Origin of the sequence: Rhizobium sp. CG5, from assembly GCF_023701945.1 — a bacterium.
In the GTDB taxonomy this organism is placed as follows: domain Bacteria; phylum Pseudomonadota; class Alphaproteobacteria; order Rhizobiales; family Rhizobiaceae; genus Allorhizobium.
In genome coordinates, this window is sequence record NZ_JABAEF010000010.1 from 168,842 (window position 1) to 223,649 (window position 54,808).

Annotated in this window: 57 protein-coding genes (2 of these 57 cut by a window edge); 26 read left to right on the top strand and 31 right to left on the bottom strand. The window is 63.3% G+C overall.

Annotated features, from left to right (window positions below; translation table 11 throughout):
* Positions 1-175: the 5' portion of an arylesterase gene (locus tag HGO38_RS17725; protein ID WP_250957228.1), read on the bottom strand. The gene continues 479 nt to the left of window position 1, outside the view; only the first 175 of its 654 coding nucleotides appear in the window; it begins with the start codon at positions 173-175; its stop codon lies beyond the left edge, outside the window.
* A gap of 84 nt (positions 176-259) precedes the next feature.
* On the opposite strand from HGO38_RS17725, the gene HGO38_RS17730 reads away from it, so the two are divergent.
* The 4 genes from HGO38_RS17730 to HGO38_RS17745 all read left to right on the top strand — a co-directional run bounded on the left by HGO38_RS17730 (position 260) and on the right by HGO38_RS17745 (position 5,144).
* Positions 260-973, top strand: a complete 714-nt coding sequence (locus HGO38_RS17730; protein WP_250957229.1) for an ABC transporter ATP-binding protein — start codon at positions 260-262, stop codon at positions 971-973.
* Positions 970-3,516 (top strand): ABC transporter permease, encoded by a 2,547-nt coding sequence (locus tag HGO38_RS17735; protein ID WP_250957230.1) that lies wholly within the window; start codon positions 970-972, stop codon positions 3,514-3,516. The genes HGO38_RS17730 and HGO38_RS17735 overlap by 4 nt, the downstream gene beginning before the upstream one ends.
* 213 nt (positions 3,517-3,729) lie before the next feature.
* Positions 3,730-4,473 (top strand): Bax inhibitor-1/YccA family protein, encoded by a 744-nt coding sequence (locus tag HGO38_RS17740; RefSeq protein ID WP_250957231.1) that lies wholly within the window; start codon positions 3,730-3,732, stop codon positions 4,471-4,473.
* A 113-nt stretch (positions 4,474-4,586) separates the two neighbouring features.
* Positions 4,587-5,144 carry a GNAT family N-acetyltransferase gene (locus HGO38_RS17745; protein ID WP_250957232.1) on the top strand — a complete coding sequence of 186 codons (558 nt, stop codon included), beginning with the start codon at positions 4,587-4,589 and terminating at the stop codon, positions 5,142-5,144.
* Between the two features lie 2 nt (positions 5,145-5,146).
* Here the strand turns inward: HGO38_RS17745 and HGO38_RS17750 are convergent, their stop codons facing one another.
* The 3 genes from HGO38_RS17750 to acnA form a co-directional block, all read right to left on the bottom strand.
* Positions 5,147-5,557 carry a DUF2794 domain-containing protein gene (locus HGO38_RS17750; RefSeq protein ID WP_250957233.1) on the bottom strand — a complete coding sequence of 137 codons (411 nt, stop codon included), beginning with the start codon at positions 5,555-5,557 and terminating at the stop codon, positions 5,147-5,149.
* 330 nt (positions 5,558-5,887) lie between these two features.
* Positions 5,888-6,625, bottom strand: coding sequence for a DUF1223 domain-containing protein (locus tag HGO38_RS17755; protein ID WP_250957234.1), 738 nt, complete (start codon positions 6,623-6,625; stop codon positions 5,888-5,890).
* Between the two features lie 207 nt (positions 6,626-6,832).
* Entirely contained in the window at positions 6,833-9,526 is a 2,694-nt protein-coding gene (gene acnA, locus HGO38_RS17760; protein ID WP_250957235.1) for an aconitate hydratase AcnA, read from the bottom strand.
* Positions 9,527-9,803: 277 nt separating this feature from the next.
* Between acnA and ccmA the strand changes: the two genes are divergently transcribed.
* The 6 genes from ccmA to HGO38_RS17790 all read left to right on the top strand — a co-directional run bounded on the left by ccmA (position 9,804) and on the right by HGO38_RS17790 (position 13,370).
* Positions 9,804-10,451 carry a heme ABC exporter ATP-binding protein CcmA gene (gene ccmA / locus HGO38_RS17765; RefSeq protein WP_250957236.1) on the top strand — a complete coding sequence of 216 codons (648 nt, stop codon included), beginning with the start codon at positions 9,804-9,806 and terminating at the stop codon, positions 10,449-10,451.
* A gap of 313 nt (positions 10,452-10,764) precedes the next feature.
* Positions 10,765-11,424, top strand: a complete 660-nt coding sequence (gene ccmB / locus HGO38_RS17770; RefSeq protein ID WP_250957296.1) for a heme exporter protein CcmB — start codon at positions 10,765-10,767, stop codon at positions 11,422-11,424.
* A gap of 45 nt (positions 11,425-11,469) precedes the next feature.
* Entirely contained in the window at positions 11,470-12,237 is a 768-nt protein-coding gene (locus HGO38_RS17775; protein ID WP_250957237.1) for a heme ABC transporter permease, read from the top strand.
* Positions 12,234-12,407, top strand: coding sequence for a heme exporter protein CcmD (ccmD, locus tag HGO38_RS17780; protein WP_250957238.1), 174 nt, complete (start codon positions 12,234-12,236; stop codon positions 12,405-12,407). Before HGO38_RS17775 ends, ccmD begins: the two co-directional genes overlap by 4 nt.
* Positions 12,404-13,009 (top strand): DsbE family thiol:disulfide interchange protein, encoded by a 606-nt coding sequence (locus HGO38_RS17785; RefSeq protein WP_250957239.1) that lies wholly within the window; start codon positions 12,404-12,406, stop codon positions 13,007-13,009. The genes ccmD and HGO38_RS17785 overlap by 4 nt, the downstream gene beginning before the upstream one ends.
* 61 nt (positions 13,010-13,070) lie before the next feature.
* On the top strand, positions 13,071-13,370 hold the full coding sequence (locus HGO38_RS17790) for a HigA family addiction module antitoxin (protein ID WP_250957240.1): 300 nt from the start codon (positions 13,071-13,073) through the stop codon (positions 13,368-13,370).
* Here the strand turns inward: HGO38_RS17790 and HGO38_RS17795 are convergent.
* The 10 genes from HGO38_RS17795 to HGO38_RS17840 all read right to left on the bottom strand — a co-directional run bounded on the left by HGO38_RS17795 (position 13,367) and on the right by HGO38_RS17840 (position 24,248).
* A complete protein-coding gene (locus HGO38_RS17795) occupies positions 13,367-13,960 on the bottom strand; it encodes a DUF2585 domain-containing protein (protein ID WP_250957241.1) in 594 nt (197 codons plus the stop codon). The two genes, HGO38_RS17790 and HGO38_RS17795, sit on opposite strands and share 4 nt — an antisense overlap.
* Positions 13,957-14,604 carry a septation protein A gene (locus tag HGO38_RS17800; protein WP_250957242.1) on the bottom strand — a complete coding sequence of 216 codons (648 nt, stop codon included), beginning with the start codon at positions 14,602-14,604 and terminating at the stop codon, positions 13,957-13,959. Before HGO38_RS17800 ends, HGO38_RS17795 begins: the two co-directional genes overlap by 4 nt.
* Before the next feature lie 57 nt (positions 14,605-14,661).
* A complete protein-coding gene (ftsY, locus tag HGO38_RS17805; protein WP_250957243.1) occupies positions 14,662-16,086 on the bottom strand; it encodes a signal recognition particle-docking protein FtsY in 1,425 nt (474 codons plus the stop codon).
* A 20-nt stretch (positions 16,087-16,106) separates the two neighbouring features.
* Positions 16,107-17,384, bottom strand: a complete 1,278-nt coding sequence (gene mtaB, locus HGO38_RS17810) for a tRNA (N(6)-L-threonylcarbamoyladenosine(37)-C(2))-methylthiotransferase MtaB (RefSeq protein WP_250957244.1) — start codon at positions 17,382-17,384, stop codon at positions 16,107-16,109.
* Positions 17,381-18,298, bottom strand: coding sequence for a diaminopimelate epimerase (gene dapF, locus HGO38_RS17815; protein WP_250957245.1), 918 nt, complete (start codon positions 18,296-18,298; stop codon positions 17,381-17,383). The genes mtaB and dapF overlap by 4 nt, the downstream gene beginning before the upstream one ends.
* 155 nt (positions 18,299-18,453) lie before the next feature.
* Entirely contained in the window at positions 18,454-19,068 is a 615-nt protein-coding gene (locus tag HGO38_RS17820; protein ID WP_250957246.1) for a PIN domain-containing protein, read from the bottom strand.
* Positions 19,069-19,071: 3 nt separating this feature from the next.
* Positions 19,072-19,428, bottom strand: coding sequence for a hypothetical protein (locus HGO38_RS17825; protein WP_250957247.1), 357 nt, complete (start codon positions 19,426-19,428; stop codon positions 19,072-19,074).
* A 99-nt stretch (positions 19,429-19,527) separates the two neighbouring features.
* Positions 19,528-20,505, bottom strand: a complete 978-nt coding sequence (gene speB / locus HGO38_RS17830) for an agmatinase (protein WP_502941587.1) — start codon at positions 20,503-20,505, stop codon at positions 19,528-19,530.
* A gap of 377 nt (positions 20,506-20,882) precedes the next feature.
* Positions 20,883-21,884: an MBL fold metallo-hydrolase gene (locus HGO38_RS17835; RefSeq protein WP_250957249.1), complete on the bottom strand. Its 1,002-nt coding sequence runs from the start codon at positions 21,882-21,884 to the stop codon at positions 20,883-20,885.
* 243 nt (positions 21,885-22,127) lie between these two features.
* On the bottom strand, positions 22,128-24,248 hold the full coding sequence (locus tag HGO38_RS17840; protein ID WP_250957250.1) for a methyl-accepting chemotaxis protein: 2,121 nt from the start codon (positions 24,246-24,248) through the stop codon (positions 22,128-22,130).
* Positions 24,249-24,625: 377 nt separating this feature from the next.
* On the opposite strand from HGO38_RS17840, the gene ffh reads away from it, so the two are divergent.
* The 5 genes from ffh (at position 24,626) to trmD (ending at position 28,370) form a co-directional block, all read left to right on the top strand.
* A complete protein-coding gene (gene ffh, locus HGO38_RS17845; RefSeq protein ID WP_250957251.1) occupies positions 24,626-26,203 on the top strand; it encodes a signal recognition particle protein in 1,578 nt (525 codons plus the stop codon).
* Positions 26,204-26,213: 10 nt separating this feature from the next.
* The gene (locus HGO38_RS17850; RefSeq protein ID WP_250957252.1) at positions 26,214-26,540 is read left to right on the top strand and encodes a chorismate mutase; all 327 of its coding nucleotides are present in this window, start codon (positions 26,214-26,216) and stop codon (positions 26,538-26,540) included.
* A gap of 36 nt (positions 26,541-26,576) precedes the next feature.
* On the top strand, positions 26,577-26,954 hold the full coding sequence (gene rpsP, locus HGO38_RS17855; RefSeq protein ID WP_250957253.1) for a 30S ribosomal protein S16: 378 nt from the start codon (positions 26,577-26,579) through the stop codon (positions 26,952-26,954).
* A gap of 114 nt (positions 26,955-27,068) precedes the next feature.
* A complete protein-coding gene (gene rimM / locus HGO38_RS17860; protein WP_502941588.1) occupies positions 27,069-27,653 on the top strand; it encodes a ribosome maturation factor RimM in 585 nt (194 codons plus the stop codon).
* Between the two features lie 9 nt (positions 27,654-27,662).
* On the top strand, positions 27,663-28,370 hold the full coding sequence (gene trmD, locus HGO38_RS17865) for a tRNA (guanosine(37)-N1)-methyltransferase TrmD (protein ID WP_250957255.1): 708 nt from the start codon (positions 27,663-27,665) through the stop codon (positions 28,368-28,370).
* Between the two features lie 19 nt (positions 28,371-28,389).
* Here trmD and HGO38_RS17870 read toward each other — a convergent pair whose 3' ends face one another.
* On the bottom strand, positions 28,390-29,136 hold the full coding sequence (locus HGO38_RS17870) for a sulfite exporter TauE/SafE family protein (RefSeq protein ID WP_250957256.1): 747 nt from the start codon (positions 29,134-29,136) through the stop codon (positions 28,390-28,392).
* Positions 29,137-29,411: 275 nt separating this feature from the next.
* On the opposite strand from HGO38_RS17870, the gene rplS reads away from it, so the two are divergent.
* The 7 genes from rplS (at position 29,412) to HGO38_RS17905 (ending at position 35,528) form a co-directional block, all read left to right on the top strand.
* The gene (rplS, locus tag HGO38_RS17875) at positions 29,412-29,975 is read left to right on the top strand and encodes a 50S ribosomal protein L19 (RefSeq protein WP_250957257.1); all 564 of its coding nucleotides are present in this window, start codon (positions 29,412-29,414) and stop codon (positions 29,973-29,975) included.
* A gap of 130 nt (positions 29,976-30,105) precedes the next feature.
* Entirely contained in the window at positions 30,106-30,504 is a 399-nt protein-coding gene (locus HGO38_RS17880) for a hypothetical protein (protein ID WP_250957258.1), read from the top strand.
* Between the two features lie 101 nt (positions 30,505-30,605).
* A complete protein-coding gene (locus HGO38_RS17885) occupies positions 30,606-31,295 on the top strand; it encodes a Crp/Fnr family transcriptional regulator (RefSeq protein ID WP_250957259.1) in 690 nt (229 codons plus the stop codon).
* 7 nt (positions 31,296-31,302) lie between these two features.
* Entirely contained in the window at positions 31,303-32,712 is a 1,410-nt protein-coding gene (locus tag HGO38_RS17890; RefSeq protein ID WP_250957260.1) for a PepSY-associated TM helix domain-containing protein, read from the top strand.
* 138 nt (positions 32,713-32,850) lie between these two features.
* Positions 32,851-33,648: a transporter substrate-binding domain-containing protein gene (locus tag HGO38_RS17895; RefSeq protein WP_250957261.1), complete on the top strand. Its 798-nt coding sequence runs from the start codon at positions 32,851-32,853 to the stop codon at positions 33,646-33,648.
* A gap of 256 nt (positions 33,649-33,904) precedes the next feature.
* Positions 33,905-34,726 carry an amino acid ABC transporter permease gene (locus HGO38_RS17900; protein WP_250957262.1) on the top strand — a complete coding sequence of 274 codons (822 nt, stop codon included), beginning with the start codon at positions 33,905-33,907 and terminating at the stop codon, positions 34,724-34,726.
* A 202-nt stretch (positions 34,727-34,928) separates the two neighbouring features.
* Entirely contained in the window at positions 34,929-35,528 is a 600-nt protein-coding gene (locus HGO38_RS17905) for a transglutaminase-like cysteine peptidase (protein WP_250956282.1), read from the top strand.
* 146 nt (positions 35,529-35,674) lie between these two features.
* Here HGO38_RS17905 and HGO38_RS17910 read toward each other — a convergent pair whose 3' ends face one another.
* From HGO38_RS17910 to HGO38_RS17920, 3 genes are read right to left on the bottom strand one after another with little or no spacing between them, the layout of a single operon-like run.
* Entirely contained in the window at positions 35,675-36,391 is a 717-nt protein-coding gene (locus HGO38_RS17910) for a Bax inhibitor-1/YccA family protein (protein ID WP_250957263.1), read from the bottom strand.
* A gap of 17 nt (positions 36,392-36,408) precedes the next feature.
* Positions 36,409-37,176 (bottom strand): anti-sigma factor family protein, encoded by a 768-nt coding sequence (locus tag HGO38_RS17915; RefSeq protein ID WP_250957264.1) that lies wholly within the window; start codon positions 37,174-37,176, stop codon positions 36,409-36,411.
* On the bottom strand, positions 37,169-37,699 hold the full coding sequence (locus HGO38_RS17920) for a sigma-70 family RNA polymerase sigma factor (RefSeq protein ID WP_250957265.1): 531 nt from the start codon (positions 37,697-37,699) through the stop codon (positions 37,169-37,171). Before HGO38_RS17920 ends, HGO38_RS17915 begins: the two co-directional genes overlap by 8 nt.
* 393 nt (positions 37,700-38,092) lie before the next feature.
* On the opposite strand from HGO38_RS17920, the gene leuC reads away from it, so the two are divergent.
* On the top strand, positions 38,093-39,502 hold the full coding sequence (gene leuC / locus HGO38_RS17925; RefSeq protein ID WP_250957266.1) for a 3-isopropylmalate dehydratase large subunit: 1,410 nt from the start codon (positions 38,093-38,095) through the stop codon (positions 39,500-39,502).
* Positions 39,503-39,562: 60 nt separating this feature from the next.
* Here leuC and HGO38_RS17930 read toward each other — a convergent pair whose 3' ends face one another.
* From HGO38_RS17930 to HGO38_RS17940, 3 genes are all read right to left on the bottom strand, one after another.
* On the bottom strand, positions 39,563-40,366 hold the full coding sequence (locus HGO38_RS17930) for an endonuclease/exonuclease/phosphatase family protein (RefSeq protein WP_250957267.1): 804 nt from the start codon (positions 40,364-40,366) through the stop codon (positions 39,563-39,565).
* Positions 40,367-40,499: 133 nt separating this feature from the next.
* Positions 40,500-41,312, bottom strand: a complete 813-nt coding sequence (locus HGO38_RS17935; protein WP_250957297.1) for an aldo/keto reductase — start codon at positions 41,310-41,312, stop codon at positions 40,500-40,502.
* 198 nt (positions 41,313-41,510) lie between these two features.
* The gene (locus HGO38_RS17940) at positions 41,511-42,059 is read right to left on the bottom strand and encodes a L,D-transpeptidase family protein (protein WP_250957298.1); all 549 of its coding nucleotides are present in this window, start codon (positions 42,057-42,059) and stop codon (positions 41,511-41,513) included.
* Positions 42,060-42,202: 143 nt separating this feature from the next.
* Here HGO38_RS17940 and HGO38_RS17945 point away from each other — a divergent pair, with 143 nt between their 5' ends.
* Together HGO38_RS17945 and HGO38_RS17950 are read left to right on the top strand one after the other, a co-directional pair.
* On the top strand, positions 42,203-42,886 hold the full coding sequence (locus tag HGO38_RS17945) for a response regulator transcription factor (protein ID WP_250957268.1): 684 nt from the start codon (positions 42,203-42,205) through the stop codon (positions 42,884-42,886).
* Positions 42,887-42,901: 15 nt separating this feature from the next.
* Positions 42,902-43,357, top strand: coding sequence for a cyclic nucleotide-binding domain-containing protein (locus tag HGO38_RS17950; protein ID WP_250957269.1), 456 nt, complete (start codon positions 42,902-42,904; stop codon positions 43,355-43,357).
* 220 nt (positions 43,358-43,577) lie between these two features.
* On the opposite strand, the gene HGO38_RS17955 is transcribed toward HGO38_RS17950, so the two are convergent.
* From HGO38_RS17955 to tesB, 6 genes are all read right to left on the bottom strand, one after another.
* Positions 43,578-44,381, bottom strand: coding sequence for an exodeoxyribonuclease III (locus HGO38_RS17955; RefSeq protein WP_250957270.1), 804 nt, complete (start codon positions 44,379-44,381; stop codon positions 43,578-43,580).
* 138 nt (positions 44,382-44,519) lie between these two features.
* A complete protein-coding gene (locus HGO38_RS17960; RefSeq protein WP_250957271.1) occupies positions 44,520-45,197 on the bottom strand; it encodes an outer membrane lipoprotein carrier protein LolA in 678 nt (225 codons plus the stop codon).
* A 113-nt stretch (positions 45,198-45,310) separates the two neighbouring features.
* Complete coding sequence (locus tag HGO38_RS17965; protein WP_250957272.1) at positions 45,311-47,995, bottom strand: FtsK/SpoIIIE family DNA translocase; 2,685 nt, start codon at positions 47,993-47,995, stop codon at positions 45,311-45,313.
* A gap of 306 nt (positions 47,996-48,301) precedes the next feature.
* Positions 48,302-49,735, bottom strand: coding sequence for an ammonium transporter (locus HGO38_RS17970; RefSeq protein ID WP_250957273.1), 1,434 nt, complete (start codon positions 49,733-49,735; stop codon positions 48,302-48,304).
* 27 nt (positions 49,736-49,762) lie between these two features.
* On the bottom strand, positions 49,763-50,113 hold the full coding sequence (locus HGO38_RS17975) for a P-II family nitrogen regulator (protein ID WP_284739460.1): 351 nt from the start codon (positions 50,111-50,113) through the stop codon (positions 49,763-49,765).
* Between the two features lie 218 nt (positions 50,114-50,331).
* Positions 50,332-51,216: an acyl-CoA thioesterase II gene (gene tesB / locus HGO38_RS17980; RefSeq protein ID WP_250957275.1), complete on the bottom strand. Its 885-nt coding sequence runs from the start codon at positions 51,214-51,216 to the stop codon at positions 50,332-50,334.
* Between the two features lie 84 nt (positions 51,217-51,300).
* Here tesB and HGO38_RS17985 point away from each other — a divergent pair, with 84 nt between their 5' ends.
* Positions 51,301-52,515 carry a ubiquinone biosynthesis hydroxylase gene (locus HGO38_RS17985; protein WP_250957276.1) on the top strand — a complete coding sequence of 405 codons (1,215 nt, stop codon included), beginning with the start codon at positions 51,301-51,303 and terminating at the stop codon, positions 52,513-52,515.
* Between the two features lie 19 nt (positions 52,516-52,534).
* On the opposite strand, the gene HGO38_RS17990 is transcribed toward HGO38_RS17985, so the two are convergent.
* The 4 genes from HGO38_RS17990 to HGO38_RS18005 all read right to left on the bottom strand — a co-directional run.
* On the bottom strand, positions 52,535-52,723 hold the full coding sequence (locus HGO38_RS17990; protein ID WP_250957277.1) for a Trm112 family protein: 189 nt from the start codon (positions 52,721-52,723) through the stop codon (positions 52,535-52,537).
* Positions 52,724-52,738: 15 nt separating this feature from the next.
* Positions 52,739-53,419, bottom strand: a complete 681-nt coding sequence (locus tag HGO38_RS17995; RefSeq protein WP_250957278.1) for an LON peptidase substrate-binding domain-containing protein — start codon at positions 53,417-53,419, stop codon at positions 52,739-52,741.
* Between the two features lie 102 nt (positions 53,420-53,521).
* Complete coding sequence (trxA, locus tag HGO38_RS18000; RefSeq protein ID WP_250957279.1) at positions 53,522-54,478, bottom strand: thioredoxin; 957 nt, start codon at positions 54,476-54,478, stop codon at positions 53,522-53,524.
* 58 nt (positions 54,479-54,536) lie between these two features.
* On the bottom strand, positions 54,537-54,808 hold the 3' portion of the coding sequence (locus HGO38_RS18005) for a prolyl-tRNA synthetase associated domain-containing protein (protein WP_250957280.1). The gene runs 238 nt beyond the window's last position; only the last 272 of its 510 coding nucleotides appear in the window; its start codon lies beyond the right edge, outside the window — the gene reads right to left on this strand; the stop codon is at positions 54,537-54,539.

Below are 54,808 nucleotides of genomic sequence, written 5' to 3' on the forward strand. Positions count from 1 at the left end.
ATTTTTGCAGTTGCGCCGGCAGGGAGTCCTGGTCGGCCAGTTGATAGCCGGCCATCAGGCTGTCGCCGAGACCGACCAATTGTACTGCTTTGTCCTGCGCACCGGCGGAGGTCGCCATGGAGACTAAGGCCGCCATCATGACGCCGAATTGAAGGATCGCCGCTTTAAATCTCATCTTACGTTCCCTAGATTGGTCCTGACAACGCCATGCCGGCAGGCCCGCCCATTTCCCGAAGACTGCAATATAGGACGGAATCTCGTGAGAAAAACCATCATCGAGCTAAAGGGTGCTGATCTGACGCTCGGGAATGCCGCGGCCACCGTCCATGTTCTCAAAGGAATCGACCTGACCATCGCCGAAGGCGAGGCGATCGGGATCGTCGGACCCTCCGGATCCGGCAAGTCGACATTGCTGATGGTGCTGGCCGGCCTGGAGCGGCTGGATACCGGCGAGATCCATATCAACGGCACGGCCCTGCACAGGCTGGGCGAAGACAAGCTGGCCGAATTCCGCGGCCGCAATATCGGCATCGTCTTCCAGTCCTTCCATCTGATTGCCAACATGACGGCCCTGGAAAATGTCGCCGTGCCGCTGGAACTGGCCAATATCCGCAACCCGTTCGAGATCGCCCGCAAGGAACTGGTCGCCGTCGGCCTTGGCGAGCGGCTGAACCATTATCCCGGCCAGCTGTCGGGCGGCGAGCAGCAGCGCGTTGCCATCGCCCGGGCGCTCGCCCCCAATCCCACCGTGCTGATTGCCGATGAGCCGACCGGCAACCTCGACGGCGCGACCGGCCGCCAGATCGCCGACCTGCTGTTTGCCAAGCAGGCCGAACGCCAGACCACGCTGATCCTCGTCACCCATGATCCGGCGCTAGCGGCGCGCTGCTCGCGCCAGGTCCGCGTCAATTCCGGCCGGTTGGAAAAAGACGACACGGCACCAGCCGTCCCCGGCGAGACGGTCCTCGCATGAGCGCCTTCCTGCCGCGCCTCAAGGTCGCCTTCCAGCTGGCGCTGCGCGAAATGCGCGGCGGGTTGAAGGGTTTCTATATCTTCCTTGCCTGCATCGCGCTGGGCACCGGCGCCATCGCCGCCGTCAATTCGGTCTCGACTTCGATCACCCGGTCGATCGCGACGCAGGGCCAGTCCTTGCTGGCCGGCGACATCCGCTTCGAGCTGAACAATCGCGAGGCGACATCTCAGGAGCGGCAATTCCTCGACGCTCTCGGCACGGTCTCCGTCTCGACCAATCTGCGCTCCATGGCGCGGCTGCCGGACGGGTCCGACCAGTCGCTGGTCGAGATTAAGGCTGTCGACGATGTCTATCCCCTCTACGGCACGCTGAAAACCGAGCCGCAGCAGCCGCTGGCCGGTCTTCTGACGAAACAGGGTGATGCCTATGGTGCCGTGGTCGCGCCCCTGCTGATCGATCGGATGGGCCTATCCATTGGTGACGAGATGCTGGTCGGCAATGCCCGCATCAGGATCACCGGCACGATCGTTTCGGAACCCGACGCCATTTCCGAAGGCTTCGGCTTTGCACCCCGCCTTCTGACCAGCCGCGACGCTTTGCAGGCCTCGGGCCTGATCCAGACCGGCAGCCTCGTCGAGCAGGTCTACAAGATCCGCCTGACGCCGCCAGCCAGGGATTTCGAGGCGATCCGCGCCGACGCCACGAAAACCGTGCCCAATGCCGGCTGGTCGATCCGCACCAGCGACCGGGCCGCACCATCGCTGACCGAAAACGTCGTGCGTTTCTCGCAATTCCTGACCCTGGTCGGCTTGACTGCCCTGATCGTCGGCGGCGTCGGCGTGGCCAATGCCGTGCGCGCCTTCCTCGATTCCAAACGCACCGTGATTGCCACCCTCAAATGCTTAGGCGCCCCGGTCTCGGTGGTGGTCATGGTCTATTTCTTCCAGATTGCCATCATCGCTGTGATCGGCATCCTGCTCGGCCTGGTGATCGGCGCCATTGCCCCGATGATCGCCAGCTATTATCTGGCGCAATTCCTGCCGATTTCGGCCAGCCCCGCCCTCTATCCCGGCGCCCTGGCCCTGGCCGCGCTGTTCGGCGCGCTGACCGCCCTTGCCTTTGCCATCGTGCCGCTCGGCCATTCCCGCGAAGTACCAGCCACGGCGCTGTTTCGCGAAAACGGCTTCGAATCGCGCGGCCTGCCCTCCTGGCCCTATCTGCTGGCCACAGCCATCGCCATTCTGAGCCTGGCCGGCCTTGCGGTGTTTTCGGCCTATGATCGTCGCCTGGCGCTGATCTTCCTCGTCGCCATGGCCTCGGGCTTCGTCGTGCTGCGCCTGGTCGCGGTCGGGGTCGCTGCCCTTGCCCGCCGCAGCCCGCGCCTGCCTTCGGCGGCCTTAAGGCTTGCCATCGGCAATATCCATCGGCCCGGCGCCTTGACCCCCTCGGTCATCCTGTCGCTCGGCCTCGGCCTTGCCCTTCTGGTTACGCTAGCGCTGATCGACGGCAACCTGCGCCGCGAACTGATCGGCAACCTGCCGGAGCGGGCGCCCAACTTCTTCTTCGTCGACATCCAGCGCAACGATCTCGACAGCTTCCGCTCCATCCTCAAGGACAAGGCGCCAAACGGCCAGATCGTTGAAGTGCCCATGCTGCGCGGCCGCATCCTTGCTTTCAATGGCACCGATGTCGCCAAGATGGAGGTGCCGCCGGAAGGCCGCTGGGTGCTGCGCGGCGACCGCGGCATCACCTATAGCGAGACGATCCCGGAAAATGCCGCGGTCACCCAAGGGGCGTGGTGGCCGGCCAACTATACCGGCGAGCCGCTCGTCTCGTTTTCCGAGCAGGAGGCGCTCGAACTCGGCTTGAAGATCGGCGACACCGTCACCGTCAACGTGCTGGGGCGCAACATCACCGCGAAGATATCCAACTTCCGCAAGGTCGAGTGGGAATCCCTGTCGATCAATTTCGTGATGGTCTTCTCGCCGAACACCTTTGCCGGTGCACCCCATGCCTGGCTTGCCACCTTGACGGATGCAACGGCCACGCCCGAAACCGAGGCGATGATCCTGCGCACTGTCACCCAGAAGCACCCGACCATCACCAGCGTGCGGGTCAAGGATGCGCTCGATGTCGTCAACAGCCTCGTTGGCCAGCTGGCAACCGCGATCCGTGCCGCAGCGGCGATCGCCCTGCTGTCGTCGGTCCTGGTCCTGGCCGGTGCGCTGGCCGCCGGTAACCGGGCCCGCACCCATGACGCCGTGGTGCTGAAGACGCTCGGCGCCACCCGCGCCACGCTGATCCGCGCCTTCACCTACGAATATCTGCTGCTGGGCGTGGCGACCGCGATCTTCGCGCTGCTAGCCGGCGGCACGGCCGCATGGTTTGTGGTGACCCAGGTCATGAACCTGCCGTCCTCCTTCCTGCCGACCGTGGCGCTCTCGACGCTGGCCATTGCCATGATCACGACGATCGGCATCGGTCTGGCCGGCACCTGGCGCATTCTCGGCCAGAAGGCGGCACCTGTGCTTAGGGAACTCTAGGCGCCGTTGCACCTCCGAACAGCGATGAACTTGTCGTGAGCCGCAGGCCCGTGGGCGGCTCACGGCCGCGTCCGGCGCATTTCCAAGCCCTTGGGTCTTGTACCGGCATCGATATCACCTCATATTGGAGATAGGCATGCTGGAGCTCCGCAGCGGCGCCTGGGAATGATGTCCCGACACCGTAAACAACTCGGAGCTTATAAAGAGGAAAAAATGTCTGATCTTCGTAACTACCAAGGCAGGATGGCGCAGAACAATGCGCAGTCCGCGACGATGATTGATGAAGGCCTGCGCGCCTATATGCTCAAGGTTTACAACCTGATGGCATTGGGTCTGGTCATCACCGGCATCGCATCCTATCTGTCGTTCCAGTTCGCGGTCGATAACGGCCAGCTGACGGCGTTCGGCCAGGCCATCTATGCCAGCCCGCTGAAATGGTTGGTCATTCTGGCGCCAGTCGGCATGGTCTTCTTCCTGAGTTTCCGCATCGAAAAGATGAGCGTGTCCGCAGCGCAGACGACCTTCTGGGTCTATGCGGCTCTGATGGGCCTGTCGCTGTCGTCGATCTTCCTGATCTATACCGGCCAGAGCATCGTCCAGACCTTCTTCGTGACCGCTGCATCCTTCGGTGCCCTGTCGCTCTACGGCTACACCACCAAGAAGAGCCTGTCGGCCATGGGTTCGTTCCTGATCATGGGTCTGTTCGGCCTGATCATCGCCTCGATCGTCAACATCTTCCTGGCCTCCTCGGCTCTGGAATTTGCGATCTCGGCGATCGGCGTGCTGATCTTTGCGGGCCTCACCGCCTACGACACCCAGCGCATCAAGGAATCTTACTTTGAAGCCGACAGCCAGGACGGCGCAAGCCGCAAGGCGATCATGGGCGCTCTGACGCTCTATCTCGACTTCATCAACCTGTTCCTGTTCATGCTGCGTTTCCTCGGAAACCGCGAATAGTCTGAACGGACAACAATTGAGAAAAGGCGGCTCCGGCCGCCTTTTTTGTGTCTTGAACTGAACAGGCCGATTGGTGATGATGAACAGTCTCTCCCTCGCTCGATGAGCCTTTCATGACATTCATGCTTCGAAATGCCTGCGCGGCCGACATCCCGTCGATTGCCGAGATTTATCGCGATGCTGTCCTGACCGGGACGGCAAGCTACGAACTGGCACCGCCGAGCGAGGCTGACATGGCCGAGCGCCTTTCCGCCATCACCGGCCGCGGCTATCCCTACATTGCCGCCGAGGGGCCGGACGGGCGCCTGCTCGGCTATGCCTATGCCTCGGCCTTTCGCACCCGCCCGGCCTATCGCTGGCTTGTCGAGGATTCCATCTATATCGCAGAGAATGCCCGCGGCCTGGGGCTCGGCAAGGCCTTGCTGAGCGAACTGGTGGCCCGCTGCACGGCGCTCGGCTTTCGCCAGATGGTGGCCGTGATCGGCGGGGCCAGCGAGGCCTCCGTCGGTGTGCATCGGGCCTGCGGCTTCGAACTGTCCGGCACGCTGAAAGGCACCGGCTTCAAGCACGGGCGCTGGCTGGATACCGTCCTGATGCAGCGCGCCCTCGGGCAGGGGCTCACCACGGATCCCGACGAAACGGCCTATCCCGGCACGCTCTATGAAGGGTGAGCCTATTCGACCAGCTTCAGCACCTTGTCGAAGACCTTCAGGACCTGGCGCAGGTCATGGCCGCGCTTCAGGATCATGCCGCTGGTATTGACGACGCTATAGGCGCCCTGCTTGGCGGCAAGCTTCGGGTTCTTTTCGATCCGGTAGAGCGGAAGTTCGCCGGAGCGCTTGAAAACCGAGAACACCGCTCTGTCCTTCAGGTGGTCGAGCGCATAGTCCCGCCACTCGCCCTCGCCGACCATGCGCCCGTAGACCCAGAGGATGGCGTCCAGTTCCTTGCGGTGGAAGGTGACCGGAAGGGGATCGAGACTTTGTCTGTATTCACCGATATCGACCACGGAAGCCGGCCGCTTATCGGGCCATTTGTCCGGCCGCGGCTGGGCGCCGCGCTGTAAATCCGGCTGATCGGTCATCTCTGCTCCCCGATGCTTCGTCATGACAGACAGATGACAGTGTGCCTCAGACGGCACAAAATGCAAGTCCGCACCATCGTTTTCACGGCTCATGCCAGCGGCGGCATGCCACTGCGGACAGGGTTCCAGCTTTTTACTGCCCGCCGTATTTCGGTCAAAACAGCGCCCCATTTGCGGGGGACATTGACCGCTCTTGGTTGGCGCCCCTGCGCCAAACGGTCCGGTCTGACGCATTGACCCCTTACCCCCAGCCCCCCAATGCCTTAGACCGGACCACCAAGAGCAATCCCACCATTACGGATGGGATCCGGGCGGCGTCGGCCCTGAAGCTCAGGGAGCGATCAGGACGGTTGCGCCGAGAATGGTGGACGGTTCGCCCTTGGCATTCGAGGCCTGCAGCAGAATGGCGCAGCCATCGCTCTTGTCGCCCTTCATCAGCTTTGCCGGCAGCACGACCTCCAGGTCGCCGCCATGCCACATGCCAACGGTCTGAACATCGGTGACGCTGTTCCAATAGGTGATGGTCTTGCCCTGGTTCTCGCCCTTCAGCACGTCGACGTCGCGGCGGCGCTGGAAATAGACGACGACCACATCGGCCTTGCCGCGGCCAGCCCCGATTTTGATCGACAGCTCGTCGCCGCGCATGGTCGCATCGACATCGACGTTCAGCCCGCTGCCGGAGGTTTCGAGCGATTCCAGCCGCTGGTTCATCACCGCCGCATCCGTGCCCTTGATCTGCTCGCGCCCGTTGATCACCGCCTGCGGCGTGTAGACGCCGCTGCGGCCGAGGCTGCGGGAATAGGCATATTGGCGGGCAGTATTTTCCGAGCTTGCAAGAGTATCGGTCCAACCCATGTAGTTCCAGTAGTCGACGTGATAGGCGAGCGCCACGACGTCGCCCTGCCGGATCAGCGATTCCAGCGCCCTGTCGGCCGGCGGACAGGATCGGCAGCCCTGGGACGTGAAGAGTTCCACGACACCCTTCGGCGTCGCACCAGCCTGCGCATGCGCAACACCAAAGCCGGAGACGCACAGCAGCAGAAATCCGGCAAATATCCTCGATACCATAAAGACAGACCTGTCCATTCGATCCTGATAGCCACAGGCCCTTGTCGCGATCAAGACCAGTTTCTGAATGATGATCAGAAATAACCCCTCTCGTCATCAACAGAAAGTCACGATGGGGTGAGACTTGACGCTTGTCAGGCCGTGCCCGCAAAAAAGGCCGCCGGAACAGGTCTTGTTCCGGCGGCCGATCGAAAACGTCGACGATGCTTAAGCCGCGAGATCGCGCAGAACGGTCTGCAGGATGCCGCCATTGTTGACGTAGGTGACTTCATCCAGCGTATCGATCCGGCAGATCAGCGGGACCTCCTTTACCGAACCGTCGGCATAGGTGATCTTGGCGATCTTCTTCTCGCGCGGCTTGATCTCGCCTTCGAGGCCATCGATCGAGACCGTCTCGTCGCCCTTCAGGTTGAGGCTTGCCCAGGTCGTGCCCTCCTCGAAGCAGAACGGAACGACGCCCATGCCGACGAGGTTGGAACGGTGGATACGCTCGAAAGACTGCGAGATGACAGCGCGGACGCCGAGCAGGTTGGTGCCCTTGGCAGCCCAGTCACGCGAAGAGCCGTTGCCATATTCGACGCCGGCGAAGATGACGAGCGGAACGCCCTCGGCCTTGTACTTCATGGCCGCATCGTAAATCGACATCTCTTCCTTGGACGGATAGTGGATGGTGAAGCCACCCTCCTTGCCGTTCGGTCCGAGCATGTGGTTGCGGATGCGGATATTGGCGAACGTGCCACGCATCATCACTTCATGATTGCCGCGACGCGTGCCGTACTGGTTGAAGTCGGCCACGCCGACACCATGGTCGATGAGATAGGCACCGGCCGGAGAGGCTGCCTTGATCGAACCGGCCGGCGAAATGTGGTCGGTGGTGATCTTGTCGCCAAACAGGCCCAGGACGCGGGCGCCCTTGATGTTGGTGAGGCTGGAACCGGTCTTGCCCATGCCCACGAAATAGGGCGGGTTCTGCACATAGGTCGAATTGTCGTCCCAGGCATAGGTCTGGCCCGGCGGGATCTGAACGGCCTGCCAGTTCTCGTCGCCCTTGAACACGTCGGCATACTTCGATTCGTAGAGTTCGCGGGTGACGTATTTCAGGATGAATTCCTGGATCTCGTGCGACGTCGGCCAGATGTCCTTGAGGAACACCGGGTTGCCGTCCTGGTCTTCGCCGAGCGGCTCCGTGGTCAGGTCCTTCTGGACCGATCCGGCCAGCGCATAGGCCACAACCAGCGGCGGCGAGGCCAGGTAATTGGCCTGAACGTCCGGCGAGATGCGGCCTTCGAAGTTGCGGTTGCCCGACAGCACGCCGGCCGTGATCAGGCCCTTGTCGTTGATCGTCTTGGAGATCGGCGCCGGCAGCGGGCCGGAATTGCCGATGCAGGTCGTGCAGCCGAAACCGACGAGGTTGAAGCCGAGCGCATCCAGAGACACCTGCAGGCCTGATTTGGCGAGATATTCGCCAACCACCTGGGATCCCGGCGCCAGCGAGGTCTTGACCCACGGCTTGGACTTCAGGCCCCGGGCCACGGCGTTGCGGGCGAGAAGGCCGGCGGCGATCAGCACGCTCGGGTTGGACGTGTTGGTGCAGGACGTGATGGCGGCAATCGCCACGTCGCCATGACCGATATCGTAGTCCGTTCCCTCGACCGCATAGCGGTTCGAAAGCTGGCCCGGCTTCTTGTAGTCGTTTTCGAGAGCGACCGCGAAGTTCGAGGCGATGGTTTCGAGCGGCAGACGGCCCTCGGGGCGCTTCGGGCCGGCCATCGACGGCACGACGTCGCCGAGATCCAGTTCCAGCGTATCGGTGAAGACGAGGTCGGAACCGTCGCCGTCGCGCCACATGCCCTGCACCTTGGAATAGGCTTCCACCAGGGCAATCCGGTCCTTGGTGCGGCCGGACATGGTCAGGTAGTTGATGGTTTCGCCATCGACCGGGAAGAAGCCGCAGGTCGCGCCATATTCCGGGCCCATGTTACCAATGGTCGCACGGTCGGCCAGCGTCATCGAATCAAGGCCGGGGCCGAAGAATTCGACGAACTTCGACACAACGCCCTTCTTGCGCAGCATCTGCACGACGGTCAGCACCAGGTCGGTGGCGGTGACGCCTTCCTTGACCTTGCCGGTCAGCTTGAAACCGATGACTTCAGGCAGCAGCATGGAGACCGGCTGGCCGAGCATGGCGGCTTCGGCTTCGATACCGCCGACGCCCCAACCCAGAACACCGAGGCCGTTGATCATCGTGGTGTGCGAATCAGTGCCGACGCAGGTGTCGGGATAGGCGGTCGTTTCGCCGTCCTCGTCCTTGGTCCACACGGTCTGGCCGAGATATTCGAGATTGACCTGGTGACAGATGCCGGTCCCCGGAGGAACGACGCGGAAATTCTTGAACGCCTGCTGGCCCCATTTCAGGAAGCGGTAACGCTCGCCATTGCGCTCGTATTCGAGTTCGACGTTGCGGGCAAAAGCCGTCGGCGTGCCGAATTCGTCAACGATAACAGAGTGGTCGATGACCAGGTCGACGGGCACCAGCGGATTGATCTTTTCCGGATCGCCACCGAGCGCCACCATCGCATCGCGCATGGCGGCAAGGTCGACGACGGCGGGAACGCCGGTAAAGTCCTGCATCAGCACGCGGGCCGGACGATAGGCGATCTCGGCTTCCGCCGTGCCCTTGTCGGACAGCCAGGCGGCGATGCTTTCGATGTCCTTTTTGGTGACAGAACGGCCGTCTTCGTTGCGAAGCAGATTTTCCAGCAGGACCTTCATGGAATAAGGCAGCTTGGACACACCGGCCAGACCATTGGCCTCAGCCTTCGGCAGGCTGTAATACACATAGTCCTTGCCATTCACGGTAAGGGTGGAGCGACAATTGAAGCTGTCAAGGGATTTTGACACGGATTAGGACCCCGCTGATACTGATAGCCAACACGCGCGTGCGGACACCTATGCACTTCATGCACATCAGGATGCGGGTACGGCCATTTCCGCTGTCCGCACGTAAAGATAACACCCTGTTATCTCTAGGTTCGGCGCTAGGATGATGATCACGCCGGCCGCTGGCGTGGTTGCAGGTCTTATAGATAATTTCTAAGAAAGGTGCCAGACCAACCAATGTCGAATTTCGACTATTTTTTTCAAGGTGATGGCAAATTTTGCCACGAGGCGGGATGGAATGCGGCTAACGGCCGATAAACTGGCGGCAAGACGCGGCGAGGATCTGATATTCGTTGATATTTTCTTTCAGCTCGAAGCGGGCCAGGCACTTATTTTGACCGGTCGCAACGGCTCGGGCAAATCGACGCTGCTGCGAGTCGTGGCGGGCCTGCTGCGCCCGGAACGCGGCACGGTGCTGTTTGATAGCGGCACCGGCGACAGCAACCGCCCGCCGCGCGAGGCAAGCCATTATCTCGGCCACCGCAATGCCATGAAGCAGGAACTGACCGTCCTCGAAAACCTGACCTTCTGGAAGGATTTCCTCGGCGACTTCGAAGGCGGCCAGGGCCGCACACCGGAAGAGGCCGCCGAGCTGGTCGGGCTCACCGGCATCACCCACCTGCCCTACGGCTATCTCTCGGCAGGCCAGCAGCGGCGTTTTGCCATGGCCAAACTTCTGGTCGCCCATCGCCCTTTGTGGATTCTCGACGAACCGACCGCAGCCCTTGATGCCAGCGCCGATCGGATGTTCGCCGGCCTCGTCGACGCGCATCTCAAAACCGGCGGCATGGCCATTGCCGCCACCCACCAGCCGCTTGGCCTGACGGACGCCCGACAGCTGGTGATGAAGGGCTTTGAGTATCGCGACATCGAGGAGATGGCATGACGCGCCTTACCCCCCTCTGCCCTGCCGGGCATCTCCCCCTCAAGGGGGGAGATCGAATCGTTTCTATCGCTTCACACCAAAGCGGCCCTCTCTCACGATGCCGCCCTCCGCAACGGGCGATGCCGGCGAGCAGACCGGCCTGCAATCGCCCTGCCAGTCCATCACCCGTCGCCATGCCTTTCGCAGCGCAGGATTTTGGTGTTCGGCCGTCCGAGCCAGGTCGATCTCCCCCCTTGAGGGGGAGATGCCCGGCAGGGCAGAGGGGGGTATCGACAGCAGCCGTTGCGTGGTCCTCGGTCGCAAGGACCACGCCATGATCGCCCTCTTCCTGCAAGACCTGAAACTGTCGGTCAGAGCCGGGGGCGGGGCGTTGATCGGCGTGCTGTTCTTCCTGACCGTGGTCGCCGTCATTCCGTTCGGCGTCGGGCCGGATCTCAATCTTCTGGCCCGCATCGGCCCGGCGATCGTCTGGATCGGCGCGCTTTTGGCCGCCCTGCTCGGCCTTGACCGGCTGTTCCAGGCCGACCGCGACGATGGATCGCTCGACCTGCTGCTGATGCAGGAGACGCCGCTGGTGCTGACCATCTTCATGAAGTGCCTGGCCCATTGGGTGGCGACCAGCCTGCCGCTGGTCCTCGCCTCGCCGCTGCTCGGCCTGTTCATGAACATGGACGAGCTGGCGATCGGCGCGGTCATGCTGACGCTGCTGGTCGGCACGCCGGCCATCACCTTTATCGGTGCAGCCGGTGCCGCAGTGGCCGTCACCCTGCCGCGCGGCGGGCTGCTGGTGTCGATCCTGGTATTACCGCTGGCCATTCCGGTGCTGATCTTCGGGGTCAGCGCCAGCTATGCCGCGGTAGAAGACCCGGCGCCGTTCCTGCCGCCGTTTCTGTTCCTGATCGCAATTACGCTATTTTTTGCCGTTATCGGTCCGCTGGCCGCCGCCCTCGCCCTGCGCACCGCCACGGATTGACCGGGATCAATTGCAGGCAAGACAATCTGAGGTTAGAAGGGTTCTATGAGCGACACGAGCCTTGCCATTTCCAAATTTAGCGACCTCGCCAACCCGACCCGGTTCCTGGCGCTGGTCGGCCGTATTCTGCCCTGGATGGCCGGGCTGACGGCCCTGCTGCTGGCGCTCGGCCTCTATATGAGCTTCACCACCGAGGGCGATTACCAGCAGGGCGAAACGGTGCGCATCATGTATGTGCATGTGCCGGCCGCCTGGCTGTCGATGATGTGTTATTCGGTGATGGCCCTTTCGGCGATCGGCACGCTGGTCTGGCGCCATCCGCTGGCCGATGTCAGCCACAAGGCCGCAGCCCCGCTCGGCGCCGCCTTCACGCTGATCGCACTGATCACCGGCTCGCTGTGGGGCAAGCCGATGTGGGGCACCTGGTGGGTCTGGGATGCCCGGCTGACCTCGGTTTTCGTGCTCTTCCTGATGTATCTCGGCCTGATCGCGCTCAACCGCGCCATGGATGATCCATCACGCGCCGCCCGCGTCAGCGCCGTGCTGATCCTGGTCGGCTTCGTCAATATTCCGATCATCAAGTTCTCGGTGGAATGGTGGAACACGCTGCACCAGCCGGCCAGCGTGATGCGCCTCGACGGCCCGACCATCGACCCCGAATTCCTCCGGCCGCTGCTGGTCATGGCGATCGCCTTCTCGCTGCTGTTCTTCACGCTGCACCTGGCCGCCATGCGCAACGAGATCTGGCGCCGCCGGGTCGCGGCCCAGCGCCGGATGGCCGCCCGCATGGCCGGAAGGGAGACGAGCGAATGAGCCACGCCTTCTACATCTCTCTGTCCTACGGCCTGACCGGCGTGGTGATCCTCGCCCTGGTGATCTGGACCTGGCTTGACGGCCGGGCCCGGCAGAAGGAGTTGCGGGCGCTCGAAGCCGCCGGCATCCGTCGCCGCTCCGCCGCCCAAGGCGACGGGACCGCGTCATGAGCGATAGGGTCGACGAGAAAGGCGGGACTGAGGGCCGGGGCATCGGCCGCTACATCCTGGCCATCGTGCCGCTTGCCGTCTTCGCCATCATCGCGCTGACCGCTGGCAAGATGCTCTACGATCAGGATTTCAACGGCAAGAACATCAGCGAAATCCCCTCCGCCCTGATCGGCACCAAGGCGCCGATGCTCAACCTGCCGGCGCTCGAAGGCTCCCACCTGCCGGCGCTGACCACCGCGGCGATTTCCGGCAAACTGACGCTGGTCAATGTCTTCGCCTCCTGGTGCATCCCCTGCCGAGAAGAACATCCGATCCTCAAAGCGCTGAGCGAAGATCCGCGCCTCAACATCGTGGCGATCAACTACAAGGACCGCAACGACAACGCCCTGCGTTTCCTCGGCGAGCTCGGCAACCCCTACAAGGCGATCGGCACCGACCCGAACGGCAAGGCGGCCATCGACTGGGGCGTCTACGGCATTCCGGAATCCTACCTGGTCGGCCCCGACGGCACCATCCTCTACAAAAAGGTCGGCCCCTTCGACCCGACCTCGCTCGAAAAAGGCCTCTACCCCGCGATGGAAAAGGCGCCGGCGGGGAAATAGGCTCGGTCGTTATAGTCGAGATCACGGACTATCATTGATCCTGCGATAACGGAGGCACGATATGAGCATCAGCAAATCACCGGCGATCCAGCCCGGAGAAATTCTGCGGGACCTCTATCTGGAGCCCCTGAACATGACCCCTTACGGGCTCGCCAAGACGCTTCGGGTGCCCCGCACCCGCATTGAGCGCATCGTTTCAGAGAAGATCGGCATCAGCGCCGATACCGCCTTGCGCCTAGCGCGCTTTTTCAAGACGACCCCGGAATTCTGGCTCAATCTCCAGTCGGCCTATGACCTCAGGCGCGGGGCCGTGCCGATCGAGAAAGAGCTTCTGAATATTCCGGAACGCGAAGCAGCTTAGAGCGCGCCCTGCCAGTCGCGCACCGCGTCGACCGGCCAGACCAGCATCAGCACGTTGAGGGTCAGGTTGTCGCGGATCAGCCAGCCGGTCAGAAGCTCGAAGGCGATCGCCACGGTGACAGTGACCCAGACCGGCATGCGGGCGGCAAACAGGAAGCCGAGCGCCATGAACACCGTGTCCATGGTGGAGTTGAGAATGCTGTCGCCTTCATAGCCGATGGCCATGGTGGCCGAGCGGTAGCGATTGATGATGATCGGCGAGTTTTCCAAGAGTTCCCAGGCGACCTCGATCACCGAGGCGACGAACAGCTTGGCGCCGAAGGCCTGGCGGCGCATCACCGCGAAGGTCAGCCAATAGAACAGAAAGCCGTGGATGATATGCGACGGCGTGTACCAGTCCGACAGGTGCTGGGAATTGCCAGATGTGTTCACCCCCGGCTCGAACAGCTTGACATAACCGCATGCGCAGATCGGGATCCGCCCCATGGCGTAGAGGGTGACGACCTGGGCCACCAGCACCACGACGAACACAACGGTCCAGAATTGCGCCGAGCCGAACGGCTTTGGCTGACCCGACACAGCAGCGCTCATTTCTCGGCCTTACCTTCCGTCTCCACGGAGTGACGCATGATCAGCGGCATCTGGGAAAGCGTGAACAGGATGGTGATCGGCATCGTGCCCCAGACCTTGAAATTGACCCAGACCTCGTCTGAGAAATTGCGCCAGACGGCTTCGTTGAGCACGGCGAGAAACAGGAAGAACAGGCCCCAGCGAAAGGTCAGCTTGCGCCAGCCCTCGTCATCCAGCTGGAAGGCCGCGTTGAACACATAGCCGAGCAGGGATTTGCCGAACAACAGCCCGCCCAAGAGCACCACGCCGAACAGCGCATTGACGATGGTCGGCTTCATCTTGATGAAGGTCTCGTCCTGCAGCCAGATCGACAGGGAGCCGAAGACGAGAACGACGACGCCCGACACGAAGGGCATGATCGGCAGGTGCTTGAAGATGATCTTGGAGACAATAAGCGACAGGATTGTCGCCGCCATGAACAGCGCCGTGGCGATGAACAGCGGCCCGCCGACCGCACTCAAGGCCGGAAAGGTCTTGGCCAGCCATTCGCCGCGCAGGTTGCCGAAGAAGAAGACCATCAGCGGCCCCAGCTCAAGCGCCAGTTTCAGCATCGGGTGATGCTTTTCCGTGGGCGTCGGTTCGGTATCGCTATGGCCGGGTGTCATGATAGATTGCCTTGGGTTTGAATCTCTAGAAAGGCCTTCAAGCCTTGTTGTGTGGCATCAATGGGACAGACCGGCGATCGCCTTGGCGAAATCGTCGGCCTCGAAGGGTTCGAGATCGTCGACGCCCTCGCCGACGCCGATGAAATAGACCGGCAGCTTGTGCTTGGCGGCGATGGCGACCAGAATGCCGCCGCGCGCCGTGCCGTCGAGCTTGGTCATGACAAGGCCGTTGACGCCGGCGACATTGCGGAAGATCTCCACTTGGTTCATGGCGTTCTGGCCGGTCGTCGCATCCAGCGTCTGCAGCACGGTATGCGGCGCATCGGGATCGAGCTTGCCGAGCACGCGCACGATCTTTTCCAGCTCCGCCATCAGCTCGGTCTTGTTCTGCAGCCGGCCGGCGGTATCGATGATCAGCACGTCGCTCTTCTTCTCGCGGGCCTGCTCGAAGGCCTCATAGGCAAGGCCGGCCGCATCGGCGCCGAGCTTCGAGGAGATGATGTCGGAGCCGGTGCGGTCCGCCCAGATCTTCAGCTGCTCGATCGCCGCGGCGCGAAACGTGTCGCCGGCCGCCAGCATGACCTTGAGGCCAGAGCCGGACAGTTTTGCCGCCAGCTTGCCGATCGTCGTCGTCTTGCCGGTACCGTTGACGCCGACGACGAGGATGACATGCGGCTTGTGGTTGAGGTCGAGCGCGAGCGGCTTGGCGACCGGCGTCAGCACCTTGGAAATCTCGGCCGCCATGATGCGCGCCACGTCCTCGCCGGTGACATCCTTGCCGTAGCGCTCCGACGACAGCGCGCCGCTGACCCGCATGGCGGTCTCGACACCGAGATCGGCCTGGATCAGCAAATCCTCCAGATCCTGCAGCGTATCGTCGTCCAGCTTGCGCTTGGTAAACAGCGCGGTGATCTGGCCGGTCAGCTGCGACGAAGTGCGAGACAGCCCGGCCCGCAGCCGCTGGAACCACGAGAGTTTGACCTCGGGGGTTATAGGCGCGGGCTCAGGGGCCTTGGCGGCCGTCGCGAAACCCTTGGGCAGGGCGATGTCGGGTGTGGGCGATGCTTCGGTTTCGCTGATTTGGTTATCGGGCGTTGCGGGGCCGGGCTCACCCCCCTCTGCCCTGCCGGGCATCTCCCCCTCAAGGGGGGAGATCGGCAAGGGGTTGGCGCTCGCGTCCTTTTCAAGCGATTCCGGTGCAAGGCTGGCCGCTTTGTCCGAGGTGCCATCGGCAGGCTCGGCCCCATCTCCCCCCTTGAGGGGGAGATGTCCCGAAGGGACAGAGGGGCGTATGGCCTCGGACGCAGCGATTGCCTCCGCCTCAACGGCCGGATCGAGCAGAGCCAGCGGCAGCAGTTCCATGTCGGCTTCGCTCGGCAGGTCTGCGGGCAACGGTGCCGTTTCGGTGGCGAGATCCGCGGGTGTTTCCACCGGCTTGTCCTTGCCGAAGCTGAAAACCTTCTTGATGAAACCGAGCGCCATGGGCCTTGCTTTTCCGTGTCTCAGGCAGCCGCAGATTGCGCTGCCGATGCAATCGTCAGATGGCGGCCGGTGTGACCGCCGATCGAAACCTCAACAAGCGCGCCCGGCGCAAAGCCCGGCGCTGCCACGAGGGTGAAGTCCTCCGTATGGGCCATTTCGTGGCGTTCGACCAGCAGCTTCTGCCGCGTGCCGGTCAGCCGGCCGAGATGCGCCGCATGCAGGGCCTCGCCGCGCTCGCGCAGCCGTGCCGCCCGCTCCTTGACCAGCCGCCGGTCAAGCTGCGGCATGCGGGCCGCCGGCGTGCCGGGTCGCGGGCTATAGGGAAAGACATGCAGATGGGCGATGCCGATCTCGTCGGCAAGGCTTGCCGCATTGTCGAACATCGCCTCGGTTTCGGTCGGGAAGCCGGCAATCATGTCGGCGCCGAACGCCATGTCGGGCCGCAGCCGGCACACCTCAGCCGTGAAGGCCACAGCATCGGCGCGGCTGTGACGACGCTTCATGCGCTTCAGGATCATGTCGTCGCCATGCTGCAGCGACAGATGCAGATGCGGCATGAAGCGCGGCTCGTCGGCGATCAGGTCGAGCAGATGTCGATCGACCTCGATACTGTCGATCGACGACAGCCGCAGTCGAACGATCTCCGGCACCTGGCGCAGCAGGGTCTTGGCCAGAAGGCCGAGCGTCGGCCCTCCAGGCAGATCGGCGCCATAGCTGGTGGCATCGACGCCGGTCAGCACCACCTCACGGTAGCCGCTCTCGATCAGTTGGCGGGCCTGCGCCACCACGGCGCCCATCGGCACCGAGCGGGAATTGCCGCGGCCATAGGGGATGATGCAGAAGGTGCAGCGATGATCGCAGCCGGTCTGCACCTGCAGGAAACCGCGCACATGGCCGTCGATATGCGCCACCATCTGCGGCGCGGTCTCGGTGACGCTCATGATATCGTTGACGCGCAGCTTTTCCTCCGCCGAAACCCCGAAATCCGGCAAAGCGCGATAGGCGGTCGCGGTCAGCTTTTCCTCGTTGCCGAGGACGAGATCGACCTCCGGCATGTCGGCAAATGTCTGCGCCTCGGTCTGGGCGGCGCAGCCGGTGACGATGATGCGGGCCTCTGGGTTATCGCGGCGCGCCCGGCGGATCGCCTGGCGGGCCTGGCGCACGGCCTCGCCGGTCACCGCACAGGTATTGACCAGAATGGCATTGTTGAGACCCGCCTTGCCGGCTTCGGCCTTCATCACTTCGGATTCATAGGTATTGAGCCGGCAACCGAAGGTTATAACCTCGACGCCGGTCACCGGGCCTTGGCCCCGAGTTCGGCCGAATTCTCGGCCTCGCGTTGCCAGGCGCCGGTTGTCGGATCGACGCTGCCTGACCATTCCCATTCGGCAGGGCCGGTCATGATGACGTGGTCGTCGCGCTCGCGCCAGTCGATGACCAGCGGCTGGCGGCTCGGGCTGGAGGCGACATTGATCGTCACCGTGCGCCCGGTTCGCCCGGTGCGCGCCGCACTGACCCCGGCCGCACAGGCCGCCGATCCACAGGCCAGCGTCAGGCCGGCGCCGCGCTCCCAGGTCCGTGTCGTCAGCGACGACGGCGAGGTCACCTGCGCCAGCGTGATATTGGCTTTTTCCGGGAACATCGGATGGTTTTCGAGCAGCGGGCCGAAGCGGCCGAGATCGAAGCTCATCACGTCACGGTCGACCCAGAAGATCGCATGGGGATTGCCCATCGATAGGACGGAAGGCGAATGCAGGATCGGATCGTCGATCGGGCCGATCTGCAGCTCGATGCGGCTGGTATCGAAAAACTCTTCCGACAGCGGGATCTTGTCCCAGGTAAAGATCGGCGTGCCCATGTCGACCGAAATGGTGCCGTCCTCATGCTCGATGGCATTGAGAATGCCGGCCACCGTCTGGAAGGTGAAGCTTTTGCGCCCGGTCTCGGCCGACAGCGCCTGCACCACGCAGCGCGTGCCATTGCCGCAGGCCTGAGCCTTCGAGCCGTCGCAATTGAGGATATCGATGAAGGCATCGGTGCCGTCGCGCCGGGGATCGTGGATCGCCATGATCTGGTCGAAGCGCGTCTCGACATCGGCATTGAGCGCAATCGCCGCCTCCGGCGTCACCCGATCCAGCCTGCCGCGCATGTCGACAACCAGGATCTTGTTGCCAAGCCCGTTCATCCTGGCGAATTCGACCGATGTGCTCATGAAACCGTTTCCGTTGCTTTTCAAAGCTTATATGGCGGAAAACCGGCGGAATTACCAGAGGCGCATGCTCCGTTGCGGCGTCGTGCCATGCCCCTCACCCTGGCCCTCTCCCCGCCACGCGGGGAGAGGGGACACAGATCTTGTGCGGCGGCAAATCACAGGCCCGGCTCTGTTTCTGACTTCTGAAGAACCGTCCAGAGTGAACTGGGCGTAAAATCATAGCCCAAACGAATCCATCGCATGACATCGAACGGGTGCGCGATGATGAGGTCCGCATTGCCGATCTCATATCTGAGAGCCTGCAGGGTGCGCTTGCCTGAAGACGTATCCACCACTTGGGTATCGACGACAGATGCATCCTTGGTCGTAAAATCCTTGAGATTGTCCGTGACAAGGATGTCGGCTCTGGCCCCGAAGGCCGTGGCCAATACACCCGCATCCTCGACATCAGACATCGCGAAGCGCTCTTCTCCACCCAGAATGAGATAGGGATCGAGAGCATCCGGGCCGTAGGTCATGATATCGACGATCGCACCGGAGTACGCGGCGACGAGCTCCGCCGAGAATTGCTGCCGGCGGAGAACCGTTTCGAGCGTTTCGATCATTTTAAGCGAGATGAGCAGTTGCGACTTGTCGGCCATGCCCCATGTCTGACTGGCCACCATGGACACCAGGGTCTGGGTCGCGGTTCCCGTGTGACCGCGATCATGAGCGATAATGTTGCCCACGAAGACATTGACGTCGAGCAAAACCCGGACGGGACGGTCCATACCCTAAATTCGCTGTGCTGCGAGGCGGCTGAGGGCTGTGGCTTCTTCCATCATGTCGATCTCGCTGGACGCATGCTCCGGTCCTCCGAAACGACGCTCGCAAGCGAGATCGGCGGTTGCTTTTTCAAGGCGAACCCGCGCCGCCGCCGCCATCATTTCCCGGCCGAGCCTGGCGATCGTATCCTGGTCGTTCTGGGCGTTCAATTCGAGCAGGAAATCGCGGACTCCTTTGGGAAGCCCGACAAAGACGGTGATGGCGCTCGAGACTGCATTCGATACAGATCTGTTCTCCATCGACGCCACGACCTTCAGCTTCGTGGCCGTGCTGCTATCGACATTCGCCGAAATCGTAGAGGACATCGCAAACTCCTATAGGAATGCCTCATTCCTATATAGCCTGACCGGCGACGTTTCACAATGTACGTCAGGCGCCATCAGCCCGTCCCGACAATGACCCCGCTACGTCTCCGCCCTTTTGCGCGCCACGTTGGTGGCCATCACGCACAGCAGTTCGAACATCATGGTGGCGCCGGCCAGTGCCGTCATGCCGGCGACATCGAAGGGTGGGGCGACCTCGACGACATCCGCGCCGACGATATTGACGCCTTCCAGCAGCCGCACCAAGGCCTGGGCCTCGCGGGTCGTGAAGCCGCCGATCTCCGGCGTGCCGGTGCCGGGCGCCATGGAGGGATCGATGCTGTCGATGTCGAAGGTCACATAGGTCGGGGCGGAACCGGCGATCGTGCGGGCCTCCGCCATGACATCCTCGACGCCGCGGCGCACGAACTCTTCCATATAGATGATGCGGATGCCCTGGCCGCGCGCCCAGTCGTGGTCATTGGTCTCGTAGATCGAACCGCGGATGCCGATCTGCACCATGCGTCTGGGATCGAGCAGGCCCTCCTCAATGGCGCGGCGGAACGGCGTACCGTGGGTATAGAGATTGCCGCCAAAATAGCTGTCATTGGTGTCGGTATGGGCATCGAAATGGATGAGGCCGACGGGGCGGCTTTTGGCGACGGCCCGAAGCACCGGCAGGGTGGTCAGGTGATCGCCACCCGCCGATAGCGGCAGCGCGCCGGCCGAAACGATCTGAGCGATGCCGGCCTCGATGCGCTTCAGCCCGTCCATCAGGTCGATCGGATTGACCGAGACATCACCGACATCGGCGACATTGGCAAGGCTGAACGGCTCGACGCCGGTCACATGATGGACGCGGCGCACCAGGCTCGACTGGTTGCGCATTTCGCGCGGGCCGTGGCGGGCGCCGGCCCGGTTGGTGGTGCCGCCATCCCAGGGAATACCGACCAGCGCGATGTCGAGTCCTGCAGCGCTGTTCACCGCCGGCAGGCGCATGAAGGTGGAATGGCCGGCAAAGCGCGGCACTTCGGCGGCATCGACAGGCTGATGGAAATTCGAGGTCACAGGCGGCTCCATTCTCGGCAGGGCACTAATACCAAGTGTCGATGATAGGAACCTATAGGACCGGCTCGATCGGCCCTGCTGGCGAGGAGAGGTCCGAAGAGCGATGCTTGCGCATCGGTCGAGGGGCTCGACGACGCCAGAAGGTCCGAGAAGCCGGCCGAAGGTGGCTTATGGCAGGCCTCTGGCGTTGTTGCGCCGCTTGGCCGATGCGATAAGCATCGCCCTGCGCACCGCGCCTAGCCAGAGACCTGCCATAAGCCATCCTATAGGTTCCTATCATCGACACTTGGTATAAGTCACGGGCCGCAGGGGCGCGGCCGGCCGCCCATAGGAGCAAAGTGCCGGCCCGCTGTAAATGTTGCATTGCGACAAATTGCGGGGCCTGGCCGTCAGTCCAGCGGAACGTCGAAGACTTCACCGGAAAGCAGCGGCCGGAAGCGGTGCTGCTCCACGCCATGGCGATCTAGCGCGGCGCGCAGGTGTTCGACCGGCGTGTCGATGGCCTCGTCGGTCAGCTGGAACGTGCCGAAGTGATGGCCGATGGCATAGGCCGCACCGCAGAGTTTCAGGCCCTGCACAGCCTCGTCGGGGTTCTGGTGCTGGCCCTGCATGAACCAGCGCGGCTCATAGGCGCCGAACGGCAGGTTGGCGAGGCGGAAGGGTCCGTGTTTGACGGCGGCCGCCCGGTAGTTGATGCCGCCGTGAAAGCCGGTATCGCCGACATGGTAGATCTTGCCGGCCGGTGTCGAGATGACGAAGGCCGCCCACAGCGCCATGCGCCGGTCGCGCGTGCCGCGCGCCGACCAGTGATGGCAGGGTTCGGCGTGGAGGGTCAGATCGTCCCAATAGTCCAGCCGGTCGCCCCAGTCCATGTCGGAGATCTTGGCATCCGGGATGGCGCGGTGGATGATCGTGTCATTGCCGAGCGGCGTGACGATATGCGGCCCATGCTCCTCGAAGAGCCGGGCAAGCGTCGCCAGATCCAGATGGTCGTAGTGATTGTGGGTGACGATGACGATGTCGATCGGCGGCAGGTCGTCGAAGGCGATGCCCGGCGCCACGACCCGCTTCGGCCCGGCAAAAGACACCGGACTGGCGCGCTCAGACCAGACGGGATCGGTCAGGATATTGAGGCCGGCGACCTGGATCAGCAGGCCGGCATGGCCGATCATCGTGACGCGCAGGTCCTGACCGTCGACCCGGTTCACCGGCTTTGCCGGCGCATGCGGGCTGGTGACACGCTTCGGCCAGCGGGCGCGCTGTCCATTGAACTGCCATTTCAACAGATCGCGAAAGCCACCGGGCTCCACGCCTTGCGGATTGAAAAAGCGCGTTCCGTCGAAATGGTCGGAGACGGGGCCGTGATAATAGGGATTCTTGAGCTTGGGCATCATCACCTTGGTTTGCCGTTGGTCTGCGCTAGGCCAAATATGGGATATCGCGGGCGGCGCATCCAGCCGGCTGTCGTGGAATTCGTGCGAACCATCGATCGAGGGATCGCCTGCTCAAGGGGATCCGTCGCTCGACATCAAAAAAAAACGCGGCGCTCCATTGCGAGAGCGCCGCGTCCCTTGTCAGACATGCTATCCGTTCCGGCTTGGCCCCACCGCCGCGCGGCGCGCCGGCTGGGCGCTTCAGGCCGCTGCGGATCGAAGGGGTGCCGCGTGGGTGGCACGCGGATCGCCGAGCTGGAACTGGCCGATCATCTCGCGCAGGCGCTCGGCCTCGTTGGCCAGCGTGGCGCTTGCCGCATTGGCTTCTTCCACCATCGCCGCATTCTGCTGGGTCACCTGGTCCATCTGGTTGACGGCCGTATTGACTTCGGACAGGCCGACCGACTGTTCGCGCGCCGAGGTGGCGATGGCATCCATGTGCCGGTTGATCGTGACGATATACTCTTCGATCTTCTTCAGCGCCTCGCCGGTCTGACTGACCAGCTTGACGCCGCTGCCGACCTGATCGCTGGAATTGCGGATCAGTTCCTTGATTTCCTTGGCGGCCTTGGCCGAGCGCTGGGCAAGTTCGCGCACTTCCTGGGCGACCACTGCAAAGCCCTTGCCCGCATCGCCGGCACGCGCCGCCTCGACGCCGGCATTGAGCGCCAGCAGGTTGGTCTGGAAGGCGATGTCGTCGATCACGCCGATGATATTGGAGATCTGGCCCGAGGATTGCTCGATCTTGCCCATGGCCTCGACCGCATTGGACACCACGGTGCCCGATTGCCGGGCACTGTCATTGGCCTGGATCGCCACGACGCGGGCCTCTTCGGCGCGCTTCGAAGAATTGCTGACATTGACGGTGATCTGGTCGAGGGCGGCAGCCGTTTCCTCAAGCGAGGCGGCCTGTTGCTCGGTGCGCCGCGACAGGTCGTCGGAACTCTGGCTGATTTCGCGCGAGCCGCTGTCGATGGCGCTGCCGGAATGGGCAACAGCAGACAAGGTTTCGCGCAATTGCGACACAGCCAGGTTGAAGTCGGTGCGCAGGCTCTCGAATTCCGCCGGCAGGGGCTGGCCGATCTGGAAGGACAGATCGCCGGCTGCCAGATGCTTCAGACCGCCGGCCAGAACGGTGGTGGCCGCCGCCATGGCTTGACTGCGCTGGTGCTCGATATCGGCGGCGCGACGGCGTTGCGCCTCGGTTTCGCTGCGATGGCTCTCGGCCTCGCCCTCAAGCTGCACGGCCCTGACGGCCTTGTCCTTCAGCACCTGCACGGCCCGCGCCATGGCACCGATTTCGTCCGGACGCTCGCCGCCCTCGACCGGAGCGGCAAGATCGTTGGCCGCCAGTCGCGACATGGTTCCGGTCAGGCGCGAAATGACGCCGGCCAGCGAACGGGCGAACAGCAGGAAGCCGAGCGAGGAAATCAGCGCCACCAGACCGGTGACCACCGAACTCATCCACAGTGCCTGGCGGCTGCCGGCCAGAATGGAGCTGACATCCGAGGCAACCGAGAGCACGCCGATCTTGTCGCCGGAAAAATTGGTGAACGGCACGCCGGCGACGACGAAATCACGGCCGCCCTCCGACATCGGCACCTGGATCGGCTTGCCGTCGAAGGCCGCCTGGAGCTGTTCATCGGTCAACAGCGGCTTGTCGTTGAAGGTCGAAGCCTGCTGCGCAAGCTTGCCCTCGACCAGGATATGCACGGAAATCTCGCCTTCGATCAGGCTGGCAATCGGCTTGAAATAGGCGTTTGCCAGGCTGGTGCCGGCATCGACGACGCCGACCACCTTGCCGTCGCGCACGACGGGCGCCGAGGCGAACATGCTGACGGCCGTGCGTCCCGGCTCCGTGCCGGCCACCAGCTTGCCGGTGGCAAGCGCCTGCACCACCGTCTTGCGGCGGCCCGTCACGTCATCGCCGAACTTGTCCGGCGCATGGATTCGCGCCACCGCTTCGCCTTTGACGTTGACGAAAGTGATCAGCTGGACGCCGCCGGCCTCGACAATCTGCGGAAGGCTGCCTGAAAAGCGACGGATGATCTCGTCGCGCCCATTGCTTTCGATCAGACCCGCGGTTTCCGGTTCGCCGGCGATCGCCAGGGCGACGGTCGACGCCGTCTTCTTCTGCGCCGCCATATCCGTCTGGATCAGCGCAATGTCGCTGCGCAATTCCTTGCTGAGCGCTTCATCGTTCATCATCGACTGGCGATACCAGGCCGTGCCCCCAATCGCGGCGCTGGCAAACAGCACGGCCGCAAAGCCATAGGCTGTAATCCTAATCCACAAAGGCCGCTTGATTGTAGTTTCCGTCATGAAAATCCCCTGCCCAATTCTGTGCTAATGGAGACTATGCTTTGAAATATTCAATTTTGAATAAACAAGGCAAATATAAAAAATGACGAGTGTCAAATCGGGGTCTAATCGAGACATTCCCGGCGCATCTCTGGGTCTATCTTTCGCCGATTGTTGACTTTCAGGCGGATTTGCTGTTTATCGCCCCCAATCTGCGACGAGACAAGAACTCCGAGCCGCCGACCGGGACCCGTCAAGGTATAAAGAGATCCCGGAGGTCAACACCCGACAGCGCGATGCGCCCTCGGGTGCTTTTTGGCTTTGCGTCTTGTTTTCGTCATGGAAAAACACGAGGTTTTGGTCTCCCCCGTTTTGACCTGAGCCACAAGGAAGAGCCGATGTTTGATAACCTCCAGGACCGTCTTGGTTCCATTCTGAATGGACTGACAGGCCGTGGCGCGCTGTCGGAAGCTGATGTTTCCGCCGCCCTGCGGGAGGTTCGCCGTGCGCTTCTGGAAGCCGACGTGGCGCTCGAAGTGGTGCGCGGCTTTACCGACCGCGTCCGCGAAAAGGCCGTCGGCGCTGCCGTCCTGAAGTCGATCAAGCCCGGCCAGATGGTCGTCAAGATCGTCCATGACGAGCTGATCGAGATGCTGGGCTCGGAAGGCGTGGGCATCGACCTGCATGCCGCCGCCCCGGTGGTCATCATGATGGTCGGCCTGCAGGGCTCCGGCAAGACGACGACGTCAGGCAAGATCGCCAAGCGGCTGACCGATCGCGACCGCAAGAAGGTCCTGATGGCCTCGCTCGACACCCGTCGCCCGGCCGCCCAGGAACAGCTGCGCCAGCTCGGGGTCCAGACCGGCATCGACACCCTGTCGGTGATACCAGGCCAGTCGCCGACCGATATCGCCGCGCGCGCCGTGCAGGCAGCCAAGCTCGGCGGCCATGACGTCGTCATCCTCGATACCGCCGGCCGCACCCATATCGACGAACCGTTGATGATGGAGATGGCCGAGATCAAGCGGCGCTCCAATCCGCATGAAATCCTGCTGGTCGCCGATGCGCTGACCGGCCAGGACGCCGTCAATCTCGCCCGCAATTTCGACGAACGCGTCGGCATCACAGGTCTGGTTCTGACCCGCATGGACGGCGACGGCCGTGGCGGTGCCGCGCTTTCGATGCGGGCCGTCACCGGCAAGCCGATCAAGCTGATCGGCGTCGGCGAAAAGATGTCGGAGCTCGAGGAGTTCCACCCGCGCCGCATCGCCGACCGCATTCTCGGCATGGGCGACATCGTCTCGCTGGTCGAAAAGGCCGCCGAAAATATCGATGCCGAAAAGGCCGCCGCCATGGCCGCCAAGATGGCCAAGGGCAAGTTCGACCTCAACGACCTGGCCGACCAGCTCGGCCAGATGCAGAAGATGGGCGGCATGGGCGGCATCATGGGAATGATGCCCGGCATGGGCGGCATGAAGGACAAGATGGCCGCCGCCGGCCTCGACGACCGCATGTTCGGCCGCCAGATCGCCATCATCCAGTCGATGACCAAGGCCGAGCGCGCCAATCCCGACCTGTTGAAGCATAGCCGCAAGAAGCGCATCGCCGCCGGTTCCGGCACAGATGCGGCCGCCATCAACAAGCTGTTGAAGATGCACCGCCAGATGGCCGACATGATGAAAGCCATGGGCGCCAAGGGCAAGGGCGGCATGATGAAGCAGATGATGGGCGGCATGGCGTCCAAGATGGGTCTTGGCGGCATGGGTGGAATGGCTGGAATGGGCGGCATGCCCGATCTGTCCAGCCTCGACCCCAAGCAGCTGGAAGCCCTGCAGAAGCAGGCCGAAGCGGCCGGCCTCGGCCGTCCGGGCGGCATGCCGGGCATGGGCGGCGGTCTGCCGGGCCTTGGCGCACCGAAGCTGCCCGGCCTCGGCGGCGGTTTCCCCGGCCTTCCCGGCCTGCCGAAGAAGAAGTGAGGAGGGCGCGATGAGCACGATTGAACCCAGCGTCAAGCAACAGTTGGCCGGCTACCGCCAGTCGATCGACAATATTGATGCGGCCCTTCTGCACATGCTGGCCGAACGCTTCCGCTGCACCCAGGCGGTCGGCGTTCTCAAAGCCCAATACGATTTGCCGCCGGCCGACCCGGCGCGCGAGGAATACCAGATCGAACGGCTTCGCCGCCTGGCGAAGGACGCCCATCTGGACCCGGATTTCGCAGAAAAATTCCTGAACTTCATCATCAGGGAAGTCATCCGGCATCATGAAGCCATCGCTGCCGACTACGACAGCACAACGGAACAAACCGCCTGAACCAGGCGGCCCCAGAAAGCACCAAGGAGTACTGAAATGCCATTGAAAATTCGTCTCGCCCGCGGCGGTTCCAAGAAGCGCCCTTATTACCAGATCGTCGTTGCCGACGCCCGCAGCCCGCGCGATGGCCGCTTCCTGGAAAAGGTCGGCGCCTGGAACCCGATGCTGGACAAGGACAATGAAAAGCGCGTCGAGCTGAACGCCGAACGCATCAAGCATTGGATGGACAACGGCGCCCAGCCGACCGACCGCGTCCTGCGCTTCCTCGACCAGGCTGGCCTTGCCAACCGTCCGACCCGCAGCAACCTGATCAAGGCAAAGCCGGGCAAGAAGGCCGTCGAGCGCGTTGCCGAACGCCAGCAGAAGGCTGAAGAGCTCGCTGCCGCCGCTGCAGAAGCCTCGTCTGCCGAATAAATCCCTGACGGGATATGGATGCAACGGGCGGCATGTCTCATGCCGCCCGTTTGTTGTTTCTATTTTGCCCGCTTCAATTTAAAAAGAAGCGACCAAATCGACCGCCGGAACTGGATGCCTGCTGAGATGACCACGCTCGAAAACCCCGTATTGATGGCCGTGATCGGTGCTGCCCAGGGCCTGCGCGGCGAGGTCCGGGTCAAGTCCTTCACCGCCGAACCGCTGTCGCTCGGCGATTACGGCAAGCTGCACAGCATGGACGGCCGCGTCTTCGAGATCCTTGAGATCCGCGAGGCCAAAACCGTGGTGGTCGTGCGCTTTCGCGGCATCAACGATCGCAATGCCGCCGAGGCGCTGAACGGACTGGAGCTCTATATCGAGCGCGAAGCCCTGCCCGACGACGAACTTGATGATGATGAATTCTATTATGCCGACCTGATCGGCCTCGACGTGCATGATGCGGCCGGCCTGAACTATGGCGCCGTCAGCGCCGTGCACGATTTCGGCGCCGGCGACCTGCTGGAAATCAAGGGTCCCGGCAAGCGCCCGGTGCTCATTCCCTTTTCGGAAGCCGCCGTGCTGGAAATCGACCTGGAGGGCGGCCGCCTGCTGATCGACCCGATCGCCGCCGGCCTCAAGGACGATGGCGAGGAACCCTTCAGCAGCGCTGGAAACCCGCCGTTTCCGGACGAGGACTGATCGCCCGCCATGACCTTCCGGGCCACAATCCTGACCCTTTACCCCGACATGTTTCCCGGCCATCTCGGCCATTCGCTGGCCGGCCGGGCGCTGGAGCGCGGGCAATGGTCGCTGGAGGCCGTGCAGATCCGCGACTTCGCCACCGATAAGCACCGCAGTGTCGACGACACGCCGGCCGGCGGCGGCGCCGGCATGGTGCTGAAGCCGGACGTTCTGGCCAGCGCCATCGATCATGTCTCGACAGATGACGGACGGCCGCGCCTGCTGATGAGCCCGCGCGGGCGGCCGCTGACCCAGGAACGGGTCCGGCAACTGGCCACCGGCGATGGCGTGGTGATCGTCTGCGGCCGCTTCGAAGGCGTCGACCAGCGCGTCATCGACGCGCGGGCGCTGGAGGAAGTGTCGATCGGCGACTATATCCTGTCGGGCGGCGAGCCGGCGGCCCTGACCCTGCTCGACGCCGTGGTGCGCATCCTGCCCGGCGTCATGGGCAACGATCTTTCCGGCGTGCACGAAAGCTTCGAGGGCGGCCTGCTGGAGCATCCGCATTATACGCGGCCGCAGGCCTTCGAGGGCCGCGAGATCCCGGCGATCCTCACCTCGGGCAATCACGGGGCAATCGAAAAATGGCGACACGCGCAGGCGCTGCAACTGACGCAAGAGCGCCGGCCCGACCTGCTCAAGGACGAAAAATCAGCGCCCGGCGCCAAGCCCTGACGGCGCCGTTCCTTCAGTCTCAGCCGGTGATGAAATAATAGATGGCGAGCCCCGTGCCGGCGGCCACGACCAGCCAGCGCAGCACTTCCTGCGGCACGCGCTTGGCAAGGCTGACGCCGGCATAGCCGCCGAGCGCCACGGCCGGCACCATCACCAGCGCATGCCACCAGGACACGGCGCCTGCGGCCGTAAAGACGGCAATCGCCACGGCGGCGATGATGATCGACAGAAAATTCTTCAGCGCATTGAGGCGGTGATAGGGGCCGCCGCTGGCAAGCCCCAGCGAGGCGAGCATCATGATGCCCATGCCGGCGCCGAAGAAGCCGCCGTAAAACGAGGTCGCCGTCTGCGTGACCAGGCCGAGCGGCGTGGCAGCATGGCTTTCGCCGGTGTTTTTCGGACGCAGCCAAGGACCCGCGGCAAAGACGGCAGTGGCGGCCAAAAGCAGCCACGGAACCATGCCGCGGAAGGCCGGATTGGACAGCGAGACCAGGAACAGCGCGCCGCCGAGCGCCCCCAGCGCCGAAACGAGGCCGAGCGCCAGCGCCAGCTTCCACAAGGTTCTGATCTCGCGGGCATAGGCAAGCGTCGAGGTGATATAGCCGGGAAACTGCACGATCGACGAGGTCGCATTGGCCGAGATCGGCGGCAGGCCGGCCAGCGTCAGCGCCCCGAAGGTCAGGAACGTGCCACCGCCGGCAATCGCATTGACGACGCCGGAGAAAAATCCGGCAACAAACAACAGGCCCATCATTGCAATCGACATAAAGCGGTTCTCCGTGATCGGGCAGCGATAAAGCCTCACGCCGGATATCGCAAGCCGATCGGGCTCAGCAAGCATCGATAAAAATGCGCCGCAAGGGATGACAAGCCGTGCCGTTTGGTGTATTGGCCGCGTCGGAAATGGGCTTTAGTCCCGTCTGCCAACAAACAAAGAGCATGCGTATTCGCTCCCGCCCCGTCAACGGGCGCATCCGGAGGCTTCGTCCAAAGGAATGTGGTTGAGCGCTCTGGCTGTTTCAGAAGAACCTGAGGTTAGACATGAACATCATTCAGCAGCTGGAAGCCGAACAGGCCGCCAAGATCGAAGCCAAGCGTAAGCTCCCGGAATTTTCCGCAGGCGACACGCTCCGCGTCAACGTCACCGTCAAGGAAGGCAACCGTACCCGCGTACAGGCCTATGAAGGCGTTTGCATCGCACGCTCGGGCGGCGGCATCAACGAGAGCTTCACCGTTCGCAAGATCTCCTACGGCGAAGGCGTCGAGCGCGTATTCCCGGTTTATTCGCCGCTGGTCGAAAGCGTCGAAATCGTTCGCCGCGGTAAGGTCCGTCGCGCCAAGCTCTACTACCTGCGCGATCGTCGCGGCAAGTCGGCCCGTATCGTTGAAGATACCGGCACGCGCGCCCGCAAGCTGAACGACGCCGAACGCGCCGCCGTGGCTGAAGAAAAGGCCCGTCTGGAAGCCGAAAAGGTCGCAGCAGCCCAGGCCCTGGCCGCCGAAAAGGCAGCTGCCGAAGCCGCAGAAGCCAAGGCCGCTGAAGAAGCAGCCGCTGCAAAGGCTGCTGAAGAAGCCGCTGCTCCTGCCGAAGGCGCTGCAGAATAAGATCTCCCTAGTCGGGATTGATGAAAAGGCGGCTTTCGGGCCGCCTTTTTTGTTGCCCCCTGCGGCACCACGTCCGGCTTGCGTCTCTCAAATCAGGCTGATAACTGTTCCGACGGACTGGGGATCAACGATGCGAAACAGAGCCACCCTATGGCAGATGCTGACGCGCACGCTTTGCGTGATCGCGCTCATTGCCGTCGGCTTTGCCCACCGCACGCCCACCCTCACGCCATCCAGCCTGTCGCCGGCCGAGCTTGCCGCCCTGACGCTGCCGGATGGCACCCTTCCCGAGCTCTGCCTGCCCGGCCACGAAGAGGACGGCAAGCACAAGGGCCATCTGGCGGTGGGCGATTGCGAAGCCTGTCTGATATCCGCCTCCGCCCTGCTCCCGACGCCTGCCGATATGGCCGGCGCCCGGCTGCCGATCTTCGCCGAAACGCTGCTGCCGCCGCGCTTCGAGGCCTTCCATCGCCATATCTTCCCCCCCAATGCAGCGCCCCGCGCGCCACCTTATCCGGCTGTTGTCTGAGCCTGGACCCATGAGCGATTACCCGCCTGTGTCCGGAATCTTTGGTCAAGGTCGGTAGCCCGCATCAGCATGCGAGACCGGCCTGAACGCCGGATATCGTCATGCTACACTTCACCCTCCCGGCGGCCGACGCACGCGCGCTGCCGTCACGATTGCCCACTGAAACGCCAGCCGGGCGCGCTTGCGCAACCGTTCACAGGCTTCCGCCACGCACCGCCCTTTTCCTACAGGGCTATGCGCGCGCTCCGCTCTACCGCGTGATCGAAGGCTGCGTCGCCCTCTCCCAGTCCCTGCCGGACGGCCGACGACAGATCATCGACATGATCGGCCCCGGCCGGATGCTCGGCATCGGCATCGGCGAGTTCAATCGCTGCACGGCGGAAGCGCTGAGTTTCGCCACCCTCGAGCCGATCGTCGACCCCGATCCGTCAACCCTGGAGCATGGCCTGGAACAGATGGTGCTGCGCGCCCAGGCGCATGCAACCCTGCTTGGCCGCAAGACGGCGCCCGAGCGCGTGGCGTCGGCCATCCTGGATCTGGCCGGCCAGTTTGTCCGACCGGCCAGGGGCGCCAAGCGCGGCAAGCTCTGCTTCAACCTGCACCCGACCCGCGGCGACCTGGCCGACTGGCTCGGTCTGACGGTGGAAACCGTCAGCCGTTGTTTCACCCGGCTGAAGCGCGCCGGTCTGATCGACTTCACCCACCCCGAAATCGTCACCCTGTTGCAGCCGGAGGCGCTGGCCGACATCGCCGCCGGCAACAGATCCATCGAGACCCTTCAAATCCCGTGAGGACCCCATGACACTCCTGACTGACAATCCGGCCAAGCCGGCGACGGCGACGCTCTCCCGACGCTTCTACTTCACCGCCTGGCGCTGGCATTTCTATGCCGGCCTCTATGTCGCGCCTTTCCTGATCATGCTGGCCGTCACGGGGCTGATCATGCTCTGGTCGGCGGTGCTGGTCGGCCGCGACGGCGAAAAGGTCTATACGGTCACCCCGTCCGCCAACCAGGTCGCGGTGTCGCAACAGGCAGACGCCGCGCTTGCAACGGTGCCGGGCGGCAGCCTGGTGCAATATATCGCACCGCGCACGCCGGACGGCGCCGCCGTCTTCCGCGTCAATGCCGGCGACGCCTCGACCATGGTCGCCGTCGACCCCTATACGGGGCAGGCGCTCGGACAATGGGACCGGCGCGATGCTCTCTACGACCTGGCCAACCTCATCCACGGCACGCTGCTGATCGGCACGGTCGGCGACCGGCTGATCGAAATCGCCGCCGGCTTCGCCGTCGTTCTGATCGTCACCGGCCTCTATCTCTGGTGGCCGCGCGACGGCGTGCGGCTTGTCAGCGTCCTTGTGCCGCAATTCTCGGCCAGGGGTCGGCAATGGTGGAAGTCGCTGCATATGACGGTTGGCGTCTATGCGTCAATGATCCTGCTCATCTTCCTGCTGTCGGGCCTCACCTGGGCCGGTATCTGGGGTGAGAAATACACCCAGGCCTGGAGCACCTTCCCGGCGGCGAAATGGGACAATGTGCCCTTGTCCGACGCCACGCATGCCTCGATGAACCATGGCGGCATCAAGGAGGTCCCGTGGACGCTCGAACAGACGCCGATGCCTGCCTCAGGCTCTGATGCCGGCGTCACCGGCCTGCCGGACGGCCAGCCCGTCGATCTCGACGGCATCACCGCCTTCGCCCGCTCGATCGGCTTCGACCAGCGCTTCCAGCTGGGCTTTCCGGCCGACGAGGCCGGCGTCTGGACGATCTCCCGCGACACGATGAGCAACGATAGCGCCAACCCCACCTCCGACCGCACCGTCCATATCGACCGCTATACCGGCAAGGTCCTGGCCGATGTCGGCTTTGCCGATTACGGCGCGGCCGGCAAGGCCATGGCGGTCGGCATCGCCTTCCACGAAGGCGACATGGGCGTCTGGAACATCGCCCTGGTGACCATCTACTGTCTGTCGGTCATCTTCCTGTCGGTGAGCGGCATCGTGATGTGGTGGAAGCGCCGGCCGGCCGGCGCCGCCCGCCTGTTTGCCCCGGTTTCAGAGCCAGGCCCGCTGTGGAAAACCGGTGCCATCGTCATGTTGGCGGTCTCGCTGCTCTTTCCGCTGAGCGGCGCCGTGCTGCTGGCCGTGCTGCTGCTTGACCTGCTGGTCGTCCGGCATCTGAAGCCCCTGAAGCGCGCCGTCAGCTGAGGCGGACGAACAATCCTATCCGCCATGGTGGACGGGGCGCGGTATTTCAAACCGCGCCCCGCAATTGGAATGGCCTGCTCTTGCCAGCGACGAAGATTTCGTGACACTTTGGTCTCAGCCGTTCCAGGAGATCCACCCATGCCGTTGCGCCGCGCCATCCTTGCCGGGCTGACCGCCCTTGCTCTCGTGCCCTTCGCCGGACGCGCATCCGATCTGCCGGATCTCGGCGGCAGGACCGTCACGGTCGTCACCGAGAATGCCTATCCGCCGCTGCAATTCGTCGACCCGAAGAGCGGCAAGGCGATCGGCTGGGAATATGACGCGATGAACGACATCGCCAAGCGGCTGAACTTCAAGGTCGAGTACCAGAACACCAGCTGGGACGCGATGATCCAGGCGGTGTCCGACGGACAGTATAATATCGGCATGACCGGCATCACCATCAAGGACGAGCGTAAGGACAAGGTCGACTTCTCCGATCCCTACATGCGCTCGCAGCAATTCATGCTGGTGCGCGGCGACGAGAGCCGCTTTACCGACGCCAAGAGCTTTGCGGCGCTTGAGAGCGGCCTGATCGGCGCCCAGCCCGGCACGACGCCCTTCTATACCGCCGTCTATGAAGTGCTGGACGGCAACGAGCAGAACCCGCGCATCAAGCTGATGGAAACCTTCGGCGCCACCGTGCAGGCCCTGAAAACCGGCGATGTCGACCTGGTGCTGACCGACGGCACGGCCGGCAAGGGCTATGTCGATGCCTCGAACGGCGGGCTGAAGCTGATCGGCGAACCGCTCGGCTCGGAAGATTTCGGCTTCATCTTCGCCAAGGGCTCCGACCTGGTGGCACCGATCAATGCGGCAATCGCCGCGATGAAGGCCGATGGCACCATGGACGCGCTCAACAAGACCTGGTTCCTCGACTACAAGATGGGCCAATGAAACGGTTGCCGCCTGTTGGATGCCCGCCTGTGGCCCTGCCCCTCACCCTAGCCCTCTCCCCGCGGGCGGGGAGAGGGAACGCGCCACGCTCGAACGGCGAAATCGGGTTTGACGGTTATGGCGTAAGCCCTTCTCCCCGCCTGCGGGGAGAAGGTGCCGGCAGGCGGATGTGGGGCTACCACCTCAGCGAAGGAAGTCCAATCAGATGGGAGCCAGGTGACGGTCTCCTGGCTAACGCCGCCGGCGTGCGGGACTGATGGGTTTCCAGACACTCCCCAAGGGCGCCAAGAAGGCCGACTATCCCTGGTGGCTGGTGGCGCTTGCCATTCTGGCAGCCGGCGTGGCGGGGGTCATCGCCGTCAACGATCTCTATGGCCAGGTGTTTTCGATCGTCGGTGCCGGCATCACCGTCACCGTCCTGGTGACGCTGGTAAGCTTTGCGCTGGCGACAGCCCTTGGCCTGGTCATCGCCCTGCTCGGCATGTCCGACAGCCTCATCCTGCGCCAGTTCTCCCGCTTCTATATCGAGGTGATCCGCGGCATTCCCATTCTCGTGCTGCTGTTCTACGTCGCCTTTGTCGGCGCGCCGGGCCTGGTGGCCCTGATCAACGGGTTGATGACGCCGCTGGTCAATGCCGGCTGGGTCGAGCCGCTGCAGGTCCGCGACCTCTCGCTGATGTGGCGGGCGATCTTCGCGCTCACCATCGGCTATTCCTCGTTCATTGCCGAGATCTTTCGGGCCGGCATCCAGTCGGTCGATGGGGGCCAGATCGAGGCGGCCAAGTCGCTGGGGCTCAACCGATATCAACGCTTTCGCCTGGTGGTCTTTCCGCAGGCCGTGCGGGTGATCTTTCCGCCGCTCTCCAACGATTTCGTCTCGATGGTCAAGGACAGTTCGCTGGTCTCGGTGCTGGGCGTCGCCGACATCACCCAGATGGGCAAGGTCTATGCGGCGGGCTCCTTCCGCTTTTTCGAGACCTATTCGATCGTCACCTACATCTACCTGCTGCTGACCATCGGCCTGTCCCTGGCGCTGCGCCGGCTGGAGCAGCGCATGCGAGCCAAGTTCGAGCGCTGACGCCTGTCCTTGCGAGCATTCTGGAGATACCGCCGCGCGGGCCTGACCGCCCGCTGACACCTGGCCGTTTCCACAAAAATCGCATTTCCGTAAAATTGTCTCTTTCCACTTAAGCGGGCTGCAAAGGCCGGCGTGTAGGGTTCTCGCAGGCAAAGAGCGCACAACAAGGCGCCCGACGAGACCTTGGAACGGGGACAAGCACATGTGGAAAAAATATCTCAACGTAGCCGCCCTCTCGGCGATGATCGTTCTGGGTGTTGAGCCCGCCCAGGCGGCCGGTCCCGGTGGCTTTGCCCGCAACCTGCTGAACGCGCCCAGCGTCAGCTATATCGTCGCCAACAAGCCGACCCTGGCACCCTTCGCTCATGTGCGGTTCTGCCTGCAGAACCCCGGCGACTGCAGCCGCAGCTATGGTGCCGCAACCGTTGCCCTGTCCTCCTATCGCCAGGGCCAGCTGAAGCGGATCAACGACAGCGTCAACCGCGCGATCCGCCCGACCAACGATGCCAACCGCATCGACGGCGACGTCTGGCAGGTCGGCGCCCAGTCCGGCGACTGCGAGGATTATGCGCTGACCAAGCGCCGTCGGCTGATCGCGCTCGGCTGGTCGCCGCGGGCGCTGCGCATTGCGGTTGCCCATACCGGCAGCGGCGAAGGCCATGCCGTGCTGGTCGTCAAGACCAGCCAGGGCGACCTGGTGCTCGACAATCGCACCAGCAGCATCAAGCCCTGGAAGTCGACCGATCTGCGCTGGGTCAAAATCCAGTCCGGCGACAATCCGCGCCTCTGGTACACCATGTAATCTGAAGCGCCGTCGCCAGAAGTGGCGCCGGCCGGGGACAGGCGCTGGCCTTCCGTCCCGTGACACCCAGCAGACACACGGCACAAGCAAACGGCCGCCCCGGATGGGGACGGCCGCGGCAAGACGCCTGCGATTTGGGCGAGACCCTACTCGCGCTCGCCCGTGAAGTGCAGCAGCAGCTGGAAAATATTGACGAAGTTGAGGAACAGCGACAGAGCGCCGAACACGGCCATCTTCTGCTGCGATTCCTGGTCGATGTTTTCGGCAAACTGGCTCTTGATGTTCTGGGTATCATAGGCCGTCAGGCCAACGAATACGGCGATGCCGATCAGCGAGATGGCGAACTGCAGGGCCGACGAGCCGAGGAAGATGTTGACGACGCTGGCGATGATCACGCCGATCAGGCCCATCATCAGGAACGATCCGAACTGCGTCAGGTCGCGCTTGGTCACGTAGCCATAGAGGCTGGTGGCGCCGAACATGGTTGCCGCGATGAAGAAAGTGCGGGCGATGCTGGCGCCGGTGAACACCAGGAAAACAGAGGCCAGCGACAGGCCCATCACGGCGCAGAAGGCCCAGAAGGCGAACTGCGCGGTTGAGGCCGACATGGTCTGGATCTTGAACGAGAAGAAAAAGACGAAGGCGAGCGGCGCCAGCATCACCACCCATTTCAGCGGCGACGAAAAGATCGGCACGTAAAGGGCCGGAACATTGCCGACGATGAAGGCAACGAGACCGGTGATCAGCAGGCCGGCGCCCATATAGTTATAGACGCGCAGCATGTGCTGGCGCAGGGCCTCGTCGAAGATGACACCCGAATGGGGAGCCGTTGTTGCGCCGAAGCGCTGTTCGTCCTGGTGCATGGAAATCTCCTGTTGGATCAGTAAAGGGTTTTGCTCAAGAGGGCGGCTTCGTCCAAGAGGCCGCTATTGGGTTGACTGGACACCAGCGCATAGGCGACCTCGCCGATCTGCCAATAGGCCGCCTCGCCACTGGCGACATTGACGCTGGCGACCTTTTCGACCGCGAAAAACCCCGGGCGCACCGCAAACAGCGACAGTCGCTGGTCATCGGAGGTCTTGATCGACAGTTCGACGCTGGGGCCGAAGTTGGACGGGAAAACCTGCACGTCGACGACGGCCCAGCTGTCCGGCAGCTTCGGCAGAACGATGGCCGTGGCCGACCTTATGTCATCGACATCAAGCTTCGCGGTCTCCGGCTGAGACAGCATGCTGGCGCGCAGCAAGCTGGTCTGGTGCGCCTGGATCGCCTGGTCGACGAAAGCAGGCGGATGGACGGAGGCAATCACGCTGGTCGCCGCAAACGGTCCGAAATACGAGCTGGCGATCCAGCCGGTGGTGAGCAGAAGGCCCATGGCCGCAATGCGCTGCAGTTTGGTCCACAGGCGCTTCTGGCCAAGCCCGGCCGACAGGCGCCGGGCGGCCTCGCGGGTTTCCGCCCGCTGCAAGCCACTGTCCAAGTCCATGGCCAGCCGCAGATGGTTGCGGATCGCCGTATCCGCCATGACGCGGGCCGCCGCGTCCGGATTCTTGCCGAGATAGCGCTCGACGCGGATACGGGCCGCTCGATCGAGCTGATTGTCCACATAGGCGTCGAGTTCCGTGTCCAGTATCGGCATGTCAGTCATTGCCGCCTCCGACGAGTTTGAGATGGGACCGCGCGCCGGCGTCGTCTTCGTAGGTTCTAAGCTTCGCCCGGGCCCGCGACACCCGCGACATCAGGGTGCCGACCGGAATCCCCAGCGTATCCGCCGCCGCCTGATAGGACATGTCCTCGATGGCAACGAGATGCAGCGCTTCGCGCTGCTCGAGCGGCAGAGACAGAAAGGCCTCGCGGATCTGGGCGAGATGCAGGGCATCTTCCTGGGACGCCGGCTGCAGCGGCTCGCCTTCGACCTGGAGCGCATCGTCGCGGCGCTTGCGGGCCGCATGGGACCGGCGCGCATCGACATAGGTATTGTGGACGATGGAGAGCAGCCAGCCGCGAAGGTTGGCGCCGGCCTTGAACGTCAGCCGGCGCTCATAGGCCTTGACCAGCGCATCATGCACGAGATCTTCGGCATCGCCCGGATCGCGCACCAGCGAGCGCGCATAACGCCTGAGCGAAGCCAGCTGCCCGATGATGTCGAAGTTGCGCCGATCTGGGTCCATAACAAGGTATACGATATTGCCATCCCTCTCATTCCATCGATTGCGAAATAAATTCGGAATTCAGCGTCGATGCGAGCGTGCCCCCTTGCTCAAGCCGTTGCGGACCGCCGCAACCGGCATCGGCAGGCTGCGGCCGGGCTGCAGCAAAATTATTGCCGGAACAATTCTAAACTGCTATGGAAGCGGTCATGGGATCGAAATTCGGATGTCTCGCGCCTGATATCTACGTGCTGCAGGACCACAAGCGCCTGCCGGCCCGCTTTTTCGCGCGCGTTTTCGGGGCACTCACCGGCCGCCTTTCGTAAAAGCCGCCGGCACGGACCGTCCGACGTTTGCGTCGATGGTCTTCGCAGTTCACGACCCCCTTTCACCTCTCCATTGGATGTCACAATCATGAGCGCACCCCGCACCCTTTACGATAAAATCTGGGACGACCATCTGGTCGACAGCCAGGCCGACGGCACCTGTCTTCTTTATATCGATCGCCACCTCGTGCATGAGGTGACGAGCCCGCAGGCGTTTGAAGGCTTGCGCATGACCCACCGCGCCGTGCGCGCGCCGCAAAAGACGCTGGCCGTCGTCGACCACAACGTGCCGACCTCGCCGGATCGCCATCTCGGCATCAAGAACGAGGAAAGCCGCATCCAGGTGGAAGCGCTTGCCCAGAACGCGGCCGAATTCGGCGTCGAATATTACTCGGCCAGCGACAAGCGCCAGGGCATCGTGCACATCGTCGGCCCGGAACAGGGCTTCACCCTGCCCGGCATGACCATCGTCTGCGGCGACAGCCACACCTCGACGCACGGCGCCTTCGGGGCTTTGGCCCACGGCATCGGCACATCGGAGGTCGAGCACGTTCTGGCCACCCAGACGCTGATCCAGAAGAAGGCCAAGAACATGCTGGTGCGGGTCGACGGCGTCCTTCCGGACCACGTCACCGCCAAGGACATCATTCTGGCCATCATCGGCGAAATCGGCACGGCCGGCGGCACCGGCCATGTCATCGAATTTGCCGGCGAGGCGATCCGCGCCCTGTCGATGGAAGGCCGCATGACGGTGTGCAACATGACGATCGAAGGCGGCGCCCGCGCCGGCCTGATCGCGCCCGATGAAAAGACCTTCGAATATATCAAGGGCAAGCCGCGCGCGCCGAAGGGCGAAGAGCTGGAACAGGCGATCGCATACTGGAAGACCCTGCAGACCGACGAGGGCGCCCATTACGACCGCGTCGTCGTGCTGAACGCCGCCGACCTGCCGCCTATCGTCTCCTGGGGCTCCTCGCCGGAGGACGTCGTCTCCGTCCAGGGCGTGGTGCCGAACCCGGACCTGATCGAAGACGAGAACAAGCGCACCTCGAAATGGCGGGCGCTCGACTATATGGGCCTGAAGCCGGACACCAGGATCACCGATATCGCCATCGACCGGGTGTTCATCGGCTCCTGCACCAATGGCCGCATCGAAGACCTGCGCGAAGTGGCCAAGGTCGTCGAGGGCCGCACCGTGGCCTCGACCGTCTCGGCGATGATCGTGCCGGGTTCGGGCCTGGTCAAGGAACAGGCCGAAGCCGAAGGCCTCGACACGATCTTCAAGGCGGCCGGCTTCGACTGGCGCGAGCCGGGCTGCTCGATGTGCCTGGCGATGAACGACGACCGGCTGAAGCCGGGCGAGCGTTGCGCCTCGACCTCGAACCGCAATTTCGAAGGCCGCCAGGGTTTTAAGGGCCGCACCCATCTGGTGTCGCCGGCCATGGCCGCCGCCGCCGCCATTGCCGGCCATTTCGTCGATATCCGCGAGTGGAAATAGCCGGCATCCCGGCAGTCCTAAAAGCTCCCTGATCGCCGCGGCATATCGCGGCGATCAACACTAGCGCAGGTCCAGCAGCAAGGCCCTGTGGTCGGAGACCTCCGGCTGCTCGACCACGTCGAACCGCACCACCTCGACCTCAGGCGTGACCAGCATGTAGTCCGCAAAGCGTCCCGGCTTGCGATAGAATGATGTGCGCGTATCGGCAAATCCGCGCGAAACGACGAGATCGGTCAAACCCAGCCCCGCCAGCGTCGCGAAGATCCGGCTTTCCGGCAGCACGTTGAAATCGCCGCACACGACGAGCCTTTCATGACCGGGCCAGACCTGCCGGATCAGGGCGACGAGCGCCTCTGCCTGCGCATCGCGCTCCGGCATGTCGCCCTTGCCGGCCACGTCGCGCAAGCCGTGCATCTGCGCCACGGTGACGGCAAAACCCCTGTCATAATCGAAGACCCGCAGGCAATGGGCATTGCGGGCCCGCGGATGCGGCCCCCAGCCATCGGGCGAGAATGCCCCGTGCACGAAGCCGACAGCCTGGCCGATCACCGGAAGGCCCCGGCGCACGAAGGTTGCCAGCCCGAACTCGCAGGGCACGGCCCTGTCACCGTCGAAGAGTTCGCCGCGCGAGGTCGGATGGAAGGATCCGTCATGCCCGGGAAGGGCTGCCCGGATCTCGTCGAACAGATGGGGGCGTTGCGGCAGTTCGACGTCGCGGTCCCGGTAAACCAGCCAGTCGGCCGCGGCAACGGCGCTGCTCACCACCTCCTGCAGGCACAGAATGTCGGGGTCCGCGGCGGCCAGATAATCCATCAGCGGCGCGTGCAGGGTGCCGCCCCAGGCGTTCAACGAGAGTATCCGCATGCCATGCCCCTTCCGCCGCAGCGCGCCTTGAATGATATGTCGTCTCCGGCAATCCTAGCGCCACACAACAAGACCCACAACGCCGGGGCGATGCGGGTCTTGGGTCGTTATGCAGACTTTGTGGCGCGGGCGATCAGAACGTCGCGGTTTTCGGATCCGGGCCCATACGGGCCGAGCCGCTGTCGAGCTTGGCAAGTTCGCCCAGATCGTCGGCTGTCAGCGTGAAGTCGAACACTTTGAAATTCTCGACGATGCGCGATGGCGTCACCGATTTCGGGATAACGACGAGACCGTTGTCGATATGCCAGCGGATGATCACCTGGGCCGGCGTGCGGCCATGGCTTTCGGCAATCCGGCCGATCACCGGATGGCTGAGCAGTCTGCCCTGGCCGAGCGGGCTCCAGGATTGCGTGACGATGCCATGCTGCTCGTGGAAGGCGCGATGGGCCTTCTGCTGGAAATCCGGATGCAATTCGATCTGATTGATCACCGGCACCACGCCGGTCTCGGCGATGATCTTGTCCAGGTGCTCGGGATCAAAATTCGAGACGCCGATCGATTTCGCCCGGCCTTCCTCCTTCAGCCGGATGAATGCCTTCCAGGTATCGACGAACAGGCCGCGATGCGGCGACGGCCAGTGGATCAGGTAGAGATCGACATAGTCGGTGCCGAGCCGCTTCAGGCTGGCATCGAAGGCCTTGAGCGTCGAATCGAAACCCTGCTCGCTGTTCCACAGCTTGGTGGTGAGGTAGATCTCGCCGCGGGCAAGGCCGGATTGGCGGATGCCCTGGCCAACGCCTTCTTCGTTTTCATAGATGGCGGCCGTATCGACATGGCGATAGCCCGCCTCGAGCGCCGCCTTGACGGCCGGTGCGGCCTGGTCATTCGGCGTCTGCCAGACGCCGAGCCCGACCTGCGGGATCCGGGAGCCATCGTTGAGGCTCATATGGGCTTGGTCGATCAAATGGATATCTCCCATGAATTGGCAAATGAAACGGACGGGGCCTGAGGGGCTGTCCTGGCTGATGACGGATGAATGCCACCAGGCACGCCATGCAAGCCCGTAGGTGACGGGGTGCCTGTCCTAGATAGGTCCTGCCGGCAGGATTTTAAGGCCGGACCGGCAATCTTTACCGATCCGGCCTCACATCACCCGCACCACCCGGCCTTTGTGCAGCAGAGGCAGAAGGCGGCGCATGTCGCAGGCGCTGACGGCGATGCAGCCCTCGGTCGGCGAATATCCTGGCTTGGCCAGATGGAAGAAGATCGCCGAGCCGCAGCCGCGCCGCCGCTGCAACAGGTTCCAGTCCAGGACCAGGCAGACATCGTAGAGATGATCGGCCCGCAGCAAGTCCTCATGGCTGGCCGCAAAGGGCGCCCTGACCGGGCGGTTATAGGCCGCATGGCCGGGCGCATCGCACCACAGCATGCCGCCGGTGATCGACCTCAGGGGCAAGGGACTGATCGGTGCCCGAAACCGGTCGCGCCGCACGAAGCCGGAAAGCAGCCGCATCGCAGCCATCGGCGTGGCGCCGTCGCCTTCGCGCTTCAGCACGGTCCGGCCGGATCGGCCAAGGGCGGCCCGCATGGCGACCGGCCCGACCCTCAGGATCGCCTTGGTCCTGTCGCGTGGGCTGACGCGGACGAGGATATCCGGCTTTTTTGTCTTCGCTTTTTCGCTGGCCCGACGCATTATGCTCACAAGTTTTTGCTTTGCCTGTGATTTCAATTGTATTCATAGCCAGCTGGCAAAGACAACTGCGCTCTGGTTTCGCCAAAGGGACCGGAGCAAGGCCTGTGACGGCATGGATCGCAGCGATAGGGAGACCGAACTTCATGACGGCACGCACCATCCTTCTGGTCGATGATGACGACGACCTGCGCGACACCCTGGTGGAGCAGCTGTCGCTCTACGAAGAATTCGTGCTGCAGCAGGAATCGAACGCCACCAAGGGCATGCAGGCGGCGCGCAATGGCCAGATCGACCTGATGATCATGGATGTCGGCCTGCCGGATATGGACGGGCGCGAGGCGGTGAAACTGCTGCGCAAGGGCGGCTTCAAGGCGCCGGTGATCATGCTGACCGGGCACGATACCGACAGCGACACCATTCTGGGCCTGGAAGCCGGCGCCAACGATTATGTGACCAAGCCGTTCCGCTTTGCCGTGCTGCTGGCCCGCATCCGCGCCCAGCTGCGCCAGCACGAGCAGAGCGAGGATGCCACGTTTACGGTCGGCCCCTATCTGTTCAAGCCGAGCCAGAAACTGCTGACCACCGACGACGGCAAGAAGATCCGCCTGACGGAAAAGGAAGCGGCGATCATCCGCTATCTCTACCGCGCCGGCCAGAAGGTGGTGACCCGCGACGTTCTGCTTGAAGAAGTCTGGGGATACAATTCCGGCGTGACCACCCATACGCTGGAAACCCATGTCTATCGCCTGCGCCAGAAGATAGAACGGGATCCTTCCACCGCGGAAATCCTGGTCACGGAGAACGGCGGCTACAAGATCATTCCGTAAGGAAAAGGGACCGGCATGGCGCTGAGCGATGACATGGAACTGCTGTCCGCCGTTCCGCTGTTCCAGGATCTGGACAAGGACCAGCTGCGGCTGATCGCGTTCGGCGCCGAGCACCGGCCGATCGGCGCAGGCCAGGCGCTGTTCCGCGAAAAATCACCGGCCGAATGCGCCTATGTCATCGCCCGCGGCCGCTTTGAACTGTCGACGCTCGGGCGCGGCGGCAAGCCGAAGGTCGAGGCGATCGCCGAGCCCGGCACCATGCTGTCGGAACTGGCGCTGGCCACCATGGTGGAGCGCAAGTATACCGCCATCGCGCTCGAGGATTCCAACGTCATCCGCATCACCCGCGCCCTGTTCCATAGGCTGCTCGAGGAATATCCCGAGATGGCCGCCGTTCTGCAGGACCGCATCCGCCAGAATGTCGCCGCACTTGCCACCCAGGCAGCCTCGCTTGGATATCGGTTCACCTGACACCGAAGCTACAACTGGAAAACTTGGCCCCTCACCCTAACCCTCTCCCCGCAAGCGGGGAGAGGCGACGGCCCCGCTTGAAGCGTCAGAGGAATGGGGACGGTTCGACATCCGTCCCTTCTCCCCGTTCACGGGGAGAAGGTGCCGGCAGGTCAGGCGCAACGCGTTGCGCCGGGGATGAGGGGCCGCCGTCGAGAGAGCAAAGCCGTTCAAACAAACGTCAAAGAGAAAAATGCGCCGTCACCGGCACGTGGTCGGACGGCCGGTCCCAGCCGCGGGCGTCCCGCAGGATGTCGATTCGCTGCAGCAGTGGTCCGAGATCGGCCGAGGACCAGATATGGTCAAGGCGGCGGCCCTTGTCGGCGGCATCCCAGTCCTTGGCGCGGTAGCTCCACCAGGTGTAGAGCTTGTCGGCCGGGTCGACGACCTGGCGCATCAGGTCGACCCAGCGGCCTTTTTGCATGACGTCCAGCAGCCCGTCGGTCTCGACCGGCGTATGGCTGACGATCTTCAGCATCTGCTTGTGCGACCAGACATCGTTTTCGAGCGGCGCGATGTTGAGATCGCCGACCAGAATGGCCGAGACACCGGGCTCGGCCTCGGCATTCAGCGCCTTCATCTCCTCGATGAAATCGAGCTTATGGCCAAATTTCGGGTTCACCTCGCGGTTCGGCTCGTCGCCGCCGGCCGGGACGTAGAAATTATGGATGCGGATGCGGCGGCCGCCCTGTTCGAAGATCGCCGAGATGTGCCGGCTGTCGCCCACCCCGCAATAGTCCTGGCGATGATCTTCGGTCAGGGGCAATTTCGATGCGATGGCGACGCCGTGATAGCCCTTCTGGCCGTGCAGGATGATATGCTTGTAGCCCAGCGCCTGCAGCGGCTCGGTCGGGAACTGGTCGTTCTGGCACTTGATTTCCTGCAGGCAGAGAATGTCGGGCTGGACCTCGGACAGCAGCCGCTCGACGATCGGCAGGCGCAGGCGGACGGAATTGATGTTCCAGGTGGTGATTGAAAATGCCATGCGGTCCCGTCCCTGCCTTCGTCGCGCCGTCCATGGCGCTGATCGAGCTTTAGGCAATCAGGACGGCGTTGAACAGCCAAAAGGCGCCGGACCTCAAGGTCTGTAGCGCCTTTTCCACATGGCTGGCACCCGGCCGGCTCAGTTCTTGTTGATGCCGCGGTTGCGGACCTCTTCGTACGGCACTTCGAAAACCTTCGGATCGAAGGCCAGGCCGTTCTGGACGTTGAAGATCATCACCGAAGTGTCCTTGGCCTGGGCATCGGTGATCGTCCACTGGCGCAGATCGTAGGTCTTGGGATCGAACATCAGCGTGATGGTCGAATCGCCGAAGATCGACTTGTCGCCCAGCACGATCGTCGTCAGATCCGCCTCTTCTTTCACGTCGCGCACCATCTGATGGCCAAGATCGATCTTGTCGGACAGAAGCAGGCTGAGTGGCGTCTTAGACAGCGGGTAGATGTCCCAGGTCTTCAGCTTGACATTGCCGATGACGACATTGCGGCCATCCGAGATGACCCGCATCGGCGACGGCGCCTCATAGTTGAAGCGCAGCTTGCCCGGTCGCTCGATGAAGAACTTGCCGGCCGTCTGCTCGCCGCGCGGCCCGAACTGCACGAACTCGCCGGTCATGGTCTTCACGGATGAAAAATGGTCGGCCACTTTCTGGGCAGCATTTTCATTGCCGGCGGCAAAGGCCGATGGCCCGAGCAACCACGCGGCAGCGCCAAGGCCGGCGGCACCGGCGATCAGCCGGCGGCGGGTCAGAACGGTCTGCTGCAGATGCGTTGGCGTAAGATCGGCTTTGATGTCAGACATTACAATCTCCTTGTTCGCCTTCCCTCGCCGAAAAACACGGCGTCATCATGACGATGACCGGCAGCGCCGGGCAGGCGGCGATGTCTGGACCGCAATTGCGCTCCGGAACGGTTTTAGCGTTCGACGATGTCGGCTTCCGTCGGCACCAGGATCTCACGCTTGCCGGCGTGGTTGGCAGCCCCGATCAGGCCTTCCTTCTCCATGCGCTCGATGAGCGAGGCGGCGCGGTTGTAGCCGATGCCGAGGCGGCGCTGGATATAGGAGGTCGACGCCTTGCCGTCGCGCAGCACGATGGCCACGGCCTGATCGTAAGGATCGTCCGATTCGGCGAGGTTGGCCGCACCGGCCGGACCGCTGCCGCCGCCCTCGTCGTCGTCGTCATCGATGGTGATCGCGTCGAGATATTGCGGTGAGCCTTGCGTCTTGAGGTAGGCGACGATCTCTTCGACTTCGGTATCCGACACGAAGGGACCGTGCACGCGCTGGATGCGGCCGCCGCCGGCCATGTAAAGCATGTCGCCCATGCCCAGCAACTGCTCGGCACCCTGTTCGCCCAGGATGGTGCGGCTGTCGATCTTCGACGTCACCTGGAACGAGATACGGGTCGGGAAATTGGCCTTGATCGTGCCGGTGATGACGTCGACGGAGGGTCGCTGGGTCGCCATGATGACATGGATGCCGGCGGCGCGCGCCATCTGGGCCAGCCGCTGCACGGCACCTTCGATATCCTTGCCGGCCACCATCATCAGGTCGGCCATTTCGTCGATGATCACGACGATATAGGGGATCGGCTGCAGGTCAAACTCTTCCGTCTCGTAGATCGCCTCGCCGGTCTGGCGGTCGAAGCCGGTCTGCACGGTACGGGTCAGCACCTCGCCCTTTTCGATCGCCTGCTCGACGCGGCTGTTGAAGCCGTCGATATTGCGCACGCCGATCTTCGACATCTTCTTGTAGCGTTCTTCCATCTCGCGCACCGTCCATTTCAGCGCCACGACGGCCTTCTTCGGATCGGTGACGACGGGCGACAGCAGATGCGGAATGCCGTCATAGACGGAAAGTTCGAGCATTTTCGGATCGATCATGATCAGCCGGCACTTTTCCGGCGTCATGCGATAGACCAGCGACAGGATCATGGTGTTGATCGCCACCGACTTGCCCGAGCCGGTCGTGCCGGCGACCAGCAGATGCGGCATCTTAGCAATGTCGACGATGACAGGCTCGCCGCCGATCGTCTTGCCGAGCGCCATGGCAAGCTTGGCCTTGCTCTGCTCGAAATCCCGGGAGCCGATCATCTCGCGCAGGTAGACGGTCTCGCGGCGCTGATTGGGCAATTCGATGCCGATGGCGTTGCGACCGGGCACCACGGCGACACGCGCGGCAATCGCGCTCATCGAACGGGCGATGTCGTCGGCAAGGCCGATGACGCGCGACGACTTGATGCCGGGCGCCGGCTCCAATTCGTAGAGGGTGACGACTGGACCGGGGCGCACATGGATGATCTCGCCCTTGACGCCGAAATCCTCCAGCACGCCTTCCAGCATGCGGGCATTCTGCTCCAGCGCGTCGGCCGACAGGGTGGCATCGCGGGCAATGGCCTTGGGTTCGGCCAGAAGATGGATCGGCGGAAGCTGGAAGCCGTCCGGACGGATAAACGAGGCCTGCGCCTCCTTCTCGATACGGGCGCTGGGCTTGGGCCGCGGCGGGGGCGCTGCCACCCGAGCCGAGGCGCGCGGCGGGGCGCTGGCGGCGGCGGGACGGGCTTCAGGCGCCACGACCCATCCGCCATCCATATCCTCGTCGTCATCCGGCAGGATGCCGACCGGCCGGCGAGGAGAGGTGTCCATGTCGAAATCGCTGTCATCGTCATCCCTAGAGATCGGCGGGGCGGCAACCATCCGCCGCCGTTCTGCGGGCATGTCCATCGGCGGCTCGGCCCGCATCCCGTCGCTCGTCACCTTGGGCCGGACGGGCTCGTTGAGCGCGCCGAATTCGTCATCGTTGAAATCATAGGGCTGTTCGAACTGCGACCGGTCGCGCCGGCGCGGCTTGATGCCAAACAGCCGGCGCATGCGGGCCTGCGTCATGTACCAGCCGTGCGCCATGGCACCGAAGGTCAGCGCGAAGGGACCGGCTCTGTCGTCCTCGTCGTCCTCGACTGTGGCCTTGGCGGGACGCGCCTTGACCGGCTGGATCGGCGCCTCGTCCTCATCCGCCTCGACCACCTCGCGGCCGATGATGCCGGCGGCAAACAGCAGCAGCCAGGTGGCCGGGACCGCGAAGATGCCACCGACCACCATGGCGAAATTGCCGGTCGGATAGGCGCCGATGAACAGTGCCGGGAACCTGAGGATCATGTCGCCGAGCACGCCGCCGATACCGTTGGGGATCGGCCAGGTCAGCGGCGGCGGAAAGCAGCCGACGACGGCCGACGTGACCAGCGCACCGACCAGCCAGGTGGCGATGCGGGCCGGGATGCGGTTGATCGTCCGGCCCGAGATCAGCGCCAGCGACCAGGCGAGCACCGGCAGCAGGGCAATGACGCTGGACAGGCCGAGGAACTGCATCATCAGGTCGGCAAAGACCGCGCCGGGATAGCCAAGAATATTGCTCGGCTGATTGCCGGTCGCATAGGAGAAGCTCGGATCGGCGACGTTCCAGGTTGCAAGGGCTGCGACCGCCAGCACCAGCAACAGAAATATGGCGAATCCCGCCAGCGCCAGGATCTGCCGCACCACGAAGGCGGTCAGGGCCAATCGGCCGGAGCGCTCCTGCATCGACGCTGACGTGCTTCTGCTCATATTTTCCGCCTGCCGTTCTGATAGGTCCGTCATGTGCCGGGGCTGCAACAAGGGGGTTCGGTCGAACCGTGCATGCCCCGCTCTGTGGCAGAGTATCAACCGGCCGGTTAACACCCCTTTAACCATGGAGGTGTTTCGCGGCACTTCTTGGGCAAAAGGCACGCCCGTCCAGCAAAAGGACGCGAGACCGTGGTCTGCGGAGGGCAAAAAAATAGCCCGGACATTGCTGCCCGGGCCAAACGCGTGCTTCAGGAAAGCCACGGTCGGAGGATCCGCGGCGCTGGAGACCAGCGCCGCGCGATGGCTTTAGGAGTGATAGGCAGCTTCGCCGTGCGAGGCGAGGTCGAGACCTTCGCGCTCGGCTTCCACCGGAACACGCAGGCCAACGATGACGTCGACGATCTTGAACAGGATCGCCGAACCGATGCCCGACCACAGAACGGTGACGATGACGCCCTTGAACTGGGCCCAGACCTGGGTTGCCGTGCCGGCATAACCAGCTGCGAAATCGGCCGTCGAATAGTCGACGATACCAGCGCCGCCGAGAGCCGGGTTGACGAACACGCCGGTCAGCAGGGCGCCGATGATGCCGCCGATGCAGTGAACGCCGAACACGTCAGCCGTGTCGTCATAGCCGAACTTGTTCTTCACGGTGGAGACGAAGAAGTAGCAGATCGGCGAAACCACGAGACCCATGACGATGGCGCCCATCGGACCGGCGAAACCGGCGGCAGGCGTGATCACGACGAGACCGGCAACGGCACCGGATGCTGCACCCAGCATCGAGGCCTTGCCGCGGCTGAAGGTTTCGACGATCGCCCAGGAGACGATGGCGGCAGCGGTTGCAACGAAGGTGTTGATCATGGCAAGCGCGGCATAGGCGTTCGATTCCAGGTTGGAACCGGCGTTGAAGCCGAACCAGCCGACCCAGAGAAGCGAGGCGCCGACCATGGTGAGGGTCATGGAATGGGGTGCCATCATGTCCTTGCCGTAACCGGTGCGCTTGCCGACCATGATGGCGCCGACGAGACCAGCGATGCCGGCATTGATGTGGACGACGGTGCCGCCGGCGAAGTCGATGGCGCCGAAGCCGAAGATCAGGCCGGTCGGGCCGTCATAGGCGCTCGGGCCGCCCCAGAACCAGACCATGTGGGCCATCGGGAAGTAGATGAAGGTGAGCCACAGGATGGTGAAGAGGATGACCGCCGAGAACTTGATGCGCTCGGCGAAGGCCCCGATGATCAGGCCGGGGGTGATGGCGGCGAAGGTCATCTGGAAGATGACGAAGGCCAGTTCCGGAATGGCGACGCCCTTGGAGAAGCTTTCCGCCACGGTCGTCACGTCGACGCCGGCCAGGAACATCTTGGAGAAACCGCCAACGAAGCTGTTCAGCGAACCGCCATCGGTAAAGGCCAGCGAGTAACCATAGGCGACCCAGACGAGCATCGCCACTGCGGCGACCATCAGGACCTGCATGAGCACGGACAGCATGTTCTTGGTGCGCACGAGACCGCCGTAGAACAGGGCCAGGCCCGGCACGGTCATCAGAAGAACCAGCGCCGACGAGATCAACATCCAGGTGGTGTCGCCCTTGTCAACCGTCATGGCCGGAGCGGCAGCCGCTGCTTCGGCAACGGCCGGAGCGGCCGCGTCCTGCGCAAAGGCGATCGCCGGCGCCAGCAAGGCGGCCGAGGCGGCGCCCAGGCGCGCCATAGAAGATGGAAATTTGAAAAATGACATCAGAAACAACTCCCCTTGCAGCCGTTCTTACAACGCTTCGGTATTGGTTTCGCCGGTACGAATGCGCACGGCCTGATCGATCGAATAGACGAAGATCTTTCCGTCACCGATCTGCCCGGTCTTGGCAGCAGAGGCGATCGCCTCGACAGCCTTGTCCGCGATATCGGACGCGACCGCGATCTCGATCTTCAACTTCGGCAGAAAGCTCACGGCATATTCCGTTCCGCGATAGATCTCGGTGTGTCCCTTCTGGCGTCCGTATCCCTTGACCTCGGTCACGGTCAGGCCCTGAATGCCAACAGCGGTCAGAGCCTCGCGGACCTCATCGAGCTTGAACGGCTTGATAATGGCCATCACAATCTTCATCTGGTTTCCCATCCTTATGTTTGTCCTTCGGCGCGGAGCCGACTCTCCTTGCCGCTGGCAAGATCAATTAAGCAGCGACTGGTCTGTGACATTCAAAGTATGTGCCAGATTGGAGGCCTGGGAATAAGTTATTGAATTCTAAAGACTATAAGATAACGAGCTAAGAAACAGGCAGTTGAATGGCCAGTGGGCGGGCAAATCTTGTGCAGTTTTCAATAATTGCCCACTCTTTAATCATTTGCCTTTTTCCGAATCAAGCCTTCCTGCGCCACCGAGGCGATCAGCGAGCCTGAGCGGCTGTAAAGGCTCCCCCTTGTCATTCCGCGCCCGCCAAAAGCACTTGGACTGTCCTGGGTATAGAGCAGCCAGTCGTCGAGCGCCGAGGGACGGTGGAACCACATGGCGTGATCAAGGCTGGCCACCTGCAGGCTGGGATCGAAGATCGACCGGCCATGGGCATAGAGCGAGGTATCGAGCAATGTCATGTCGGAGAGGTAGGCCAGCACTGCTGACTGATAATGCCGGTCATCGGGCACGGTGCCGGTCGGCCGCACCCAGATATGCGCTTCCGGCTTCAGCTTGTCCTTGGTCAGATAGTGGACGAGCGACACCGGGCGGATTTCCACCGGCCGCTCGCGTCCCCAATATTTGCGAACGTTTTCAGGCGCCTGCGACAGGAAGACCTCGCGGAACTCCGTCTCGCCCATCAGCGCTTCCGGCGGCTTGATATCGGGCATGGCAACCTGATGGTCGAAACCCTCCTCTTCCAGCTGGAAGGAGGCCGACATGGAAAAGATCGCCTTGCCATGCTGGATGGCGACGACGCGCCGTGTGGCAAAGCTCGCACCGTCGCGAATGCGCTCGACCTGGTAGAGGATCGGCACGGCGGGATCTCCCGGCCGCATGAAATAGGCATGCAGAGAATGGACGAAGCGGTCCGCCTCGACGCAGCGCTGCGCCGCCATCAGCGCCTGGGCGATCACCTGGCCGCCGAACACCCGCTGCCAGCCGACCTGCGGGCTGCTGCCGCGAAACAGGTTGACCTCGAGGTTTTCAAGGTCAAGCGTGCGGATCAGCTGATCCATGGCTGTCTGGTCTTCATGCTCCTGCGACATTTTTGCCGACCTCGCTTGTAGGAAGAATTTCAAGGCTGATCTATATAGGACAGATCACGGATACAAGCTGCAAGGGAGCACGCCATGTTGGATCTGATCGTTGTCGGCGGAGGATATGTCGGCCTGTCGGTGGCGCTCGCGGTCAAGCAGGCAGCCCCTCATCTGTCGGTCGAGGTGGTCGAAGCCGCACCCGAAGGCCAATGGCAGAAGGATCCAAGAGCCTCGGCGATCATCGCGGCGGCAACCCGCATGCTTGAGGTCTTCGGCATCTGGGAGCGCATCGCGCCGGATGCCGAACCGATCACCCGGATGATCGTCACCGATTCGAAAACCGGCGATCCGGTGCGCCCCGTTTTCCTGACCTTCGACGGGACCGTCGAGAACGGCCAGCCCTTCGCCTACATGATCCCCAATGTGAGCATGGTGGCCGCACTCCGCGACGCCGCGGCGAATGCCGGCATCGCCATTCGCCACGACACCCGCGCCACCGGCTTCAGCACCAGCGGCCCGGCCGCCGAATTGACGCTCTCGGACGGCGCCGTGCTCAGCGCCCGGCTGGTGGTGGCCTGCGACGGCGTCAAATCGAAGCTGCGCGACCTGGCCGGCATCAAGACGGTGACCTGGGATTACGGACAATCCGGCATCGTCACCACCGTCGAGCACGAGCGCCCGCACGATGGCTGCGCGGAGGAGCATTTCCTGCCCGCCGGCCCCTTTGCCATCCTGCCGCTCAAGGGCAACCGCTCCTCGCTGGTCTGGACCGAGCGCACGGCAGACGCCAACCGGCTGGTAGCCGCCGATGATCTGGTCTTCGAGGAGGAGTTGGAGCGGCGCTTCGGCCACAAGCTCGGCGCCCTGAAGGCCACCGCCAACCGCCGCGCCTTTCCGCTTGGCCTGACGCTCGCCCGCGCCTTCGTCGCGCCGCGCCTGGCGCTGGCCGGCGACGCGGCCCATGGCATCCATCCGATCTCCGGCCAGGGCCTCAATCTCGGCTTCAAGGATGTGGCAGCGCTCGCCGAAACCATTGTCGAGGCCGACCGTCTCGGCCTCGATATCGGCGATCTCAATGTCCTGGAGCGCTACCAGACCTGGCGGCGCTTCGACACGTTCCGCATGGGCGTGACGACGGATGTGCTGAACCGGCTGTTTTCCAATGACGTCGCGCCGATCCGCATGGCCCGCGATTTCGGCCTCGGTCTGGTCGACCGCCTGCCGAAGCTGAAATCCTTCTTCATCTCGGAAGCCGCCGGCACATCAGGCAAGGGCGGACCAAAACTGCTGGCCGGCCAGGCGATCTAGAAATGCGACCGGAAGCGCTTCAATCCTCGATCTTGCGGGCCTCGGAGACCAGCATGATCGGGATGCCATCGCGAATGGGATAGGCGAGCCGCGCCTTTTCCGACACCAACTCGTTGCTGTCGCGGTCAAAGGTCAGCCGCCCGCGGGTCAGCGGACAGACCAGCAGTTCCAGGAGCTTCGGATCGACCTGGCTCAGCTTCTCATCCATGGCAAAGCGGTCCCCCTACTGCAGCATCGTGTCGACATCGCCGAAATCGCGCGCCAGCAGGATTTCCGTGATTGCCACCAGCGTCTCGGCGCGGGTCTTCAGATCCGGCGCCTCCAGCAGGGCCTGCTTTTCGGCAGGGCCGAACGGCGACATCATCGACAGGGAATTGACCAGCGTCAGGTTGCTGGCGCGCTTGACGCTGTCCCAGTCGGCCTCCAGCTTGTTGGCATCGAGATAGGCGCGAAAGGCCGAAAGCAGCCCATCCCGGTCAACCGTGTTCTCTTCCTGCGCCGACGACAGATCGGCAATGAACGGTGCGATGCGAACGGTGCGATAGGGCTTATGGCCGGCGATCTCGTCGATCACCCGAAACCGGCAGACCCCGCCCAGCGACACGATGTAACGCCCGTCTCCGGTCTCGGCCCAGGAGGTGATGCGGCCGATGCAGCCCACCTGGCACAGTGCCGGCGAATCGTTCGCGTCGAGCGCTGCTTCCGGCTCCGAAAGCGCCGGCTGCACGATGCCGACGAGCCGGTTGCCGGCCAGCGCGGCGTCAAACATCGCCAGATAGCGCGGCTCGAAAACATTAAGCGGCAATTGCCCGCCCGGCAGCAGCAGCGCCCCTGCCAAGGGGAAGATCGGCAATGTTTCGGGAACATCACCTGCTGTCAGATATCTGGCATTCCCGACCTGCATGAACGCCTCCCATGCCAGGTCTTATGGCGCGAAATCGCGCCCACCTGGTTCTTCCTATCAAATTGGCGCAGCCGCAACGAAACTCAAGGGCGCGCCGGCCCGTCACGCAAAAAGGATCGATGCCAGCTTTCTGCGCGCCTGGATGGTGGCAGGGTCCTTGACGCCCCAGACATCGAAGAATTCGAGCAGCTGACGCCGTGCGCCGTCGTCGTCGAATGTGCGGTCGCGCCGCATGATGATCAGCAGATGATCGGCCGCTTCGTCGCGCTTGCCCTGGACGCTGAGGATCTTGGCAAGCTTGATGCGCGCTGCGTGATCGTCGGGATTGAGCGCCAGCTGATGCTCCAGCGCCACCGGATCGCCGAGCTTGCGGGCCTCATCGATCTGGTCGAGCTTCTTCAGCACCGCCTGGATTTCGGCGGACGCCGACATGTCCGCCGGCATGCTTTCGAGAAGCTGGCGGGCGCGCTCGTGCTGGTTGGAGGCGATCATGCAGTCGGCAATGCCGGCCACCGCCACGACATTGTCGGGCGCCGCCTGCATCACCGCGCCGTAGAGCTGGGCAGCGCCTTCGAAATCGCCGGCCGCCAGCAGGCCCTTGGCTTCTTCCAGAACGGCAGCGATTTCGGCGGCCGCATCGGCCTCGTTCGAGCCGCCCAGCTTCTCGATGAACTGGCGGATCTGGCTTTCCGGAATGGCGCCCATGAAACCGTCGACCGGACGGCCATCGACGAAAGCGACGACGGCCGGGATCGACTGGATGCCGAGCTGGCCCGGGATGGACGGATGATCGTCGATATTGAGCTTGACCAGCTTGACGCGGCCATTGGCCTCGTTGACGACCTTCTCGATGACGGGCTGGAGCTGCTTGCACGGGCCGCACCAGGGCGCCCAGAAGTCGACCAGAACCGGCTGGCGCCGCGATTCCTCAAGCACATCCTTGGCAAAGCCAGCGGTGGTGGTATCGCCGACGAGAGCCTTGGCGGGCGCCGCGCCGAAATGGGCCTGCGCCGTCATCTGGCCGCCAAAGCCGCCATAGGGATTGCTGGTATCGCTCATTGTGGTCTCCCGCCTTTTGTTGCCGCGCCGGGCCTTATTCCATTGTTTAGATCGTATGTCAGGCCGTGACTTTCAAGACAAGCGGCGAGTGGCCGGTCGCCTCAAGAAAGCGGATGAGATCGGCGCCAGCCAGCGATGTGGTCGCGTCGTTGGTAAGCGGATGGCAGTTGATGATGTCATGCGCCATCAGCTCGGCATCAAGCACGAAGGTGACGTTCTGACCGGTATCGTTGATCGCCCCCAGCGCCGTGACCGCACCGGGAATGACGCCCAGATACTCCATGAGCTTTTCCGGCTTGCCGAACGATACCTTGCTGGCCGCCCCGATCA

Excerpts from the sequence above, each read along its gene's own strand:
- HGO38_RS17745 (WP_250957232.1), top strand. The coding sequence starts at position 4,587 with ATGACATTCATGCTTCGAAATGCCTGCGCGGCCGACATCCCGTCGATT.
- HGO38_RS17915 (WP_250957264.1), bottom strand. The coding sequence starts at position 37,176 with ATGACTGACATGCCGATACTGGACACGGAACTCGACGCCTATGTGGAC.
- HGO38_RS17835 (WP_250957249.1), bottom strand. The coding sequence starts at position 21,884 with ATGCCCAAGCTCAAGAATCCCTATTATCACGGCCCCGTCTCCGACCAT.
- HGO38_RS17735 (WP_250957230.1), top strand. The coding sequence starts at position 970 with ATGAGCGCCTTCCTGCCGCGCCTCAAGGTCGCCTTCCAGCTGGCGCTG.
- rplS (WP_250957257.1), top strand. The coding sequence starts at position 29,412 with ATGAACATCATTCAGCAGCTGGAAGCCGAACAGGCCGCCAAGATCGAA.
- HGO38_RS17920 (WP_250957265.1), bottom strand. The coding sequence starts at position 37,699 with ATGGACCCAGATCGGCGCAACTTCGACATCATCGGGCAGCTGGCTTCG.
- HGO38_RS17885 (WP_250957259.1), top strand. The coding sequence starts at position 30,606 with ATGCTACACTTCACCCTCCCGGCGGCCGACGCACGCGCGCTGCCGTCA.
- HGO38_RS17965 (WP_250957272.1), bottom strand. The coding sequence starts at position 47,995 with ATGAGCAGAAGCACGTCAGCGTCGATGCAGGAGCGCTCCGGCCGATTG.
- HGO38_RS17995 (WP_250957278.1), bottom strand. The coding sequence starts at position 53,419 with ATGCAGGTCGGGAATGCCAGATATCTGACAGCAGGTGATGTTCCCGAA.
- HGO38_RS17960 (WP_250957271.1), bottom strand. The coding sequence starts at position 45,197 with ATGTCTGACATCAAAGCCGATCTTACGCCAACGCATCTGCAGCAGACC.
- HGO38_RS17825 (WP_250957247.1), bottom strand. The coding sequence starts at position 19,428 with ATGTCCTCTACGATTTCGGCGAATGTCGATAGCAGCACGGCCACGAAG.
- ccmB (WP_250957296.1), top strand. The coding sequence starts at position 10,765 with ATGATCGCCCTCTTCCTGCAAGACCTGAAACTGTCGGTCAGAGCCGGG.
- HGO38_RS17755 (WP_250957234.1), bottom strand. The coding sequence starts at position 6,625 with ATGGTATCGAGGATATTTGCCGGATTTCTGCTGCTGTGCGTCTCCGGC.
- HGO38_RS17940 (WP_250957298.1), bottom strand. The coding sequence starts at position 42,059 with ATGCGTCGGGCCAGCGAAAAAGCGAAGACAAAAAAGCCGGATATCCTC.
- HGO38_RS17750 (WP_250957233.1), bottom strand. The coding sequence starts at position 5,557 with ATGACCGATCAGCCGGATTTACAGCGCGGCGCCCAGCCGCGGCCGGAC.
- HGO38_RS17970 (WP_250957273.1), bottom strand. The coding sequence starts at position 49,735 with ATGTCATTTTTCAAATTTCCATCTTCTATGGCGCGCCTGGGCGCCGCC.
- HGO38_RS17800 (WP_250957242.1), bottom strand. The coding sequence starts at position 14,604 with ATGACACCCGGCCATAGCGATACCGAACCGACGCCCACGGAAAAGCAT.
- HGO38_RS17975 (WP_284739460.1), bottom strand. The coding sequence starts at position 50,113 with ATGGGAAACCAGATGAAGATTGTGATGGCCATTATCAAGCCGTTCAAG.
- HGO38_RS17985 (WP_250957276.1), top strand. The coding sequence starts at position 51,301 with ATGTTGGATCTGATCGTTGTCGGCGGAGGATATGTCGGCCTGTCGGTG.
- HGO38_RS17790 (WP_250957240.1), top strand. The coding sequence starts at position 13,071 with ATGAGCATCAGCAAATCACCGGCGATCCAGCCCGGAGAAATTCTGCGG.
- HGO38_RS17820 (WP_250957246.1), bottom strand. The coding sequence starts at position 19,068 with ATGGACCGTCCCGTCCGGGTTTTGCTCGACGTCAATGTCTTCGTGGGC.
- HGO38_RS17990 (WP_250957277.1), bottom strand. The coding sequence starts at position 52,723 with ATGGATGAGAAGCTGAGCCAGGTCGATCCGAAGCTCCTGGAACTGCTG.
- rpsP (WP_250957253.1), top strand. The coding sequence starts at position 26,577 with ATGCCATTGAAAATTCGTCTCGCCCGCGGCGGTTCCAAGAAGCGCCCT.
- HGO38_RS17775 (WP_250957237.1), top strand. The coding sequence starts at position 11,470 with ATGAGCGACACGAGCCTTGCCATTTCCAAATTTAGCGACCTCGCCAAC.
- ccmD (WP_250957238.1), top strand. The coding sequence starts at position 12,234 with ATGAGCCACGCCTTCTACATCTCTCTGTCCTACGGCCTGACCGGCGTG.
- HGO38_RS17930 (WP_250957267.1), bottom strand. The coding sequence starts at position 40,366 with ATGCGGATACTCTCGTTGAACGCCTGGGGCGGCACCCTGCACGCGCCG.
- tesB (WP_250957275.1), bottom strand. The coding sequence starts at position 51,216 with ATGTCGCAGGAGCATGAAGACCAGACAGCCATGGATCAGCTGATCCGC.
- HGO38_RS17945 (WP_250957268.1), top strand. The coding sequence starts at position 42,203 with ATGACGGCACGCACCATCCTTCTGGTCGATGATGACGACGACCTGCGC.
- ftsY (WP_250957243.1), bottom strand. The coding sequence starts at position 16,086 with ATGGCGCTCGGTTTCATCAAGAAGGTTTTCAGCTTCGGCAAGGACAAG.
- trmD (WP_250957255.1), top strand. The coding sequence starts at position 27,663 with ATGACCTTCCGGGCCACAATCCTGACCCTTTACCCCGACATGTTTCCC.
- HGO38_RS17900 (WP_250957262.1), top strand. The coding sequence starts at position 33,905 with ATGGGTTTCCAGACACTCCCCAAGGGCGCCAAGAAGGCCGACTATCCC.
- ffh (WP_250957251.1), top strand. The coding sequence starts at position 24,626 with ATGTTTGATAACCTCCAGGACCGTCTTGGTTCCATTCTGAATGGACTG.
- HGO38_RS17950 (WP_250957269.1), top strand. The coding sequence starts at position 42,902 with ATGGCGCTGAGCGATGACATGGAACTGCTGTCCGCCGTTCCGCTGTTC.
- HGO38_RS17840 (WP_250957250.1), bottom strand. The coding sequence starts at position 24,248 with ATGACGGAAACTACAATCAAGCGGCCTTTGTGGATTAGGATTACAGCC.
- HGO38_RS17785 (WP_250957239.1), top strand. The coding sequence starts at position 12,404 with ATGAGCGATAGGGTCGACGAGAAAGGCGGGACTGAGGGCCGGGGCATC.
- HGO38_RS17935 (WP_250957297.1), bottom strand. The coding sequence starts at position 41,312 with ATGAGCCTCAACGATGGCTCCCGGATCCCGCAGGTCGGGCTCGGCGTC.
- speB (WP_502941587.1), bottom strand. The coding sequence starts at position 20,505 with ATGGAGCCGCCTGTGACCTCGAATTTCCATCAGCCTGTCGATGCCGCC.
- HGO38_RS17740 (WP_250957231.1), top strand. The coding sequence starts at position 3,730 with ATGTCTGATCTTCGTAACTACCAAGGCAGGATGGCGCAGAACAATGCG.
- HGO38_RS17850 (WP_250957252.1), top strand. The coding sequence starts at position 26,214 with ATGAGCACGATTGAACCCAGCGTCAAGCAACAGTTGGCCGGCTACCGC.
- HGO38_RS17880 (WP_250957258.1), top strand. The coding sequence starts at position 30,106 with ATGCGAAACAGAGCCACCCTATGGCAGATGCTGACGCGCACGCTTTGC.
- HGO38_RS17910 (WP_250957263.1), bottom strand. The coding sequence starts at position 36,391 with ATGCACCAGGACGAACAGCGCTTCGGCGCAACAACGGCTCCCCATTCG.
- HGO38_RS17890 (WP_250957260.1), top strand. The coding sequence starts at position 31,303 with ATGACACTCCTGACTGACAATCCGGCCAAGCCGGCGACGGCGACGCTC.
- HGO38_RS17870 (WP_250957256.1), bottom strand. The coding sequence starts at position 29,136 with ATGTCGATTGCAATGATGGGCCTGTTGTTTGTTGCCGGATTTTTCTCC.
- leuC (WP_250957266.1), top strand. The coding sequence starts at position 38,093 with ATGAGCGCACCCCGCACCCTTTACGATAAAATCTGGGACGACCATCTG.
- HGO38_RS17895 (WP_250957261.1), top strand. The coding sequence starts at position 32,851 with ATGCCGTTGCGCCGCGCCATCCTTGCCGGGCTGACCGCCCTTGCTCTC.
- ccmA (WP_250957236.1), top strand. The coding sequence starts at position 9,804 with ATGCGGCTAACGGCCGATAAACTGGCGGCAAGACGCGGCGAGGATCTG.
- HGO38_RS17955 (WP_250957270.1), bottom strand. The coding sequence starts at position 44,381 with ATGGCATTTTCAATCACCACCTGGAACATCAATTCCGTCCGCCTGCGC.
- dapF (WP_250957245.1), bottom strand. The coding sequence starts at position 18,298 with ATGAGCACATCGGTCGAATTCGCCAGGATGAACGGGCTTGGCAACAAG.
- trxA (WP_250957279.1), bottom strand. The coding sequence starts at position 54,478 with ATGAGCGATACCAGCAATCCCTATGGCGGCTTTGGCGGCCAGATGACG.
- HGO38_RS17905 (WP_250956282.1), top strand. The coding sequence starts at position 34,929 with ATGTGGAAAAAATATCTCAACGTAGCCGCCCTCTCGGCGATGATCGTT.
- HGO38_RS17795 (WP_250957241.1), bottom strand. The coding sequence starts at position 13,960 with ATGAGCGCTGCTGTGTCGGGTCAGCCAAAGCCGTTCGGCTCGGCGCAA.
- rimM (WP_502941588.1), top strand. The coding sequence starts at position 27,069 with ATGCCTGCTGAGATGACCACGCTCGAAAACCCCGTATTGATGGCCGTG.